Source organism: Anaerococcus rubeinfantis (assembly GCF_001487145.1).
Lineage (GTDB): Bacteria > Bacillota > Clostridia > Tissierellales > Peptoniphilaceae > Anaerococcus > Anaerococcus rubeinfantis.
This window is the reverse complement of sequence record NZ_LN913016.1, coordinates 1,036,837-1,094,507: the sequence shown is the minus strand read 5'-3', so window position 1 is coordinate 1,094,507 and position 57,671 is coordinate 1,036,837. Positions and strand designations below refer to the sequence as shown.

56 protein-coding genes, 3 tRNA genes and 2 pseudogenes (2 of these 61 only partly in view) are annotated in these 57,671 nt (G+C 30.0%); 54 read left to right on the top strand and 7 right to left on the bottom strand.

From position 1 onward, the window contains the following. The 23 genes and pseudogenes from BN3265_RS06270 to BN3265_RS06165 form a co-directional block, all read left to right on the top strand. Positions 1-450, top strand: the 3' portion of a protein-coding gene (locus tag BN3265_RS06270; RefSeq protein ID WP_058990683.1) for a type III pantothenate kinase. 342 nt of this gene lie to the left of the window's left edge; 450 of the gene's 792 nt are visible here — the last part of the coding sequence; its start codon lies beyond the left edge, outside the window; the stop codon is at positions 448-450. Beyond that, complete coding sequence (gene dusB, locus BN3265_RS06265; RefSeq protein WP_058990682.1) at positions 428-1,393, top strand: tRNA dihydrouridine synthase DusB; 966 nt, start codon at positions 428-430, stop codon at positions 1,391-1,393. Before BN3265_RS06270 ends, dusB begins: the two co-directional genes overlap by 23 nt. A gap of 4 nt (positions 1,394-1,397) precedes the next feature. Further along, positions 1,398-1,871, top strand: a complete 474-nt coding sequence (gene greA / locus BN3265_RS06260; protein ID WP_049691261.1) for a transcription elongation factor GreA — start codon at positions 1,398-1,400, stop codon at positions 1,869-1,871. A gap of 8 nt (positions 1,872-1,879) precedes the next feature. Further along, positions 1,880-3,793 (top strand): lysine--tRNA ligase, encoded by a 1,914-nt coding sequence (gene lysS / locus BN3265_RS06255; RefSeq protein WP_058990681.1) that lies wholly within the window; start codon positions 1,880-1,882, stop codon positions 3,791-3,793. A 95-nt stretch (positions 3,794-3,888) separates the two neighbouring features. After that, a pseudogene (locus BN3265_RS06250) lies at positions 3,889-4,128 on the top strand (VirD4-like conjugal transfer protein, CD1115 family); the annotation flags it as partial. Between the two features lie 140 nt (positions 4,129-4,268). Next, positions 4,269-4,925, top strand: coding sequence for a hypothetical protein (locus BN3265_RS06245; protein ID WP_058990679.1), 657 nt, complete (start codon positions 4,269-4,271; stop codon positions 4,923-4,925). Positions 4,926-5,833: 908 nt separating this feature from the next. Then, positions 5,834-6,403 (top strand): DJ-1/PfpI family protein, encoded by a 570-nt coding sequence (locus BN3265_RS06240; RefSeq protein WP_058990678.1) that lies wholly within the window; start codon positions 5,834-5,836, stop codon positions 6,401-6,403. Positions 6,404-6,495: 92 nt separating this feature from the next. Further along, entirely contained in the window at positions 6,496-6,738 is a 243-nt protein-coding gene (locus BN3265_RS09600) for a hypothetical protein (protein WP_058990677.1), read from the top strand. After that, positions 6,735-7,706 (top strand): MFS transporter, encoded by a 972-nt coding sequence (locus tag BN3265_RS06230; RefSeq protein WP_209436030.1) that lies wholly within the window; start codon positions 6,735-6,737, stop codon positions 7,704-7,706. The genes BN3265_RS09600 and BN3265_RS06230 overlap by 4 nt, the downstream gene beginning before the upstream one ends. 7 nt (positions 7,707-7,713) lie before the next feature. Further along, on the top strand, positions 7,714-7,827 hold the full coding sequence (locus BN3265_RS09780; protein ID WP_342411871.1) for a helix-turn-helix transcriptional regulator: 114 nt from the start codon (positions 7,714-7,716) through the stop codon (positions 7,825-7,827). A 175-nt stretch (positions 7,828-8,002) separates the two neighbouring features. Then, the gene (locus BN3265_RS06225; protein ID WP_058991301.1) at positions 8,003-8,293 is read left to right on the top strand and encodes a DUF3847 domain-containing protein; all 291 of its coding nucleotides are present in this window, start codon (positions 8,003-8,005) and stop codon (positions 8,291-8,293) included. Positions 8,294-8,627: 334 nt separating this feature from the next. After that, the gene (gene mobQ / locus BN3265_RS06220) at positions 8,628-10,262 is read left to right on the top strand and encodes a MobQ family relaxase (protein ID WP_058990675.1); all 1,635 of its coding nucleotides are present in this window, start codon (positions 8,628-8,630) and stop codon (positions 10,260-10,262) included. Between the two features lie 73 nt (positions 10,263-10,335). Further along, entirely contained in the window at positions 10,336-10,509 is a 174-nt protein-coding gene (locus tag BN3265_RS09565) for a hypothetical protein (protein WP_058990674.1), read from the top strand. 182 nt (positions 10,510-10,691) lie between these two features. Beyond that, on the top strand, positions 10,692-11,219 hold the full coding sequence (locus tag BN3265_RS06210) for a PcfB family protein (protein ID WP_058990673.1): 528 nt from the start codon (positions 10,692-10,694) through the stop codon (positions 11,217-11,219). Between the two features lie 311 nt (positions 11,220-11,530). Beyond that, positions 11,531-11,965 carry a GNAT family N-acetyltransferase gene (locus BN3265_RS06205; protein ID WP_058990672.1) on the top strand — a complete coding sequence of 145 codons (435 nt, stop codon included), beginning with the start codon at positions 11,531-11,533 and terminating at the stop codon, positions 11,963-11,965. Positions 11,966-12,050: 85 nt separating this feature from the next. Next, positions 12,051-12,795: pseudogene (locus BN3265_RS06200) on the top strand (phage replisome organizer N-terminal domain-containing protein). A 685-nt stretch (positions 12,796-13,480) separates the two neighbouring features. Then, entirely contained in the window at positions 13,481-13,690 is a 210-nt protein-coding gene (locus BN3265_RS06195; RefSeq protein ID WP_005398206.1) for an excisionase, read from the top strand. 79 nt (positions 13,691-13,769) lie between these two features. After that, a complete protein-coding gene (locus tag BN3265_RS06190) occupies positions 13,770-15,005 on the top strand; it encodes a tyrosine-type recombinase/integrase (protein ID WP_058990670.1) in 1,236 nt (411 codons plus the stop codon). Positions 15,006-15,161: 156 nt separating this feature from the next. After that, the gene (locus tag BN3265_RS06185) at positions 15,162-15,611 is read left to right on the top strand and encodes a methionine--tRNA ligase (RefSeq protein WP_058990669.1); all 450 of its coding nucleotides are present in this window, start codon (positions 15,162-15,164) and stop codon (positions 15,609-15,611) included. Between the two features lie 272 nt (positions 15,612-15,883). After that, positions 15,884-16,510, top strand: coding sequence for an HAD-IA family hydrolase (locus BN3265_RS06180; RefSeq protein WP_058990668.1), 627 nt, complete (start codon positions 15,884-15,886; stop codon positions 16,508-16,510). A 121-nt stretch (positions 16,511-16,631) separates the two neighbouring features. Beyond that, positions 16,632-17,243: a DNA-3-methyladenine glycosylase gene (locus tag BN3265_RS06175; protein WP_058990667.1), complete on the top strand. Its 612-nt coding sequence runs from the start codon at positions 16,632-16,634 to the stop codon at positions 17,241-17,243. 198 nt (positions 17,244-17,441) lie between these two features. Beyond that, on the top strand, positions 17,442-18,770 hold the full coding sequence (gene lysA, locus BN3265_RS06170) for a diaminopimelate decarboxylase (protein WP_058990666.1): 1,329 nt from the start codon (positions 17,442-17,444) through the stop codon (positions 18,768-18,770). Positions 18,771-18,947: 177 nt separating this feature from the next. Beyond that, on the top strand, positions 18,948-25,274 hold the full coding sequence (locus tag BN3265_RS06165) for a G5 domain-containing protein (RefSeq protein WP_082664103.1): 6,327 nt from the start codon (positions 18,948-18,950) through the stop codon (positions 25,272-25,274). Positions 25,275-25,408: 134 nt separating this feature from the next. On the opposite strand, the gene BN3265_RS06160 is transcribed toward BN3265_RS06165, so the two are convergent. Next, positions 25,409-26,329 carry a diacylglycerol/lipid kinase family protein gene (locus BN3265_RS06160; RefSeq protein ID WP_058990665.1) on the bottom strand — a complete coding sequence of 307 codons (921 nt, stop codon included), beginning with the start codon at positions 26,327-26,329 and terminating at the stop codon, positions 25,409-25,411. A gap of 83 nt (positions 26,330-26,412) precedes the next feature. On the opposite strand from BN3265_RS06160, the gene BN3265_RS06155 reads away from it, so the two are divergent. The 24 genes from BN3265_RS06155 (at position 26,413) to BN3265_RS06040 (ending at position 49,625) form a co-directional block, all read left to right on the top strand. Beyond that, on the top strand, positions 26,413-26,769 hold the full coding sequence (locus BN3265_RS06155) for a PaaI family thioesterase (protein ID WP_058990664.1): 357 nt from the start codon (positions 26,413-26,415) through the stop codon (positions 26,767-26,769). 120 nt (positions 26,770-26,889) lie between these two features. After that, entirely contained in the window at positions 26,890-28,212 is a 1,323-nt protein-coding gene (locus BN3265_RS06150; RefSeq protein ID WP_058990663.1) for a sodium-dependent transporter, read from the top strand. A gap of 17 nt (positions 28,213-28,229) precedes the next feature. Next, a complete protein-coding gene (locus tag BN3265_RS06145; RefSeq protein ID WP_058990662.1) occupies positions 28,230-29,546 on the top strand; it encodes a sodium-dependent transporter in 1,317 nt (438 codons plus the stop codon). Between the two features lie 59 nt (positions 29,547-29,605). Then, positions 29,606-30,868: a CapA family protein gene (locus tag BN3265_RS06140; RefSeq protein ID WP_058990661.1), complete on the top strand. Its 1,263-nt coding sequence runs from the start codon at positions 29,606-29,608 to the stop codon at positions 30,866-30,868. A gap of 69 nt (positions 30,869-30,937) precedes the next feature. After that, positions 30,938-31,528: a phosphatase PAP2 family protein gene (locus BN3265_RS06135; RefSeq protein ID WP_058990660.1), complete on the top strand. Its 591-nt coding sequence runs from the start codon at positions 30,938-30,940 to the stop codon at positions 31,526-31,528. Positions 31,529-31,580: 52 nt separating this feature from the next. Continuing rightward, a tRNA-Leu gene (locus BN3265_RS06130) sits at positions 31,581-31,667 on the top strand. Between the two features lie 193 nt (positions 31,668-31,860). Next, complete coding sequence (polA, locus tag BN3265_RS06125; RefSeq protein ID WP_058990659.1) at positions 31,861-34,497, top strand: DNA polymerase I; 2,637 nt, start codon at positions 31,861-31,863, stop codon at positions 34,495-34,497. After that, positions 34,484-35,074 carry a dephospho-CoA kinase gene (gene coaE / locus BN3265_RS06120; RefSeq protein WP_058990658.1) on the top strand — a complete coding sequence of 197 codons (591 nt, stop codon included), beginning with the start codon at positions 34,484-34,486 and terminating at the stop codon, positions 35,072-35,074. Before polA ends, coaE begins: the two co-directional genes overlap by 14 nt. Then, positions 35,071-35,727: a lytic transglycosylase domain-containing protein gene (locus BN3265_RS06115; protein WP_058990657.1), complete on the top strand. Its 657-nt coding sequence runs from the start codon at positions 35,071-35,073 to the stop codon at positions 35,725-35,727. Before coaE ends, BN3265_RS06115 begins: the two co-directional genes overlap by 4 nt. 64 nt (positions 35,728-35,791) lie before the next feature. Beyond that, a complete protein-coding gene (rsxC, locus tag BN3265_RS06110; protein ID WP_058990656.1) occupies positions 35,792-37,108 on the top strand; it encodes an electron transport complex subunit RsxC in 1,317 nt (438 codons plus the stop codon). A gap of 11 nt (positions 37,109-37,119) precedes the next feature. After that, entirely contained in the window at positions 37,120-38,058 is a 939-nt protein-coding gene (locus tag BN3265_RS06105; RefSeq protein WP_058990655.1) for an RnfABCDGE type electron transport complex subunit D, read from the top strand. After that, positions 38,051-38,590, top strand: a complete 540-nt coding sequence (locus BN3265_RS06100) for an RnfABCDGE type electron transport complex subunit G (protein WP_058990654.1) — start codon at positions 38,051-38,053, stop codon at positions 38,588-38,590. The genes BN3265_RS06105 and BN3265_RS06100 overlap by 8 nt, the downstream gene beginning before the upstream one ends. A 10-nt stretch (positions 38,591-38,600) precedes the next feature. After that, the gene (gene rsxE / locus BN3265_RS06095) at positions 38,601-39,266 is read left to right on the top strand and encodes an electron transport complex subunit RsxE (RefSeq protein ID WP_058990653.1); all 666 of its coding nucleotides are present in this window, start codon (positions 38,601-38,603) and stop codon (positions 39,264-39,266) included. Between the two features lie 8 nt (positions 39,267-39,274). Continuing rightward, positions 39,275-39,850: an electron transport complex subunit RsxA gene (rsxA, locus tag BN3265_RS06090; RefSeq protein ID WP_058990652.1), complete on the top strand. Its 576-nt coding sequence runs from the start codon at positions 39,275-39,277 to the stop codon at positions 39,848-39,850. A 12-nt stretch (positions 39,851-39,862) separates the two neighbouring features. Next, entirely contained in the window at positions 39,863-40,660 is a 798-nt protein-coding gene (locus tag BN3265_RS06085; RefSeq protein ID WP_058990651.1) for an RnfABCDGE type electron transport complex subunit B, read from the top strand. 109 nt (positions 40,661-40,769) lie between these two features. After that, a complete protein-coding gene (locus BN3265_RS06080; protein ID WP_058990650.1) occupies positions 40,770-41,159 on the top strand; it encodes a NusG domain II-containing protein in 390 nt (129 codons plus the stop codon). Then, positions 41,156-41,674, top strand: coding sequence for a Gx transporter family protein (locus tag BN3265_RS06075; protein WP_058990649.1), 519 nt, complete (start codon positions 41,156-41,158; stop codon positions 41,672-41,674). Before BN3265_RS06080 ends, BN3265_RS06075 begins: the two co-directional genes overlap by 4 nt. After that, on the top strand, positions 41,667-42,347 hold the full coding sequence (radC, locus tag BN3265_RS06070; protein ID WP_058990648.1) for a RadC family protein: 681 nt from the start codon (positions 41,667-41,669) through the stop codon (positions 42,345-42,347). The genes BN3265_RS06075 and radC overlap by 8 nt, the downstream gene beginning before the upstream one ends. Before the next feature lie 9 nt (positions 42,348-42,356). Then, positions 42,357-43,370 carry a rod shape-determining protein gene (gene mreB / locus BN3265_RS06065; protein WP_058990647.1) on the top strand — a complete coding sequence of 338 codons (1,014 nt, stop codon included), beginning with the start codon at positions 42,357-42,359 and terminating at the stop codon, positions 43,368-43,370. A gap of 2 nt (positions 43,371-43,372) precedes the next feature. Then, positions 43,373-44,203, top strand: a complete 831-nt coding sequence (gene mreC, locus BN3265_RS06060; RefSeq protein ID WP_058990646.1) for a rod shape-determining protein MreC — start codon at positions 43,373-43,375, stop codon at positions 44,201-44,203. 8 nt (positions 44,204-44,211) lie between these two features. Beyond that, positions 44,212-44,703 (top strand): rod shape-determining protein MreD, encoded by a 492-nt coding sequence (gene mreD / locus BN3265_RS06055; protein WP_058990645.1) that lies wholly within the window; start codon positions 44,212-44,214, stop codon positions 44,701-44,703. 11 nt (positions 44,704-44,714) lie between these two features. Then, positions 44,715-48,074, top strand: a complete 3,360-nt coding sequence (locus BN3265_RS06050) for a penicillin-binding transpeptidase domain-containing protein (RefSeq protein WP_058990644.1) — start codon at positions 44,715-44,717, stop codon at positions 48,072-48,074. A gap of 1 nt (position 48,075) precedes the next feature. After that, positions 48,076-48,702, top strand: a complete 627-nt coding sequence (locus BN3265_RS06045; protein ID WP_058990643.1) for a hypothetical protein — start codon at positions 48,076-48,078, stop codon at positions 48,700-48,702. Next, complete coding sequence (locus tag BN3265_RS06040) at positions 48,699-49,625, top strand: ribonuclease E/G (RefSeq protein ID WP_058990642.1); 927 nt, start codon at positions 48,699-48,701, stop codon at positions 49,623-49,625. Before BN3265_RS06045 ends, BN3265_RS06040 begins: the two co-directional genes overlap by 4 nt. Here BN3265_RS06040 and BN3265_RS06035 read toward each other — a convergent pair. Beyond that, positions 49,618-49,896 carry a GIY-YIG nuclease family protein gene (locus BN3265_RS06035; protein WP_058990641.1) on the bottom strand — a complete coding sequence of 93 codons (279 nt, stop codon included), beginning with the start codon at positions 49,894-49,896 and terminating at the stop codon, positions 49,618-49,620. The genes BN3265_RS06040 and BN3265_RS06035 overlap by 8 nt on opposite strands. Beyond that, complete coding sequence (locus BN3265_RS06030) at positions 49,893-50,489, bottom strand: regulatory protein RecX (protein ID WP_058990640.1); 597 nt, start codon at positions 50,487-50,489, stop codon at positions 49,893-49,895. The genes BN3265_RS06035 and BN3265_RS06030 overlap by 4 nt, the downstream gene beginning before the upstream one ends. A 329-nt stretch (positions 50,490-50,818) precedes the next feature. Here BN3265_RS06030 and BN3265_RS06025 point away from each other — a divergent pair. Next, a tRNA-His gene (locus tag BN3265_RS06025) sits at positions 50,819-50,895 on the top strand. 3 nt (positions 50,896-50,898) lie between these two features. Further along, positions 50,899-50,984 (top strand) — tRNA-Leu (locus BN3265_RS06020). A gap of 105 nt (positions 50,985-51,089) precedes the next feature. Here the strand turns inward: BN3265_RS06020 and BN3265_RS06015 are convergent. The 4 genes from BN3265_RS06015 to BN3265_RS06000 are packed head-to-tail and all read right to left on the bottom strand — an operon-like array spanning position 51,090 to position 55,008. Then, on the bottom strand, positions 51,090-52,217 hold the full coding sequence (locus tag BN3265_RS06015; RefSeq protein ID WP_058990639.1) for a tyrosine-type recombinase/integrase: 1,128 nt from the start codon (positions 52,215-52,217) through the stop codon (positions 51,090-51,092). 51 nt (positions 52,218-52,268) lie between these two features. Next, positions 52,269-52,940: a hypothetical protein gene (locus tag BN3265_RS06010; protein WP_058990638.1), complete on the bottom strand. Its 672-nt coding sequence runs from the start codon at positions 52,938-52,940 to the stop codon at positions 52,269-52,271. A 52-nt stretch (positions 52,941-52,992) separates the two neighbouring features. After that, complete coding sequence (locus tag BN3265_RS06005) at positions 52,993-54,384, bottom strand: SNIPE associated domain-containing protein (RefSeq protein WP_058990637.1); 1,392 nt, start codon at positions 54,382-54,384, stop codon at positions 52,993-52,995. A gap of 12 nt (positions 54,385-54,396) precedes the next feature. Beyond that, entirely contained in the window at positions 54,397-55,008 is a 612-nt protein-coding gene (locus BN3265_RS06000; RefSeq protein WP_058990636.1) for a LexA family protein, read from the bottom strand. A gap of 163 nt (positions 55,009-55,171) precedes the next feature. Here BN3265_RS06000 and BN3265_RS05995 point away from each other — a divergent pair, with 163 nt between their 5' ends. The 5 genes from BN3265_RS05995 to BN3265_RS05975 all read left to right on the top strand — a co-directional run. After that, the gene (locus BN3265_RS05995) at positions 55,172-55,444 is read left to right on the top strand and encodes a helix-turn-helix transcriptional regulator (RefSeq protein WP_058990635.1); all 273 of its coding nucleotides are present in this window, start codon (positions 55,172-55,174) and stop codon (positions 55,442-55,444) included. Positions 55,445-55,453: 9 nt separating this feature from the next. Then, on the top strand, positions 55,454-55,654 hold the full coding sequence (locus BN3265_RS05990; RefSeq protein ID WP_058990634.1) for a hypothetical protein: 201 nt from the start codon (positions 55,454-55,456) through the stop codon (positions 55,652-55,654). Positions 55,655-55,663: 9 nt separating this feature from the next. Beyond that, positions 55,664-55,915, top strand: coding sequence for a hypothetical protein (locus BN3265_RS05985; protein WP_058990633.1), 252 nt, complete (start codon positions 55,664-55,666; stop codon positions 55,913-55,915). Between the two features lie 69 nt (positions 55,916-55,984). Beyond that, positions 55,985-56,167, top strand: coding sequence for a hypothetical protein (locus BN3265_RS05980; protein ID WP_058990632.1), 183 nt, complete (start codon positions 55,985-55,987; stop codon positions 56,165-56,167). A 2-nt stretch (positions 56,168-56,169) separates the two neighbouring features. After that, positions 56,170-57,671, top strand: the 5' portion of a protein-coding gene (locus tag BN3265_RS05975) for an AAA family ATPase (protein ID WP_058990631.1). It continues 451 nt past the right edge of the window; 1,502 of the gene's 1,953 nt are visible here — the first part of the coding sequence; it begins with the start codon at positions 56,170-56,172; the stop codon falls past the right edge of the window.

Below are 57,671 nucleotides of genomic sequence, written 5' to 3'. Positions count from 1 at the left end.
GTCGCAGCTTATGAAATGTATGGCGGACCTACTATAGTAGTAGATCTTGGGACAGCATCAACTTTTGATGTTGTAAATAAAAACGGACAATTTTTGGGAGGATCAATTGCACCAGGACTTAAAACAAGTCTTGACGCATTAATAAATAGAACTGCCCAACTTCCAAGAATTGAGTTGCACGAACCAAACTCAGCCATAGCAAAAAACACCTCAGAAGCTATAAATGCGGGTATGGTTTTTGGATACATTGGTTTAATTGATGGAATAATTGAGGAGCTAATAAAAGAAATTACAAAAAAAGAAAAAATATCAAAAGATGAAATTAAAATAGTTTCAACTGGAGGATATTCAGAATTATTAGCATCAGAATCAAGATATATAGAAATAGTTGAAAACGACCTAACCCTTGAAGGCTTAAGATTGATTTATGAGAGAACAATTAAAAAATAAAGAAATCATCTTGGCACCCTTGGCTGGAGTCAGCGATGTTGGTTTCAGATTAATTGCAGAAAAATATGGGGCAGATAAAACTTTTACAGAAATGGTATCAGTAAATGCCCTTTTTTATGATAACAAAAAAACTGACGAATTATTGTTTATTGCTGAAAATGAAAAAAATTGCAATATACAAATTTTTGGTTCAAAACTTGAGGCAATAGAAAAGGTAGTAAAAGATAAAATTAACCCAATAGAAAAGTCAAAAGAAATTTCCTTTAATATGGGCTGTCCCGTTGCAAAAATAACAAAAAACGGTGAGGGCAGCGCCCTTATGGCAAAACCCAAATTGGTTGAGGAAATTTGTAAAACTTTGAGAAAATCTACTGACAAAAAAATCAATATAAAATTTAGACTTGGAATTGACAATGACCATATAAATTATCTAGATATAGGAAAAATTGCTCAAGATACAGGAATTGATTATGTAGTTTTACATGCAAGAACAAAAGAGCAAATGTACAGTGGATCTGCAAATTGGGGCCATATAAGAATATTAAAAGAAAATCTTTCTATTCCAGTTATTGCAAATGGAGATATTTTTTCTGTTGAAGATTTTGTAGAAGTTATTGATAAAACAAAAGCAGATGGGGTTATGCTTGCAAGGGGAGCTATGGGCAATCCTTTTTTATTTAAGGAAATAAAAGATTATATAAAGAATGGATTCTATGAAAAACCAAGCCCTACACAAATAATAGACCAATTAATTGACCAATATAAACTAGAATTAAAATATAAAGAAGAAAAATTAGTAGTAACACAAATGAGAAAACACTTATCACGGTATATAAAAGGACTTAAAAATTCCAGCAAAATCCGTGATGAGTTAAATAAAATAAATAAAATTGACGAAGTGATGGATGAATTAGAAAGATACAAGTCCACACTGAAAGGATGATAAAATGACAGAGAATAAAGAAGTAATTCTATCAAAAGAATACCTACAAAAATTACAAGACGAACTAGAATATTTAAAAACAAAAAGAAGACCAGAAATAGCTGAAAAAATCAAAGAAGCTAGATCTTTCGGGGACCTTTCAGAAAATGCTGATTATGATGAAGCAAAAAATGAACAAGGTGAAGTGGAATCAAGAATTGCAAAAGTTGAAGATATGATAAGACATGCCAAAACTTTTGAAGACTCTACAAACAAGGACGAAGTAAGTGTTGGAAGCAAAGTTTTAATTCATGATGAAGAATTTGATGAAGACTTTGAATATAAAATTGTAGGAACTGCAGAATCAAATCCTCTTGACGGATTTATTTCTAACGAATCACCAGTAGGCGAAGCTTTACTTGGTAAGAAAAAAGGTGAAAAAGTAGAAGTTGTAACACCAAACGGAAAATGCTACTATACTATTAAAGAAATAAGATAGGAGTAAATATGGCAAATAAAAATCAAGACCTCAATGAAATGCTTCAAATCAGAAGGGAAAAATTAGAAAAATTAAAGGATGAAGGAAAAAATCCACACCAAATTGTTAATTTTAGAAACAGAACCCTTTCAACAGAAATTAAAGATAATTTTGATGAATTTGAAGGAAAAAGTGTAAGAGTTGCAGGAAGAATCATGGCAAGACGTGGTCATGGTAATATGAGTTTTATGGATGTGCAAGATTCACTCGGTCAAATCCAAGTTGTAAATCGTAAAAATATCATGGGAGATAATTTTAAAGAAACAAAGGGCTATGATATTGGGGATATAATTGGAATTGAAGGTAAAGTTTTTAAAACTAACCAAGGTGAAGTTTCAATTGAAACAGAACATGCAGATCTTTTGACCAAATCTTTACAAATTTTACCAGAAAAATGGCACGGATTAAAAGATCCTGATATAAGATACAGACAAAGATATGTTGATTTAATTGTAAATCCAGAAGTAAAAGATGTTTTTGTACTTAGAAGTAAAATAATTTCCGAAATAAGAAAATTCTTAGAAAACAGAGGATTTTTGGAAGTTGAAACTCCAATTTTAAATACAATTGCAGGAGGAGCTAGCGCAAGACCATTTACAACTCATCACAATAGTTTGGATATTGGAATGTATTTGAGAATTGCATCAGAGCTTTACCTAAAAAGATTAATAGTTGGTGGCTTCGATAAGGTTTATGAAATTGGCAGAATGTTTAGAAACGAAGGCATGGATGCAACTCATAACCCAGAATTTACAACAATGGAATTGTACCAAGCCTATGGTGATTTCGAAGATATGATGGAAATTACAGAAACTATGGTAGAAACTGTTGCAAATAAAGTAAAAGGTACAAGCCTAGTTGAATTTGATGGAAAAGAAATAGAACTTAAAGCTCCATGGAAGAGAATTTCTATGATTGATGCTGTAAAAGAACATTCTGGAGTAGATTTCAATGAAATTACAGAATACGAAGATGCAGTAAAAATCGCAAAAGAAAAGGGCGTTGAAGTAAAATCAACAAGAGGCGAAATAATTGCAGAATTTTTCGATGAATTTGTTGAAGATAAATTAATCCAACCAACATTTATAATCGATTATCCGGTAGAAATTTCTCCACTTGCAAAAAGAAAAAATGATGACGAAAGCTTAACTTATAGATTTGAAGCATTTGTTAATGGATCAGAAATTGCCAATGCCTTCTCAGAATTAAATGATGCAGTTGATCAAAAACAAAGATTTTTAGACCAAGTTGCAAAAAGAGAAGCAGGCGATGATGAAGCTCATATGATGGATTATGATTTTGTAAATGCTCTAGAAGTAGGCATGCCTCCAACAGGCGGACTTGGAATTGGAATCGATAGATTAATTATGATTCTAACAGGCCAACGTTCAATCAGAGACGTTTTACTTTTCCCAACAATGAAGCCAATAGGCTTAGAAAAGGCAGAAAATAGGGATTCGTCAAAAGAAACTTACGAAACTTACGACAAACTTACGACAGAAAAAATCGACTTTTCAAAAGTAAAAGTAGAGCCATTATTTGAAGATATGGTTGATTTTGATACATTCTCAAAATCTGATTTTAGAGTTGTAAAAGTTAAGAACTGCGAAGAAGTTCCAAAGTCAAAAAAACTATTGAAATTTACATTAGATGATGGTTCTGAAAAAGAAAGAGTTATATTATCTGGTATTAAGGAATATTACAGCGCAGAGAGCTTAATTGGAAAGACACTACTTGCAATTTGTAATCTTCCTCCTCGTAAGATGATGGGAATCGACTCAGAAGGTATGATTATATCTGCAATTAGTGAGTACGATGGAGAGGAAAAACTTAACTTAATAATGTTGGATGATAATATTCCAGCAGGATCAAAATTATATTAAAAGAACACGCTAATTACTAAACTGGGGTTTGTTATGAATCCCAGTTTAATTTTTATATTAAGCATGATACTATGTTATTAAACGCAGTTTCTGCTCTAGATCTATATAGCACATCAGAAACAAGATCAAATCAAAAATCTTCTGGTCTAAATTACCAAAAAACTAGTAAGGAACTTATGAGCCAAGATGAAATAACTGTGATGGATGGTGGTAAGTGTATATACCAACTAAGAGGAGCAAGACCTTTCTTATCTGATAAATTTGATATTACAAAGCATAAGAATTACAAGTTATTGGAAGATTATGATAAGAGAAACTTATTTGATGTGGAAGAGTAATTTAAAGCAAAAAGGTAGGGCTTAATTAAATGGAAATACAGTGATTACAAGATTGTAATATTTACTATTATAACTACACGGACGAGGGTATATTTAATATAATATAGCTATAAAAGTTAGAATTTATGAAGGTGTTTATGATAAAGTTTTTAAATAATATAAGGAGTCCAGAAAATTTAATATCGACTAATAGAAAAACTATAAATACCATAGCTATTTTGTTTCTCGGAATAGCTTTGGGAACTTTTTCAAAATTTATGGACTTTCATCAAGCTGAACTTCCAAGTATTCTTATGGCGATAGATGGAGCATTAGATATTACTAATTTTCTTGGGCGTTTCGCAATCTGGGTATTGATTGCACTATGTATTTCTATTTATAGCAATTCAGCTATAAGAGCAAGCATTAATGTTTTTACATTTTTTATTGGTATGGTTACAAGTTACTATTTGTATTCATACTATATTGCAGGATTTTTCCCAAGAAATTATGCAATGATTTGGTTTGGGTTTACAGCCGTTTCTCCATTATTGGCTTTTGTATGCTGGTATGCAAAGGGGAAAAGTAAATTGGCATTTATACTATCGGTGCTGATTTTGGCAATATTGTTCAATATGTGTTTTGTATATGGATATTGGTATTTTAGTTCAAGGTCTGTTTTGGAAGTGATAGTCTTTATTACTGGAGCTATGGTTTTGAAGAGAGAGACATTGAGGGATTTTGTTCTGATGGTAACAATTAGTATAATACTTGCATTCTTTTTGAATATCGTTATTCCATTCCATTTTGGATAAATCCCAGTTTGTAGAGCCAAATAATTAAATAGAAATCAAGAGATGATAGATAATTAAACTCTATCGTCTTTTTTTATACTCAAAATTTGGAGGGTATGATGCTGAGGATAAAATTCTATATTAAGGCAAATAAAAAGCTTAAAAACAGACTATAAAACTAAATCTAATAAGAAAAACCATAGCAAAGGTGCAGATAGATAAATATCGGCAGTCTTCGGACTACCTTTATTTTTTTATATGTATACAGGTTGTATAATGACGTAAGTGTTAGTGTAAGTGTTGACACAATTTTTATGTATCAATATTTGTCCACTCTTATAGGGATAAATGCTGACAGTCTTCGGATTACTAGAGGATAAACCCGATTAATTAGTGAGCTAGTCGACACTATAAGTAAATTAATACATGGACTTAGAGTTTTTTGTAATTAAATTCTTATTATTCAATTTTCATATTATTCAAGTTTCATACTACCGTTTAAATTTTGTAGGTTCTATAATAAATCGTGTTGGTAGAAGTAAAAGATATTTCTTTGAAAACGATTTGACAAATAGTCATTTTATATATCTTATTTACATTTTTAATAAGTGAAAACGAATTTATATTAATATGAAATTGTTGTTTTTAAAAATAATATATGATATCATAAAAATGATACATTGTAAAGAAAAAGCAAGATTAAAAAATGAGGAAGAAAAAGTTTGATTTTGGTACCATTAACAAATATGTGTAATCTTAGTTGTGAATGTTGTTTTCTGACTCATGCAAATATGAATTAAATGGGGAAAAACTCTTACAATTTTTATACAAATAATATTCAAAATCAGATAACAAAGAAAACACTGTGATGATATGAATAAATTAATGGAAACAAGTATAAAAAATTTTATAAGATAATTGGAGGAATAATGAGTAAAACTGCTGTACTAATTTATGATTCTTTTTGCAACTTTGAAATAAGCGTTGCACTTGAAATTTTAGCACTTAATAATAGAGAAATTGTTGTATTTGCAAAGGATACTGAAGTTGTAATAAGTGAAGAAGGTCTAAAAATATTGCCTGATAAATCTATTTATGATATAGACCTTGCTGAATTTGATAGTTTATTACTGCCAGGCGCAGCAGATATAGAAGCTGCTGTAAAAGATCAAGAAATAATAGAATTTATAAAAAATTTTAAGGGAAAAATAATTGGAGCTATATCAATTGCTCCAATTTTGCTAGTTAAAGCAAGCATACTAAATGGAAAATCATTTATGGCTGGAGTAAACAAAGAAGATCTTTTAGAAGAAGGATTTTTAGAAGCTGAATTAGTTAAGATGAAAGACTGGAATGATTGTATAGAAAATCCTATAGAAGATGGATATATTTTAGAAGATAAAATTATCACTTCAGTCTCCTATAATTTTGTAAAGTTTGGACTACAGTTTGCAAAAATGTTAGGAATAGAAATTTCTCCAAAAAGTTTTGGAATTTAAAGTAATTATAGAAGTGGTTATTGGATTAACTATGAAGACAATAAAAATAAAAAAATAAAAGACCTTTATAATAAAGAGTAGACGGTATTAGTATGAATCAAACGATGAAAACAAATATGGAAAATTTTAAAAAGACAAAAAATATATATCTTACAATGATGTCTTTATATGGATTTGCAGATAAACTTTATGGTAGTATATATATTGCATTTATGCGTTCTGCAAATTTATCTATGTTTCAAATATCTAATTTGTTCAGTATTGAACAAATTTTATTAGCAATATTTGATTATCCTACTGGTACTATTTCAGATAAAATAGGTAGAAAAAAATAGCATCTTATGGCTTTATAACATGGGGAATCAGTTTACTAATATTTGCTTATTCTAAACACTATACTTATTTTCTAATTTCAATGATTTTAATGGCATTAGGACTAGCGCTTATTTCTGGAGCACCAGGTGCTTGGCTTGTAGATCATATGATACAAGATGGTGTTTATGAAGAAAGAACTAAGATTTTCCCTCAAATACAAACTATAATTAGTTTATTTGCAGTAATAGCATCTATTTTTTCATATTTTTTTATAGATGTTTCTAATAGTTTGCCTATTATAGTTGCTGGACTAATTTCTATCTTTACAGGTTTTTACTCATACTTTGCTGGAGAAGATAATTATGGAAACAGTAAGCATCCTAGTTTACTAAAGACATTAAATGAAAATTTGAAAGCTTTTCTTAAAGATAAGAGAATGATCTTGTTAACAATAAAAAAATTATTGTCCTATGTTTCCTTTGTAGTTTTTGTGCTTTATTGGCAAATATATGTTACAGAGATAATAGAATTAGAAGCAAAGTTTTTACCGATATTTCTTATTCTGTTTATGTTTTCTTTGACTGCTGGAAATTATCTGTCTTCGAGAATTGCAAACAAGTTAGAGAATTATTATGTATCTATCGTTGGACTTATAGTAAGTGCTGTAGGTTTTGCATTATTAATTATTGGGGATAATTTAGTAACATTTATCATAGGATCTATTCTTATTGAAGTTGGATTTGGAATAGAACAAGCTATGACACCTACATGGACTATGGAATATATTAAAAGTGAAGTCAGAGCATCATATAGTTCGATATTTAGTACGATACAATCCATTTTTGGATTCTTTATAATAAATTTGATAGGATTTTTCTTTGAATTGGCAGGACTAAATATTGTGTGGCTTCTTGGAATTGTAGTTATTTTTCTTGAAATTGGAATTGTTCTATTATTCGTTAAAAAATATAAATCAACAAGGTGTTAAAAGTTTAATGGATAAATATCGTGTAATTGAAAATAATAAGTACGATCCAACTCTTGAACTTGCTTTTAAATTAGCAACAGTTCTTGAGACCACTGTAGATGAATTATTCATTTATGAATAAAAATATTGAGTAAAATTTTCTTAAAGTGCCTATGATTTTAGGCACTTTTTCTATATCTGACTTTAGGAGATGATAATATAATATTTTTAACAAAACATTCAATTCAAGATACAAATAATAGGACGGGGAGATGACATCTTCATCGTCTTTTTTTATTACAAGAAAGGAAATTAGTATGAAAAAATTAGATCAAATAAGACAAGAGTCAAAAGAAATAAAAGATAAAATTGACGATACAGAAGAAAGATTAAGGCAACTAAAAAATCAAGAAAAGAAGATATTAAAACAAGACATAGTGAAAAGAAGAAAAGAAAGAACTCATAGGCTAATAACAAGAGGAGCAATCTTAGAAAGCCTTATAGAAAATGCAGAAGAACTAACAGATGAAGAAATAAAAATCCTACTAGAAGATGCAACAAAGACAAAAGAATTTAAAGAAACACTAAAAATAATGAGAGAAAATTAGGAAAAATATAATAATTAAATCTCCCTTAGATTTTCTAAGGGCGCAATTATACACCCTAAAGGGTGCTTGCGTCCTGCGGAGCCAAACCCTTGCAGGGAGCAACAACCATTCGCTTTTTAAAAGTCAAGGGTAAATAAACTCGCTAACGCTCGCCCTTGACTTTTAAAATTTGAAATGAAAGTAACAATTAAGCCGACATACTGAAACAACAAAAATTAATTCAGTAGTCGGCTTTTTTAATTTTATCATTTCAAAACGCTCATTCACAAAATGGATATAGAAAATCTTCTAAGCCTCCACCTAAAACAACAAGAAAGAAAGGAAGTGATAAAAAATGGCAGATAGTTTTCATTTTTCAGTAAACATAATATCAAGAGGAAAAGGCAAAAGTGCAGTAGCAAGTGCAGCATATATAAGTGGAGAAAAAATAAAAAATGAATGGGACGGAGTAACCCATGACTACATCAAGAAACAAGGAGTAATTAGCAAAGAAATATTTTTACCAGATCACGCACCAAAAGAATATAAAGACCGAAAAACTTTGTGGAACTCGGTAGAACTATTTGAGAAAAACTCTAATGCCCAACTTGCAAGAAACTTTATTATATCTTTACCAAAAGAATTAAGCATAGAAGAAAATAAAAAGATGATAGAAGAATATGTACAAAACAATTTTGTAAAAGAGGGGATGATAGTAGACCTAGCAATTCATGATGAAAGTAGAGAGGGAAATCAAAACATTCATGCTCATATAATGACCATAGTAAGACCAATAAATGAAGATGGAATATGGGGGCAAAAAAGTAAAAAAGAATATATCCTAGATGAAAAAGGTGAAAAGATTTTAAACAAAAATGGAAAACCAAAGACAAGAAAAGTAGAACTAACAACCTGGAACGATAAAGGCAATGTAGAAAAATGGAGAGAAAATTTTTCAGACCTTTGTAACAAATATTTAGAAAGAGCAGGAGCAGAAAAAAGAGTAGACCATAGGAGTTTTAAAAGACAAGGCATAAAACAAATACCAACAATACATTTAGGAGCAAGTGCTAGTGCAATGGAAAGAAAAGGAATAAGGACAGAAAAAGGAGATATAAATCGTGAAATAAAAAAACAAAATGAACTATTAAAAAACATAGGCAATGAAATAAAGAAAATAACATCTTGGTTAGCAGGCTTCAAAGATAAGCTAAAAGAATCATACAAGGAATATAAAGACCAAAGTAAAAAGCAAATCGAAAATGAATCAGGACTCTTTAACCTCTATGAATATTTAAGCTTTTATCAAGAAATGCAAGAAAATAATAGAGCTGGATTATCATTTTATGGGAAAAGAAACAAAGCAATCTATGATCTAAAAAGATATGCAAGTGGAATAAATTATCTAAGAGAAAACAAAATAAAAACCATATCAGACCTACAAGGGCATATAAATACCATAAGAAGTAAAAACTCTGAAATATATAAGACCATAAAAGAAAACAGTCAAAAGATAGAAGACCTTAATAAGTGTTTAGCCTATGCAAAGACTATAAGAAAAACAAAAGCAACCTACCAAGAATATGAAAGCAAGAAAATATTCAAAGAAAGCTTCTACAAGAACAATCAAAAGGAAATAGACCAACATATAAGGGCAAGAACCTTAATTGAAAAAATCAGTGGAAAGAAAAATTTAAGAGAAAGAGAATGGTTAGGAGAAATTAAAAACTTAGAAGATGAAATTAGCAAATTAAATACAGAGTCAGAAAAGATCAGGGAAAGATACAAGGAAATAAATCATATCAAATATGCAGTAGAAGTAGTCAATGAAGAATATGGTATTGACCTATCAATAGAAATTGACAAGGCGATTAAGAGAGGAGAAAAAGAAAGTATCATAGAAAATATAAAAGAGTATAAGCAAGATAGTGATAGCTTTAATAAAAAAAGACAAATAACTAAAGACTATTACAAAAATCAAGAAAGATAAGACCTGGTAAAAATATCTTATCCAAGCTATAATATGACCAAGAAAATAAAGGCAGATATAGGAGGTAATAGAGATGAATAAAAGGCAAGAGCTAATAGATAAACTCATAAAAGCAGATCAAGATGGAACATACAAAACATATAAAAGCACAGAAGAAATAAAAGCAATGAACAATGAGGAAATACAGATTATATATTCCAACATGAAAAACTATCTATCAGACAAAAGAACACACACAAACTACTAAAGGTGGAAAAGCAAAATAAGAGCAGAAAAACAAGAAAAGGTACAAATACCTAAGTAAGCTATAAAAACATCAAAATAAAGCATTCCACCACCAAGAACAATAAAATAAAAACAAGCAAAGGGAAGTATAGAAAAATTAAAGCCTATACTTCCCTTTTTTAATTCAAACAAAGGAGATAAAACATGATAAACGAAGAAATAAGCAAAGAAGCAGGTCAAGCAGCACAAACCATAATATTATACACAATAAAGGCAGCAAAAGAGTCAATCAACTTAGACAAAGAAATAAGAAAAAAGATGAATGAAACTTTAGAAAAAGCAAACGGAAGCCTCAAAAGTCTTATGGGCGATGAAATGAAAATAAAAGACTTATATAAAAAAGGACAACTAGAAAATATAAGCATAGATCAAAGCAATCTCAAAGACTTAAAAAAAGTACTAAACAAACTTGGAGTAAGTTTCTCAGTAATGAAAAACAAAGAAAGCCAAAACTATGAGGTATTCTTCCAAGCTAAAGATATAAAAGTAATGGAATATGCCTTTAAGCAAGTCATAGCCAAAGAAATTAAAAAAGAAAAAGAAAGTATCCTAAAACAAATAAAGAAATACAAAGACCTATCCAAGAACAAGGATAAGACAAAAGAGAAAGTCAAAAGGAAAGTAAAAGAAAAAGTAAAACCAAGTAAAAAAGATATGACCAGAGAAATCTAAGGGAGTAACGAAAAGTTACACCCTTAAATAACTATAAAACAAGACTTCCGAAAATCGGAAATCAAGAATTTCGATTATCGAAAATCTTAAATACAATGGATATAAAATTGAATAACATAATATTTGTGATATAATTAAAACAATTAAGAGGTCAAAGAGGTGCTTGTATGAATAACAAAAATAGCATAGATAGAGTCTATGATGATGTTTTTAATAGCATAAAAACATTGATGGATAATGCAGCTGACCTTGTAAAAGCCCCTTAGGTGTTTGAATTTATAATATAATTAGAGTTTATCTGGAGGTTATTAATGGATTATAAGGAAATAGACGCTTCACAAATTGATCTTTTGTGGGAACTGCAAAAGCAGTATAAAGCAGAAATAGGAGAGGATATACCAAATGATATATCCAAGAAACGTCTAAAAGATGCAATAAGCAAAGGAAAAATATTATTTTTCGGAGCATGGGAAGGTAGTTCATTGGTGGGCTGCTGTTCAATCACAGTTGGGTTTTCAACTTTTGATTATATGCCAAGTGGAATATTTGAAGATTTTTTCATATGTCCAGACTTTCGTCATAAAGGAATAGCACGTCAGCTTGTGCAATTTGCATATAGTTCAAGTGCTATAAGTTCAATGACCGTTGGTTGTGCACAATGTGATATACAAATGTATCAATCACTTGGATTTTCAGTTCAGATTGGGAACCTGTTTGCATTTGAACCAAATAGAAAAGGTTATTAAAAAATATAAGGAAAAATAAAATATAAATTATAAGGAGAAGTAGAGAAAAAATCTACTTCTTTTTTTTATTGCAAGGAGGATTAGAATGGCAATAAACAAAAGATATTATTGGATAAAATTAAAAGAAGAATTTTTCACAGACAAAAGGATAAAAAGACTAAGGAGAATATCTGGAGGAGATACCTACACGATAATCTACCTAAAACTTCTACTACTAAGCCTAAAAGATGAGGGCAAACTCTATTATGATGGAGTAGAAAGTGATTTTATAAAAGAGTTAGCACTAACCATAGATGAAACAGACGATGATGTAATGGTTACAGTTAATTATTTAATCAATCAAGGCTTATTAGAAGTTGTAACAGAAAATGATGAATACTATTTAACTGAATTACCAAACTTAATAGGATCAGAAACAGCTTCTACAAGGCGTTCAAGAAAGTCTAGAGAATTAAAAATGTTGCAATGCAACACCAATGCAACACATAAGCAACAAAAGTGCAACGGAGAGATAGAGATAGAGAAAGATATAGAGATAGATAAAGAGAGAGAGGGAGAGATAGAAAAAGATAAAAAGTCCACCCCCCATTTTTTATGGAGAATTCAAAAATGTAAGGTTAAGCAAAGAAGAATATAAGAACCTTAAAGAAAAATTAAACTCACACACAGAAATAATGATAAATAAACTATCAAGATACATGAAAAGTAGTGGCAAGACCTATCAAAACCACTATGCGACAATCTTAAAATGGTATGAAGAAGATAAAGAAAAACTAAGACATCAAGGTGGAAATAAAAAAATGAACTATGATGTAGGAGAATCTTTATAGATAAAAAGAGGTGGAAAGGCACTATTAAAGACTTTAAGTCTAAAAAGGTATCAAAGTATGCCAGAGATAATAAAAATGTAAATATGACACTTAAAAGGAGATTAGAAAATTAAAAAAATGCTAGAAGACTTTTAGATGACTATTACCAAGGGGTCTAATTTTCACTGTTACTTATGCAGTGAGAATTGGACCTCTTTACATAAGCAAATTCTATTTCAAAATTGGTTACCAAGAAAGGCTTCTTTTCACTGTTAAGTATAAGAGGGTAATTTTAAACATTTTTGTTTCATCAAGATAAATATTTTCTGATGGACAAATTTTAAAAAGATTAATAACTCTCGATAAATTTAGAACCTTAACAATTGAATAGACCAAGACAAGACGTTAATTATTTTTGGAGCGTAATAACCTAGCCGCCAAGATCTTTCTGCTGAATAATCGGTAAAACAAGTACTGCTAAGCTAAAAGCAAGGGAAGAAGAAAGGGAGCGATAAGTAAGAGTTTGAATATAGGGAGGGATACCCTATCCGCTATGAAGAAAATGAGGATAATGATACTTCTAAGGTTGAAGCCGGCTCATCCGGAATAGAGGCGGAGGTGAGATTCCTATGTTGCTAATCCAAAGCACTTGTCAATGTCAAAAAACTTTAAAATTAATATTTTTAAAATACTATTTGGAGGATTTATGATTAATGAAAATATAAAAGGAGTTCGTGTTTGTGAAAAAGCATTTCTAACATTAAAAGAAGCATCTGAATACTTCAATATTGGTCAAGATAAAGTTAGACAATTAACTGATGAAGATGATTGCAATTTCGTATTATTTAATGGTAGTAAGCGTCTTATTAAGAAAAAGTTAATGGAAGAATATTTAAATAGACAATTTTCTATTTAGAGATGAAATTGAATAAAGAGCACGCATAATGTGGTATAATAATTATAGCGTGTTCTTTTATCAAAAAAGGAGAATTTTTATGGTAAAAAGACGCAAAGATAGTAAAGGGGTTGTTTTAAAAGACGGTGAATATCAAAGGTCAAATGGCACTTATGAATTTAAGTGGCAAGATAAAATAGGTCGTAGAAAATCTATCTATGCGAAAACTCTAAAAGAATTAAGAGAAAAGGAATTAGATATTTTACGCAATACTATAGATGGAATCAACAACGAAGGAAGTAGCTTGTCTGTAAATGATACTTTTAAGTTATGGACAAAGGTAAAAAGAGGTTTAAAGGATAATACCTTTAAAAATTACATCTATATGTATCAACAATTTGTCGAACCAACTTTTGGTCGTATAAAACTATCTGATATTAAAAGATCTGATGTTAGAAGTTTTTATAACAGATTAAAGGAAGACCAGGGATTGATGGTTTCTACCATAGATTGTGTTCATACTGTCTTACATCAAGTATTAGAATTAGCAGTGGATGACGAATATATAAGGTTTAATCCATCTGACAATGCTTTAAAGGAATTGAAAGTAGCTTATCGAAACGAATCTCCGAAGAAAAAAGCCATGACAATAGAAGAACAGGTGCTATTTGAAGAATATTTATCTAATTGTGACGAATATAAAAAATGGTATCCAATATTCATTGTTATGCTTTGGACAGGTATGAGAGTTGGAGAAGTTACAGGATTGCAATGGGACGATCTAGATTTTGATAATGGTCTTATAAATGTAAATAGGACTTTGGTATATTATAGTAAAGGTAAAGGATTAAACAATAGATATGCTATTAATACACCGAAGACAGCATCAGGTAAGCGAAGTATTCCTATGGTTCAAAAAGTAAAAGATGCTTTTCTTATGGAAAGAGAGTTACAAAAGACTTTTGGAATCGAGTGTTGTGATTCAATCGATGGATTTAAAGACTTTGTATTTTTAAATAGATTCGGAAAGGTTCACAATAATGGAACGCTTAATAAAGCTTTAAGAAGAATTGTTAGGGATTGCAATTTAAGCATAATGGATAATAACAAATCTAAATCTGAAGATATTTTATTAGTTCCACATTTAAGCAACCACATTTTTAGACACACCTTTACTACAAGGCTTAACGAACAAAATATAAATACAAAAGCAATGCAGTCTATTCTAGGTCATTCTGATATTAGTACAACAATGGATATATATGTAGATGCTACAGAAGACTTTAAAATAGAACAGATGGAAGAATTTGAAAAAGCGATGGAATTTATATTTTAGAATTTACGACAGCTTACGACAAATTTACGACAATTTGCTAGAAATCTATGGGCACTTATAGAGAGTTAGCAAATTGTCGTAAATGGAGAAGTACCATAAAATAGACTTTTATAGAGATTTAGACAATTATCTAAGGTAGAGGGGATTTTCCCAACAATGAAGCCAATTGGTGAAGAAAAAAAAGCAAGTGAAATTAAAGCAGCTCCTATTGAAGAAGCAGCAGAAGATTATGATTTTACAAATGTGGTTGTTGAAGATTTATTTGAAGATCAAGTAGACTTTGAAACATTTTCAAAATCAGATTTCAGGGCTGTAAAAGTTTTGGACTGCAAAGAAGTTCCAAAATCCAAAAAATTATTAGAATTCACCCTTGATGATGGAAGTGGAAAAAATAGGACAATATTATCAGGAATAAAGGCCTATTATAGCGCTGAAGAATTAGTAGGAAAAACTCTTCTTGCCATTACAAATCTTCCACCAAGAAAAATGATGGGAATAAATTCATGTGGAATGATTTTATCAGCAATCCACGAAAAAGACGGAGAAGAGAAATTAAATCTAATAATATTAAAAAATAATATCCCAGCAGGGGCAAAAATTTATTAAAATATAAGAAGCGGGAAACTGATTCTCAGAGCGTAAACAAAGTCTAATTATAAAAAATTATTAGTAATTAGAATTAAATTAATTACTGACCCATCTCGACTAAGTGAGTGAAATGAACGCACGGAGAGATCTCATGAGATTTCTCGACTCATTTCGTTCGCTTGAAATGGAAGAAATTTTAGTTTGTCAACAGCCTAAGAAGCGGGAAACTGCTTCTTTTTTTGTGCAAAATTTTTGAAAAATCGTACCATAATAGAAAGAAAGGATGATTTATGATTAAAAATATAATTTTTGACCTTGATGGAACTATTTCTAAATCTGCTCCTGGAATTTTAAATGCTTTTGAATATGCCTTGGAAAAAATGGAAAAATCTTATTCTAGGGATGATTTGTATAAGTATATTGGTCCTCCTTTGAGAGATTCTTTTGTAAAGGAGTTGGGAGAGGACTTGGCAGATCAAGGAGTAGATTTTTATAGGGACTATTATTTTAAAAAAGGACTTTTTGAAACTGAAATTTATGATGGAATTAAAGATTTGATAGAAAATTTAAATTCAAAAGGCTATAAAATATTTCTTGCTACAAGTAAGGGTGAAAAATCTTCTGAAAAAATTTTAGATTATTTTGGAATTTTGGATTATTTTTCCTATGTTTCTGGATCAGAAAATAATAAAAATACTAAGAAAAAAGTTATTAACCATCTTTTAAAAGAAAATAATTTAAAAACTTGTGAGTCTATAATGATAGGTGATAGGTCCTATGATATTGAAGCGGCAAATGAGCTTGATATAAAGACTATAGGAGTGACCTATGGTTATGGGAAAAAAGAAGAATTTGAAAAAGCTAGTTTTATAGCAAATTCTCCTTATGAAATTATAAATATTATAGAAAAATTATAGTAAGAATCTTGGACTGTTGCAAAGTGATTAATTTATATTTTTGCAACAGCCTTATTTTTTTATGATATTTCTTAGACCTTCTCCTACTATTGGAATTACTGAAATATTGAAAGGAGTGTCAATGTTAGAAAAAGAATTTTTTAAAAAGGATACTATAAGTATTGCCAAAGATTTACTTGGAAAAATTATAGTTAGAAAAATTGATAAGGAAGTAATGAAGGCGAAAATTGTTGAAACCGAGGCATATCTTGGAATTAATGATAGGGCTTGTCATACTTTTAATAACAATAAAACCGAAAGAAATAAAATTTTATATATGGATTGTGGGACTTTGTATGTTTACCAAACATATGGGATTCATTTTTTATTAAATATTTCAAGTGTCGGGGAAAATATTCCTGAGGGAGTTTTGATAAGGGCAGTTGAGCCGATTAGAAATTTGGATATGTTTAGTAAAAATAGGTTTGATGAAGTTTACGAAAATTTGTCAACTTATCAAAAAAAGAACCTAACAAATGGCCCTGCAAAACTGACCAAGGCTTTACAAATTGATAAGTCCTTTAACGGGAAAAATATTTTTGGGAAAAATCTTTATCTTGAAGATTCAAATTATGATTTTGAAATATCAACCGACAGAAGGGTTGGGATTGATTATGCAAAAGAGGCAAGAGATTATCCCTATAGATTTTTTATCAAAAACAATCAATTTGTATCAAAAAACATCCAAGAATAAAATTAATCATATAATTGACTAAATTTGATATCATTAAGGATTTTTGATAAGAACTTTAAAATAATAATATATTCAATAGGTTTTGTTTATGATTATTAAATTATAAAACGCGTAACCACCGAAATGCCATGACATTTTGTTCATGACTTTTTGGGAGATTACTTTATGATTTTACTTATGAAAGTAAAAGGAGACTTTATGTTAGAAAATAACTTTAAAAATAATGAGGGTTTATTAGAAATCGGAGGAGTAAGTGTAGAAAAACTTGCTCAAAAATACAAAACCCCACTTTATATATATGATCAAAAACTTTTAAAAGATACGGCAAAGTGTTTTGTAGAAAATTTCAAATCAGAAAAATTTGAAACTGAAATTACCTATGCTACCAAGGCCTTTTCAAATCTTTATATTTTGGGACTTTTAAATGAATACAAAATTGCTTTTGATTGCGTATCAAAAGAAGAAATTTTTGTAGCATTAGAAGCTGGGGTCAAATCTAAAAATATCCACTTTCATGGAAATAACAAGACAAAAGATGAACTGATTTATGCAATTGACAAGGATATAAGCCTAATAATTATAGACTCCGAAGATGAATACATTTTATTAAAAGAAATTTTACAAGAAAAAAACAAAAAAATTGATTGTTTAATAAGAATTAATCCTGATGTAAAAACCGAAACCCACAAATATATCCAAACCTCAAATGCCGATTCAAAATTCGGCTTAAATATTAGAGATGAAAATACTGAAAAAATTATTGGAAAAATCATTGAAGATGAAAACATCAATCTTTTAGGTTTTCATGCCCATATTGGAAGTCAGGTAAAAAATTTGGATTTTTTCAAGGAAGAAGCAAAAATTATGGCAGACTTTACAAAAAATATCCAAGAAAAATTTAAGGTGAAATTTTCACATTTAAATTTGGGAGGTGGGTTTGGAACTAAAGAAAATATAGAGGACCAAGACCTTGATTTGGAAATTTTCCTCAAAGATTTAATTGTTTTTATGGAAGATTTGTTTGAAAAAAATAGGCTTTCAATCAAAAATCTTTCTATAGAACCAGGAAGGTCTTTAATTTCAAAAGCAGGATCAATTCTTTATAGGATTGGGTCACAGAAAAAAACTTTGGAAGGTTATCCTTTGATTTTTGTTGATGGGGGAATGACAGATAATATCAGACCAAGCCTATACGGAGCAAAATATTCTGCCATTATTGCAAATAAACTTGATGAGAAAAGTAATTTTACTTACAGGATAGGCGGAAAACTTTGCGAATCGGGAGATGTTTTGATAGAAAAAGTAAATCTTCCAAAGGCTAAAAGGAATGATTTACTCTTAGTTCCATATGCTGGTGCCTATACATTTTCCATGAGTTCAAATTATAATAAATTGCCTAAACCAGCTGTAGTTTTTGTAGAAGACGGGAAAGATTATTGTGCAGTAAAAAGGCAGAGTTTAGAAGATTTGATAAAAAGAGATTTAAAATATAGAAATGGAGAAGAATCAATAAAAAAATTCATATAAAAATGGATCTTTAGTTTTAAAAATAAATTATAAAATAAAATTGGCGCGATATTTTATCAATACTGAAAAACAAAATATAATTAAATAAATTAGGCGAAATCTATTATATACTTCATAAGTATGATATAATGTAGTCAAATAAATATAAAGACAATAATATAATAGAAGGAGGAATAAATGAACAAAAAAAAGGATATTATAGCTTTAGCCTTATCTGTTTCATTTGTAATAGGAGGCGCAAGTCTTTCCCACGCTGATGAAATAAATCCAGATACTACAAGCTATATAAGTGAAAATCAACCAAGAGAAACTGACCCATCAGTTCAAAATCTTGGAAATGATGATAAAAATATTACAGAAGTAAAAAATGATTCTGAAGCAAAAGAAGATGAAAATCTTCTACTATCAGAAGAAAAAACACCTGAGATTCAACAAGCTGCTGGTACTGCAAGTCAAGAAGCAACTGGTACAAACTATGCTGAAGATGAAGCTAAAATCAAAGACTTTGACGATTCTGAACGCTACCGTTCTACTCAAATGGAACAAGGAAAAGGCCCATTAAATGAGTCCTCTGATCCTTCTATGGACTTTAAGGATGGATTTCGCTATGATACCCTAGAACCAGGTGCAGATAGTCCTGATAAGAAAAAATGGGGTGTAGAGATTGAATTCGACAAGGAAAAGGGCCAAAGAACCTATACTGATTTCACCTTTACCAATTCAGGCCTCTTGGGAGGAGTACTTGATACTGATAATATATCTGCCAATGATGTAGGGGATGGGATTTCAGATAATGGTGATTATAAAGATCCTAACTATAAGGCTACTTCAGAGATAGAAATCACAGCTAGTAGGCAACAAAGAAACTTAAATCTTAATGCCACTGAAGAGGATCTAAAGCATATAAACAGCATAGATACTAACAATACAACCATGGCATGGGAAGGAAAGTATAAAAAAGATAATACTAATACACCTAGAGCTACTCAAGGGACTAGTGCTGTCTTTTCTTTTACTGTAAACCCATGGCCAAATGAAAATGACTCCCTTGAATTAATGAAGCTTAACGGAGAGTACAAAGAAAAAGTCTTTGTCCAAGGGCAAGAGTTTGATACTGGAATTAAAATTGATAATATCGATGACAATGCTAGAGAAAGGCTTGTAGGTCAAGTCTACCATCCAACTACAGGAGAAATTGTCCCAGGAGCTAAGGCGTATATTAAAAATGGAACTATTCACATTAAAATGCCTAAGGGTGCCCTTAAAAAAGATCCAACTGGTCTAAAGTATGTAGTAGATGATGAATCAATTTTCTCTACAGATGCCTATAAGGGTTTGCAGAATTTAGACGTTAAATTCTTCGCTCGTCCAAGGACGGCAGATGAATTTAGAGCAATTGTTGAGAATAATGGTGGATATGGATATTATACAGAAACTGGTGCCGGCACAGAGACAATCAACCACGAGGGCAAAGATGTTGTAATCGATAAGCAAGGTATCGACCGCTACGACCACTACAACCTTATCGGCGGATTTAAATTAAATCTAGATGACACCAGATACTATACTCAAAAATTTATAGATGGTAATAATGAAGAAACTGATGATCATAAGTTCTCTAGAGTATTTCCAGGCGATGATTTTGAAGTAAAGATTAATAATCCGGGTCCCGAAGAAACGGATAAAACTCGTAAAACCGGGTCGGAAATGAATGATGCCTATGAGGCTGGACAAGCATCAGGTAAATTAAATGATGAATTCTTAGAAGTCGCAAACAGACAGATAGCCGAAAACTTAGGCGTAGACTATGATGAATTCATTTCAAATGATGAATATAAGGACAATCGATGGAGCATTGATGGATCAGCTGACAATATATCTCATTTTAAAATCCATGCGCCTAAAAATGCCAAGGCAGGAGATTTCTTAGCTGTCCCTGTTGAATACACTTATACTAACGGGTCTACGGACACACACTGGTTCCATTTTGTTGTTCAAGAAACAAACAATAATAGACCAGAGTATTTGGCAGAAGTAGGACCTCAAGGAAATACCTTAGTTAATAATCCTATTGTTCCAAAAAAAGAACAAGACTTAAAGAAAAACCAACCGGAATCCTACGAACTTATTGGAAATACTTTTAAGGACAACAAAGGAAATGTTTGGAATGTATCTATTGACCAAACAACAGGTGCTGTAACAGCAACACTTCCTCTTGGTAAGGAAATAAACGGTGGGGAAAAACTAACTGTTCCTGTTAAGGTAAAATATACTGACCAGACTACTGGAGAGAAAAGAACTGAAGAGATTAAAGCTCAGTTTATTGCTACAAAGCAACACAAGACTCAAACTAGTGAAAAATTAACATCTGAAATTCCTTTTGAAACTAAAGTCGAATACGATCCAAATCTTCCTGAAGGATATTTCCAAGAATTCCAAAAAGGTCAAAATGGAGAGCTAACTACAACATTCATCCAAGATACATTAAATGGGAAAAAGGGTCTTTTCCAAACTGATGGTACTTTTGTTGAAGGCGATAGAAAAATAGAAGCAACTGTTACAAGAGAAGCGACACCAAGAATTATAAAAATTGGTACAATGCCAACCTCAACTACAGTTGAAATTCCATTTGATACGGAATATGAAGTAGATAACACATTGGCAGCAGGAGAAACTAAAGTTGTAAACGAAGGTGAGAAAGGCGAAGTAACCATCACCACATCAAGGGAAGAAGATGGTACGGTAAAAATAAATAAAGAAACGACCAAAGAAGCTAAAAACAAGAAAATAAAAATCGGAACAAAGACTCAAGGCGAAATTGTCGATACAGACAAGATTCCATTTAAATACAAGGTAGAGTTTGATCCTGACTTCTACAAAAATTATCCGGATGCTACTGAAAACTATAAGATTGTAACTCCAGGAAAAGAAGGAGAAAATACAAAAACTTGGACGATTGTCAATTCAGAAAAAGTAGGAGAGCCAAAAGTTGAAATTACTGAACCGATTGATGCTGTGATCAAAGTAGGTCAAAAAGATTACAATGGTACCGTTACAAATACAGTTACAAAAGAAATCCCATATACTGTAAAGGTAGTAAAAAATCCGGAACTAGAAGCTGGAAAATCTAATGTAAAACAAAAGGGTGTAGCCGGTTCAAGAACTTACGAATACACTGGTGAGATTTTAAATGGAAACTTAAAAGAAGGATCTACATTTACAGAAAAAGAACTCACTGATAAGTACGTTGAGCCAAAAGAAGAGATTATAGAAATTGGTACAAAACCAGCTGAAAATAGTAAAACTATTAATAGTGATGTTGAAGTAGATGTTAATATTATTTATGATTCATCAGTAGATAAGGGAGTAGTAAACATAGGAGATCTCAAACCTGGAACCGTAACAACTGTAGTTAAGAATGAATATGATCCAGAAACAGGAGAAATCAAAACTACAGAAGAGACTGTTGTTACAAAACCATCTAGGACTGTAGTTATTGGTACAAAAGATTTTTCATCTAGTTATACTGAAGTAGACAATAAAATAACTCCTTATAAAACTGAAATACAATTTGATGACACTAAGAAAGAAGGAGAACAAGAAATTGTCCAAACTGGTGTAGATGGTGTAGTGACAACCGAAACTGAGGTAACCATAGTAAATGGAGTACCTACAAAAGGTGAGCCAAAAGTAACATATTCTCATGAAGTTCAAAACCAAATTATCAAAGTCGGCACAATGACTGAAGGTAAGCACTCACACGAAGAAAAAATTCCGTTTAAGTATGAAATCGAATATGATTCTAACTTAAAAGCTGGAGAGTATGTAGTAGATGTTGAGGGCAAAGAAGGTTCAAGAACTACTGAATGGACTATAAAAAATTCTGAAGTAGTTGAAGGTTCTGCAAGTGTAACTAAAGAAGAAAAGGCAACTAATGCAAAAATAAGAGTTGGAAATAAAGACTTTGTTGGCAATATCAGCCACGAAGTTACAGAAGAAATTCCTTATGATGTAAAAATCGTTGAAGATCCAGATATGATAGCTGGTACTAGTGAAGTTGTGACACAAGGTGCTGCAGGTTCTAAGACAACAAAGTACACCCAAGCAATCAAAAACGGCGAAAAAGATGGAGATCTTCAATCTGAAGTTACTGCTGAAACAAAACCTACCCAACAAGTTATTAAAGTTGGTACAAAACCGGCTGAAAATAATAAAGACTACTCAAAAGAAGTAGGTGTAAAGGTTGAATATGTATATGATTCAAGTCTAAAGATGGGTGTCTTCAAAGACGGTGGACTAACACCTGGTAAGGTTGAGACAAAGATCGTCAACAAATACGATCCAGCAACAGGGAAAATAACAACTATTGAAGAAGAAGTTGTTACAGAAGCAGTTCAAAAGATTATAGTAGGTACACAAGACTTTACTGGAAAATATCCATATGAGAGCACAACAGAAATTCCGTTTAAAGTCGTAATTAAGGAAGATCCAAATCTTGCTAAGGGACAAAGTCGTGTAGAACAAGAAGGAAAGGCTGGGTCCAAGACAACTTACTATGAAATAGCTATTAAAAATGGAGAAAAAGTCGGGGATCCTGTTAAAATTAAGGAAGTTGAAAATGATCAACCTCTAGACCACATTATCTATGTCGGCACTGCAGTTGCAAAAAGCTCAACAGTAGAGACTGTGGAAAAAGATATACCATACGAAACTAAGATAATTTATGACGATACACTTCATGCCGGAAGCCAAGTTGTAGATAAAGAAGGTAAAATTGGTAAGGAAAAAGTAACAGTTACAACTAATATAACTGATGGTAATGGAGAAACTTCTAAAACAACTGAAACAATTACTGCAAAAGAAGATAGAGAAGTAAGAATTGGTGTTAAACCAGTTGAAAAGACAGTTGAACTTGGAAACAACACTGAGTACAAACACAACCCAGACCTAAAAGCTGGCGAAGAAAAAGTCATCGAAGAAGGTTCTAAGGGATCTGTAAAATACACAACTACTTTCAACAAAGAAACTGGTAAGCTTGAAGTAAATGAAGAAAGAGTTGAACCAAAGAACAAGATTGTTGAATATGGTTCCAAGACAGATGGTGAATTCACTTATGAAAGTGAACAAGCTTTTGATACTAAAATAATAGAAGATCCTAATCTTGAAGCTGGAAAAACTGTAGTAGATCAAGAAGGTGTAACAGGAAGAACCAAGACAACTGTTAAGATAGAAAACAGTAAAAAAGTTTCTGAAAACCCTGAAATTCTTGTAGAGAAAAAAGATAAAATAGTAAGAGTAGGAACAAAAAATGTTTGTGAAATTCCTCCAGTAAAACCAACTGAAGGTGAAACTACTAAAACTATAGAAAGAGAAATTCCTTACGAAACTAAGGTAATCTATGATGATACTTTAGAATCTGGAACTCAAAAGGTTGAAAACGAAGGAAAAGCTGGTAAGGAAGAAGTTACTATCACTCAAAAGGTTAAGGATTCTAAACCAGTTGGAGACCCAACAGAAACTACTAAGACTATCACTGAAAAAGAAGATAGGATAGTTAGAATTGGTGTTAAACCTGTTGTTAAGAAAACTGAACTTGGTAATGATACTGAATACAGACACAACCCAGAACTTAAAGAAGGCGAAGAAAAAGTAATCCAAGAAGGTTCTAAGGGATATGTAAAATATACAACTACTTTCAACAAGGAAACTGGTAAACTTGAAGTTATTGAAGAAAGAGTTGAACCAAAGAATAAAGTTGTAGAATATGGTTCTAAAACTGATGGCGAATTCACTTACGAAAGTGAAAAAGCTTATGATATTATCATAAGAGAAAATCCAAATCTTGAAGCTGGAAAGACTAATGTTATCCAAGAAGGTATTGTAGGTAAAACTGAAACTACTGTTAAGATTGAAAACAGTAAGGAAGTTTCTAGGGATACAAAGACAATAACTGAAAAACAAGATAAGATTATAGAAATCGGAAGTAAAAATGTCTGTGAAATCCCACCTGTAAATCCAGAAGATCCAAAACAACCAGGCGAGGATGATCCAAAAGATCCAGAAGATCCAGGCGAAGATGATCCGAAAGATCCAGAAAACCCAGGTGAGGACGATCCAGAAGATCCAGAAAAACCAGGTGAAGATGATCCGAAAGATCCAGAAAAACCAGGCGAAGATGATCCGAAAGATCCAGAACAACCAGGTGAAGATGATCCAAAAGATCCAGAACAACCAGGCGAGGAAGATCCAAAAGATCCAGAACAACCAGGTGAAGACAATCCAAAAGATCCAGAAAAGCCAGGCGAAGACAATCCGAAAGATTCAAAAAAACCAGATGAATCTAAAAAACCATCAAGAAAATCGGAGAAAATAAAACCAGTAATTAATAAAGAAAATACTAACAAAAACCCAAAAACTGGAATAACAAGTTTATCAACAGTTCTATCAAGTCTAGGACTTTCATTGGGTGCTTTAGGATTTTCAAATAAAAGAAAGAAAAAATAAATAAAAACAATAAAAAAATGTTAGACTAAAAATCTAACATTTTTTTATGGGTCTGTAAATAGTTTTGTGTATCAACCTAAATCCTGATTTGATATATACCCTCTTTATTGGACATCCCAGTAAGGAGGGATTTTTTATTGCTTATCAAAATAAGTCCAGCTGAGGGAATTTTCTAAAATTTCAAAATTGATTTCCTTGCTTTTAAAAATTTCCCCGTCAATATTTGCTAAAATATTTTCTTTTGATTTTATTTTTCCTTTTTTAATTTTTATTTCATCTAAATATTTTGAATTTTCTAACAAACCAAATTTGTACCTTATAATTAATGATGGTAACAATAAACTTGGTAATTTTTTTGCGTAGACTAAATTTAAAATTCCATCATCTATTTTTGCGCTTGGAGCTGGAGTAAATCCTGAACCGTAATATCCACCATTACATATTGCAGCTAATAAAAATTCATCTTCAAATTTTATATTTTTATTATCTTTATCTAAAATTTCAAAGGATAAATCCTTGTATGATAAATATTTCATTGCCTTAAAAACTCCAAGTATATATGCTTTTTTTCCTAAATTTGGATTTTTATTCAAATATTCGTAGGCTTTTTCTAAAACCACCGTATCAAATCCAAGCGATAAAACATTTATCCCTACCTTATCATTGACTTTGATGAGGTCTATTTTTTCATCTCTTAAATTTAATAATGATTCGATTTTGAAATTTTTGTAGGAGAAGTTTTTTGAAAAATCGTTGCCTGTTCCCATGGGAATTAGACCAAGACTTGTATTTTCCAAATCTTTTTGATAAATTACATTACAAATTTCATTTAAGGATCCGTCGCCGCCACCTACAATAATTGTCTTCTTTAAATCTTTATATTTTTCAATAAAGTTGCTTGCAGCGTCTATTGCGTGATTTTGGTAGGTTGTTTTTATTATTTCTATATTTTCTTCTAAATTTTTTTTCTTATATATTTTTTCTATATCTTTTTTGCTAATATCGAATTCAGTTTTTCCTGCCTTAGACGATAATATAAATAAAATTTTTCTCATAATTTTTTCCTTGTAAATTATTATATCATGAATAAAGTATTTATTGTGAATTATTATAATTGATTATAAAGAAAGGATTTTTTATGAATTTTGTTGATTATTTGGAAATGGAATATGTCAAAGATGATGATGGAGATCTTATTACAAGAATTCCTATTAGGGAGTATTGTTTGAATATAAATAAAATTATTCACGGTGGTGTTACCATGTCTTTGATCGATACTGCTTGTGGCAAGAAGGCTTCTGAATATTTTGATGGGGAATTTGTCACAAGTGATGGATATGTAAATTTTCTAAGAGCGGGCAAGGACACTGAATTTTTGTATGCGAAATGTATGGCAAAAAAGATTGGAAGAAAAGTTATTAATATTGATTGTAATGTGTTTGATGATAGGAAAAAATTGATTGCAATTGGAAGATTTACTTTTATGAAATTGTAATTTTTTTTATATTTAAATTCTTTTAAAAATTTGTTTTACAAATATTAGATTTATGATATAATGAAACAAGTTCAATAGGACACCAACACCTTGGTGTGCTAAAGTAAAAAGGAGTTAAATATGGACAAAGAAAAAAAATTTTCATCGAGGTTGGGTTTCATCCTGACTGCTGTTGGTAGTGCCGTAGGCATGGCGAATGTATGGGGCTTTCCTTATAAGTTCCAAGATGGTGGAATGTTTTTCTTATTATTTTATTTAGTTTTTGTAGCTCTTTTTGCTTATGTAGGTTTATCAAGTGAATTTGCAATAGGTAGAAGAGCTGGAACTGGAACTTTGGGCTCTTATGAATATGCCTTAAATTCAAAAAATAATAAAAAATCTCATTCATTTTTTAGTAGAAATATAGGAATTTTACCTTTGATTGGATCTTTATTTATTGCAATTGGCTATGCTGTTATAGTTTCATATGTTTTAAAAGCCTTAGTTGATTCTATTACGGGAGAACTTATGGTTGTAAATACTAAAGATTGGTTTGAATCCTTTGCTAATAAGGATTATTCTGTAGTTTTTTACCATTTTATTATAATTTTAGCAACGCTTTTAACCTGTATTAAAGGTGCTCATACTATCGAAAAATCTAATAAAATTATGATGCCTGCATTTTTTATTTTATTTTTAATTATTGCAATTTTTATTTTAACCTTACCAAATGCTCTTGAAGGTTATAAATATATGTTTAGATTTGATTTTGATAAATTGTCATTAAATACTATTGTTAATGCAATGGGACAAGCTTTCTTTTCTCTTTCTGTAACGGGAAGTGGTATGATTGTTTGTGGATCATATCTTGATAAAAAAGAAGATATTTTATCAGCGACGAAATCAACTGCTTTTTTTGATACCTTGGCAGCCCTTTTATCATCTTGTGTAATTGTTCCATCTATTTTAGTTTTTGGACTTTCTCAAGCTGGTGGACCGGGTCTTTTATTTGAAGTTTTGCCAACAATTCTTCAAAATATAAAGGGTGGAAGGATTTTTGCTATAATTCTTTATACTGCGGTTGTTTTTGCAGGAATTTCTTCTTTACAAAATATGTTTGAGGTAATTGTAGAATCAATAATTCATAGGTATAAAAAAATTAAAAGGGCTCACGCTTTGATAATTATTGGTCTTATTACATTTTTAGTTGGTATGAACATGGAGTCAATTGGAAAGTGGGGTCCATGGATGGATCTTGTTTCAATTTATATAATTCCAATTGGAGCATCAATCGGTGCTATAACTTGGTTTTATTTTTGGAAAAAAGAAGAACAGTTGGAAGAAATTAATAGTGGGGCAAAGAAAAAAGTTGGAGAAAAATGGCATAAAATTGGAAAATATATTTATGTTCCAATTGCCATTGGCTTATCAATTTTGGCCTTAGTATTTAAGGTTACATTTTAATTTTAATGGAGATAATAATGGAAAACAATTCGAAATTTACTAACAAATGGGGATTTATCATGGCTTGCGTTGGAAGTGCGGTTGGACTTGCCAACGTTTGGGCTTTTCCCTATAAAATAGGAATGAACGGGGGACTATCTTTCTTAATTCCTTATTTATTCTTTGTATTTTTATTTGGACGTGTAGGGCTTTCTGCAGAAAGTGCAGTTGGAAGAAAATATAAATCGGGCCCTATGGGAGTTTTTAAGGAAGTATGGAAATCAAGAAATAAAGAAGGGGTTGGAAGAGTTTTACGATGGATTCCTCTAGTTGGAGTAGTTTTACTCGCAATTGGATATACGGTTGTAATAACTTATGTACTTAAAGCCTTGCTTGATTCAATAAGTGGAACTTTGTTGACACAAGATCCAAATCTTTGGTTTGAATCAATTTCAACAAATGATTTTGCTCTTGCAAAAGAACATTTTTTATTAATTATTATTGTATTTTTAAGCTTGGCTTATGGAACAAAGGGAATAGAAAAAACAAACTCATTTATGATGCCTTTGTTTTTTGTTTTATTTATAATTCTTGCCATAAGAATAGCTTTTTTGGATAGGGCTGTTGAAGGATATAAATTTATTTTTAGTCTTGAGCCTGAAAAATTAATGGATATAAGATTGTGGATAGCAGCAATGGGTCAAGCTTTTTTCTCTTTATCAATAGTTTCAACAGTTATGGTTGTTTATGGTTCATATCTTCCAGATAGTGAAGATATAGTTCACTCATCAACAATAACTTCTGGCCTTGATACTGTTGCAGCTATGCTATCAACTTTTGTAATGCTTCCAGCGACTTTTGCCTTTGGATTTTCTCAATCAGAAGGACCAAAACTAATATTTGTTGTATTGCCAAAAGTTTTACAAGAAATAGCTGGTGGAAGAGTTTTTGCAATAATTTTATATATAGCAATTGTATTTGCAGGAGTTTTGTCAGTTCAATCTATGATTGAAACAGTTGTAGAAGCAATAACATCAAAATTTGAAAATTTAAAGAGAATCCATGTTTTGATAGCTTTAATGGCAATAGTATTTATTTGTGGATTGTTTTTACATCCAATAGCAAAATGGGGAGTTTGGATGAACTTTGTAACAATTTATATCCTACCAATTTCTGCAATTATGGGAGCAATCTCATGGTTTTGGGTTATGAAAAAAGAAGATTTACTTGATGAAATAAATAAAAGTTCCAAAAAGAAACACGGAGATGGCTGGTACAATTTGGGAAGATATTTATATGTTCCACTTGCAGTAATTCTTTGTATAATTGCAATAAGATATCAAATTTCATTCTAATATGACTTTTTTTATAAAAAAATATATAATTAAAATATATAATTTTATAAGGAGTAGGAATGAAAAGATTTAAAAAAATATTATCACTTGTTTTAATTTTTATTTTATCAGTAAGCCTATCTTCATGTATAGATTTTAAAAATAATTCTGATAATAAAATTTTTTCAAATGAAATTAGTCAAAATGTTTCAAGTGAAGAAAAATCAGAAAAATTAGCTGATGAAAATATAATTGCAATTGATAAGAAAAGACCTAAAAAATTTGATAAAAAAACAAAAGATGAGATAATTAATATTAAGGCTTTTGGGGATTTGATGGCCCATATGGACCAAAACGATTATGCCAAAAATTATGGAAATGGTGAGTACGATTATTCAAACCAATTTGATTATATAAAAGACTTTGTCAAAGACTCAGATCTAAGTATTGGAAATTTTGAAACTAGTGTAAGTAAAACTCGAGAGCCTTCAGGCTATCCTCAATTTACAACACCAAAAGAATATATTAGGGATATTAAAAAAGCTGGTTTTGATGTTTTATCAACTGCAAATAACCATTCAGTTGATTCTTTTGAAGAAGGTATTTTTGATACAATTGATGCCATGGATGAATACGGGATGGCACATGCTGGAACACATAAGGCTGGAGGAGATAGGTTTATTTATCTAGATGTTAAGGGATTAAAAGTTGCTTTTATGTCCTACACTTATGGGGTAAATGGACTTGATGGAGTGATTGAAAAAAATAAGCCTGAAGAAATAATAAATTATCTGGATTCTGAAAAAATAAAATCAGATATTGAAGAGGCAAAGAAAAACAATGCTGATTTAATAATTGTGTATCCTCATTGGGGAGTTGAATACCAATCTTATCCTACTGATGAACATATTAAACTTGGAAGAGATATGATTGATTGGGGAGCGGATTTAGTAATTGGAAATCACCCTCACGTAAGTCAACCTGCTGAAAGATATAAAGCGAAAGACGGTAGAGAGGGATATATTGCTTATTCTTGTGGAAATTTTGTTTCGTGTCAATCTTATGAAGTTTTGGGAGATATTAGAACTGAACAATCAGTTGCTTTTGATATTGATATTTTAAAAGATAAAAAAACTGGAAAGGCAAGACTCGGTCAGGTAGATTTTTATCCAATTTGGAATGGTCATTGGAATGATGAATATGGATATTTGGCAAAAGTTTTTAGAACAAAAGATTTTCTTAAAGGTGGAAAATATTATAACAAGGTAGATGAAAGCCAAAGAGAAAGAATAAAAACTTGTGATCAAATGATTACAGAAACTATAAATACTAAAGTAGAATAAGGCTGCAATGTGCAGTCTTTTTTATTTTTCTCCTATATGGTATTATAAACCTAAGAAAAAGGAGAAATTATGAATTTTATTACAAAGATAGATATTGAAATTTTAAATCTAATACAAAATTTGAAAAGTCCTCTTATGGATAAAACCATGACTACTATAACTGCTCTTGGGAATATGGGGATATTTTGGATTTTATTGATTTTGATTTTTTTGACAAGTAAGGAATACAAAAAATTAGGAAAACTAATGCTTATTTGTCTTTTGGTAAATACTATAATTGTAAATTTAATTTTAAAACCTGCTGTTGGAAGAGATAGGCCTTTTGAAATTGTTGATGGAATAAAATTATTAGTTTTAAAACCACAAGATTCATCCTTTCCTTCTGGTCATTCTGCAATTTCTTTTTGTATGCTTACAGTTATTTTGTTATTTTCGAAATCTACACCTTTAAAAATAATTACAAGTGTACTTGCTGTTTTAATTGCATTTTCAAGGCTATATTTGTATGTACATTTTCCATCGGATGTTTTTTGTGGAATAATTATTGGAGTTCTTACTTCGATTTTTACTTTAAAATTTTATTTTTCAAAAACAGGATTTAAATTTAGAGAAAATCTAGAAAAATTAAGTTTTGATTTCAAAGATTTAAGAAAAATGTAAAAAAATTTGCATATGATGATTAATGGTGTTATAATGTAAAGGTAATGTTAATGCTGGTGTGTCGGAATTGGCAGACGAGACAGACTCAAACTCTGTTGTTCTCCGGAACGTGTGGGTTCAAGTCCCACCACCAGCACCATTAATTTTTTTATTTTTTTCATATTTGAGCTATACCAAGGGGTATGGCTTTTTTTAATGTTTTTTTGTGGGTAAGGTGTGTGCAAGCATAAATTTAAAATAGAATTTTAAAATATTTTTTAAGTAAGTAGATTTTTCTACTTACTTTTTTTGTGCAAAATAAAATGTGTTATACTAATAGAAAGGAGATTTATATGAGTAAAAAAGTAATGCTAATTGATGGATCTAGTTTGATTTTTAGAGCTTTTTTTGCCCTTCCTAATCTTACAAATGCTGATGGGGTTATGACCAATGGCGTTTATGGATTTTTGACTATGTATTTTAGGGCTGTTGAAGAGTATAAGCCTGATTATATTTTGGTAGCTTTTGATAAAAAAACAAAAACTTTTAGGCACAAGGAATTTGAAGATTATAAGGCAAATAGGGACAAGGCTCCAAACGAATTAAATTATCAATTTGGAATTTTAAAAGATATTTTAGATTCACTAAATGTAAAATATTTGGATATAGATGGTTATGAGGCTGACGATATTGTTGGAACTTTTTCAAAAATTGCAAAAGATGAGGGACTTGAAACTGTAATTATTACAGGTGATAAGGATTATTTTCAACTTGTAAATGATGATGTTATTGTCTATCTTACAAGAAAGGGAATTTCTCAAATGGAAGAAATAACCGAAGAAAAAATTAAAGAAGATTATGGCCTTAGTCCAAAGCAATTAATTGATGTTAAGGGTCTGATGGGAGATAAGTCTGATAATATTCCGGGCGTTGATGGAATTGGTGAGAAAACTGCCATTAAATTTATAAAACAATATGGGTCTATGGAAGATTTGTATGACAATTTAGATGATATAAGAGGTAAAAAAACCAAGGAAAATCTAGAAAATTCAAGACAAATTGCCTTTTTGTCCAAAAAAATAGGAACTATTGTAACAAATGCTCCTGTTGGTATGGAAATTTCAGATTTAAAGGTAAAAGAGCCAGACTTGGAATCTTTGAGAGAAAAATTCTCAAAATATAATTTTAATAAATTTATGGAAAAGTTTGAAGATACAAGTGAAGAAAAAAAGGAAGATTTAGATTTTTCATTTGTCTATGATGATTTTTCTTTAACCAATGATATAGAAAAAGAGAAAATATTTTATTTTAAAAGTCTTTATGAAGGAGAAAATTATATCCATTCAAAAGCTTTTAAAATTGGAATAAAAACACCTTCATCAAGAACCCATATTTATGATGCAAATGATGAATTTGTTGAAAATTTCAAAAAATATTTTGAAGATGAAAAGATTAAAAAAGTTTCTTTTGATATAAAAGAAGATATTGTTTTATTTGATAAGCTTGGGATAAATTTATCCCTTCCTTATGATGATACCATGCTTATGCACTATCTTATAGATCCTTCCAGGTCTTCTTACGATTTAAAAACTTTTAGTCAGGCTTTTTTGAAATATGAAGTTTCAAATGAAGAAGACTTGCTTGGTAAGGGAAAAAATAAAAAATCATACAAGGATTTAGAAACAGAAAATCTTGGCAAATACTTAGCTTCAATTGTAAATGCAATTGAGGATAGTTTGGATATTTTGACCCAAAAATTAAAAGAGCTTTCTATGTATGATCTTTATAAGGATTGTGAAATAAAATTATCCAAAGTTTTGGCAGATATGGAAATAACTGGCTTTGTCTGTGATAAAAATGAGCTTGAAAAGATTAAAGATGAAGTTTCAATCGAACTTGAAGATTTGGAAAAAATAATATATGAGCTTGCTGGTAGCGAGTTTAATATAAATTCACCAAAACAACTTTCAAAAATTTTGTTTGAAGATTTAGAACTTCCAGTTATAAAAAAGACAAAAACTGGATATTCTACAAACGCTCAAGTTTTGGAAAAGCTTAGGGACAAACACCCAATAATCAAAAAAATCGAAAGATACAGGGAGATGTATAAATTAAAATCAACCTATCTTGAAAGTTTGGAAGAGTGTATTGATGAAGATGGAAGAATAAGGTCAACCTTTAAGCAAAATGTTACAGCTACAGGCAGACTTTCATCAACCGAACCAAACCTACAAAACCTACCAATTAGAACCGAAGAAGGCAGAAAAATCAGAAAAGCCTTCAAGGCAGATGAAGGAAGAGTTTTAATTGATGCAGATTATTCACAAATCGAATTAAGAGTTTTGTCTCATCTTGCAAATGACAAAAAAATGCAAGAAGCATTTTCAAATAGTATTGATATTCACACAAAAACAGCTTCAGAAGTCTTTGATACACCAATCGATGAGGTTACAAAATTACAAAGAAGTGAAGCAAAGGCTGTAAATTTTGGGATAATTTATGGAATAAGCGATTATGGCCTAAGCCAAAATTTAAATATTCCAAGAAAAAGAGCTAAGGAATATATAGAAAACTACCTTGATACCTACCCTGAAATCAAAAAATATATGAAAGATATAGTAAAAAAGGCCAAAGAAGATGGATATGTAAACACCATATTTAATAGAAGAAGATATGTTCCAGAAATAAATTCTAAAAACTTTAATGTAAGAAGTTTTGGAGAAAGAGTCGCTTTAAATACTCCAATCCAAGGATCAGCAGCAGATATAATCAAATTTGCCATGATAAATTCATACGAAAATCTAAAAAAATCAAAGATTGATGCAAAAATAGTCTTGCAAATCCACGATGAAATAATCATTGAAGCAAGTAAAAATGATTTAGAAAAAGCAAAGGAAATATTAAAATCATCCATGCAAGAAGCAGTAAAACTAAGAGTACCACTCTTGGTTGACATAGATAGTGGAGATAGCATGTATGAATCAAAATAAAATCGTAATAACAGGAACTATAGCAAGTGGAAAATCTTCCCTTTCGGAAATTTTGAGAAAAAAAGGATACAAGGTAATAGATAGTGACCAAATAAATAGGAAATTATTAGAAGAAGATCAAGTAAATTACAAGGAAATTCTATCATCAAAGGCCTTTGACGAGGCTTTTGATGGGGATAAACTTGATAAGAAAAAACTTGCTAAGATTATTTTTAATGATCCTAAAAAAAGAGAATTAATAAATAAAATTACCCACAAAAATATAATTTCCTATATAAATTATTTAATAGAAAAAAGCAAGGATAAAAATATTTTTGTAGAAATTCCCTTATATTTTCAGATGAAAGAAAAATTTCCTTGCGACTATGTGCGGCTAGTTTGTGCAAAAAGAGAAGTACAAATACAAAGGCTTATGAAGAGGGATAAAATTGATAGAGAATTTGCAATAAAAAAAATAGAAAGTCAAGATTATTTGTCAATGAAAGAAAAATCAGACCTTATTTTCGATAATAGCACAAGTTTAGAAGATTTAGAAAAAAAAGTAGAAATAGCTTTAAAAAATTTGGAGAAAATATGAAAGCTTTAAAAAATATTTTTAAAATAATAGGAATAATAGTTTTGGCAATGGTAATGGTTGTAATAATAAGTTTTTCAATCGTAGCCTACCAAACATCAAGGCAAAAAATCGCCTACCAAGATGAAATAAAAAAATATTCAGAAAAATACAATGTTGATCCGCTTTTAGTTGCATCAATAATAAAAGTAGAAAGTGACTATGATAACGAAGCACATTCAAATCAAAATGCAAAGGGTCTAATGCAACTTTTAGATTCATCAGCAAAACACAGTGCAGAAATAATTGGAGAAGAATATTATCCTGATAAATTAAAAGATGTTGATTATAATTTAAATTTGGGAGTAGGCTATTTTAATTATTTGAATAAATATTATAACAATACTGATTTGGCCCTTGCAGCCTATAATGGTGGGATAGGAAATGTAGATAAGTGGTTGGCTGATAAAAAAATAGATAGGCACGATCCAGATCCTACAAAAATTCCAACAGAAGAAACAAGACAATATGTAATAAAAATAAATTCAAATTATGATTTAATGAAAGTTTTTTATGATGAAGGCCTTCCAAGTAAAAATGATTTAAAGGATAGAAAAAAACTTGCTATAAAAAATTATAAGAAATTTGTTAAAAAAATATTATTTGATGTCCTCTAAACATTGAATAATATTTTCAAATAATTTATAATGCTTATATACGTATTAAATGAAAGGAGAGATTATGGCTCTAGAAAATTTGTCATTTGACAATGGAGTTAAAATTCCAGAGTATAAGGAATTAAGTGAAAATAAAGACTTAATTGTTGCAAAAATTCCAAAAACTGTAACAATTCCTCTTACTCAACATATTGGAGCTCCAAGCAAATGTTTAGTTAAGAAAAACGATGAAGTAAAAATAGGAGAGCTTATCGGTGAAGCCGTAGGTAATTTTTCTGCTAATATTCACTCATCAGTTAACGGTAAAGTCACAAGTGTAATCGATATCCAAACAGCATCTGGAAAAAACAGTAAGGCTGTTGTAATCGATACTGAAGGCTATGACCAAGAAATTAACTACGAAAGAAAAGATGTTACAAACCTTACTAAAGAAAAAATAGTTGAGGTAATTAAAGAAAACGGTCTTGTAGGTATGGGAGGGGCAGCTTTTCCTGCACATATTAAATATTCACCAAATAAACCAGTTGATACAGTTATTATAAACGGTGCAGAGTGTGAACCTTACGTTACTTGCGATGATTTACTTTTAAAAACAAAAGCAGAAGTTATTGTTGATGCTTTAGAACTTCTTGTAAAAGCAGTGGATGCTAAAAAAGGAATTATAGCAATCGAAGATAACAAACCAGAAGCAATCGAAAAAGTTAAAAAGGCAGTGGCAAAGAAAAATTCATCAAAACTTGAAGTAGCAACCATGGTTACTAAATATCCTCAAGGAGATGAAAAAAGAATTATTAATGCCGTATTACATAGAGAGGTTCCATCAGGTGGACTCCCAATGGATGTTGGAGTAATAGTATCAAATGTTTCAAGTGCTAACGCAGTTTATGAAGCAGTTTATTATGGAAAACCATTAATAGAAAGATATATGACAGTAACAGGTCATGGTGTCAAAAATCCATCTAATTTTCTTGTAAGAATTGGAACAAGCTTTGAACATATGATAGAAGAAGCTGGTGGACTAACAGAAGATGCTGGAAAAGTAATAAATGGTGGACCAATGATGGGAATTGCCCAACCAAATACAAATCAACCAGTAGAAAAAGCTAGCAACTGTATATTAGTTTTAAACAAAGAAGAATCAAAGGCACCAATTACAAATCCTTGTATAAGATGTGCTAAGTGTGTAAATGTTTGTCCAGTTGGACTTATGCCTTTATTAATACATAAATTTTCACTAAAAGAAAAATTTGATAAGGCTCAAGATCTTCATATACTTGATTGTATAGAATGTGGATCATGTTCATATATTTGTCCATCAAAAAGACCTTTAGTTGAAGCTATTAGGTTTGGAAAAAGACAAATTCGTCAAGCAGGAAAGTAGAGGAGAAATAAATGGAAGCAAAAAAATTATTAGTATCATCCTCTCCTCATATGAGAAGCGAGAGAACTGTTACTAAAGAAATGTTAGATGTAATTATTGCCCTCATTCCAACAGGTCTTGTAGGAATCTATTTCTTTGGAATGAAAGCTTTAATCTTGATGATAGCATCAGTTTTAAGTTGTGTGATAGCAGAATTTATATCTAACAAAGTAATGAAAAGACAATCATCAATAAGTGATTTATCAGCCGTAGTTACAGGTTTACTTTTAGCCTACAATATTCCAGTTACAATGCCAGTTTGGCAAACAGTAATAGGTGCAGTTTTTGCTATAGTTATTTGTAAGCAATTTTTTGGTGGAATAGGACAAAATATTGTAAACCCAGCTTTGGGAGCAAGAGCATTTTTACTTGCATCTTGGTCAAAAAATATGTCAAATTATGTAGCACCTGGAAAAGTTTCTGCAGTATCAGCAGCAACAGTTTTATCAGGTGGAGAAAAACCAGCCTTACTAGATATGTTTATAGGAAATATGGGAGGTTGTATCGGAGAAGTTTCAACAATCGCCATATTAATCGGAGCAGCATACCTAGTATTTAGAAAAGTTATCTCATTAAGAATACCTGCAGTATACATATTAACAACAGCTATCTTATTAATGGTATTTAATAAATCTGTAGATGGAATACTTGAACAATTATTATCAGGTGGTTTAATGCTTGGGGCATTTTTTATGGCAACAGATTATACAACAAGTCCAGTTACCAAAAAAGGTGAGATAATATTTGCATTTGGTTGTGGTCTTATCACTTCACTTATAAGAGTTTTTGGTGGATATCCAGAAGGTGTTTCTTATTCAATCTTACTAATGAACTTGTTAGTTCCTCTTATAGATAGTAAGACAATGCCTAAGGTATTTGGTGTAGCTAATAAAGGGGCAAAAGATGAATAAAGCATTAAAATTAGGAATAAAATTATTAATAATTACAGCTGTATCAGCTTTGGTATTGGCCTTTACAAATTCAGTTACAGAACCAATCATTAAAAAAGCTGAACAAGAAAAATTAAATGAATCATTAAAGATTGCCTATCCAGATGGAAAAGACTTTGAAGAAGTAAAAGGAAAATTTCCTGAATCTGTAAAAGGAGTCTACAAAGCTGACGGAGGTAAAGGATATGTGTTTGATGTAAACTCTAAAGGTGGATACGGTGGGGACATCGAATTTATAGTTGGAGTTGACAGTGAAAATAAATTAACAGGATTCAGCCCTCTAAAACATTCTGAATCAGCAGGATTTGGTCTTCAAATGGAAGAAGATTGGTTTAAAGATGGAGTTAAGGGTGTAAGCATTGATGAAAAAGTTGGTGCATCTGAAGCTGGATCTGAAAATGAAATTGTAGGAATTTCAGGAGCTACATATTCAACCAATGCTATCCTTAATGGTATAAATACTGCTCGTGAAGTATTGAAAGATATTAAGTAGGGGGATAAATATGGAAAGACAAACCGGAAAACCTATAGATGTTCAAAAAGAAAAAGAAAAAAGAAAGAAAAAATCTGTAAACTTGGGAAAAGTTTTTAAAGATGGAATATTTTCAAATAACCCTGTATTCGTACAAATGGTTGGAATGTGTTCTGTACTTGCTATTTCTTCTTCACTTTCAAATGCAATAGGAATGGGAGCTGCAGTAATTTTTGTACTCACACTTTCAAATTTAGTAATTTCTTTACTAAGAAATTTCATACCAGATGAAGTAAGAATTCCAGCTTTTATAGTTGTAATCGCAAGTTTCGTAACCATGGTTCAAATGATTATCAAGGCATATTTACCAGCATTAGACCAATCACTTGGAATCTTTATTCCACTTATAGTTGTAAACTGTATAATTCTTGCAAGGGCTGAAGGATTTGCTTCTCAACAAGGTCCTATTGCATCAATTGTTGATGGTATAGGTCAAGGATTAGGCTATACTATTGCTATTTCAATTCTTGCAGCTATAAGAGAATTATTTGGAAATGGTACATTACTAGATAATAGAATAATTCCTGAAGATTATACAATTGGATTTTTAATTCAACCAGCATCTTCATTTATTATCCTAGGAATCATGTTTGCAGTAGCAGCAGCTATTTCAAACAAGAAGAAAAATAATAAGTAGGAGGAATTATGTCAGAATTATTTTCAATTATTATTGCATCAATTTTTGTAAATAACTATGTATTGGGACAATTTTTAGGAATTTGTCCTACACTTGGTGTAACAAGTAAGGTAGAAACAGCAAAGGGAATGGGAGCTGCAGTAATTTTTGTAGTTACCTTATCATCTATAATTACTTGGATAATCCAATACTACATACTTGATCCATTAAATATTGGATATTTACAAACTGTTGTATTTATTTTGGTAATAGCATCTCTAGTACAAACAGTAGAAATGATTATGAAAAAATCAATGCCAAATCTTTACGAAGCACTTGGTGTTTATTTACCTCTAATTACAACAAATTGTATAGTACTTGGTGTAGCAATTAAAAATATAAATGAAAGCTATAATTTATTAGAAACAACAATTAACTCAGCAGCAGCTGCAGTAGGATTTTTAATAGCTTTAGTAATATTAGCTTCTATAAGAGAAAAAATAGAAGATAACGACTTGCCAGAAGCTTTCAAGGGTGGACCTATCACATTAATTACTCTAGGTCTAATGTCAATTGCCTTTATGGGCTTTGCAGGATTAGCATAGGGGAGAAATGTCATGAATAATATATTAATACCAACACTTGTATTAGCTGTTTTAGGATTTGTTCTAGCAGGTCTATTAGGTGTTATTAGTAAAAAATTTGAAGTAGAAACAGACCCAATTGTAGAAAGAGTAAGAGAGGCTCTTCCTGGGGCAAACTGTGGAGCTTGTGGATATCCAGGCTGTGATGGATGTGCAAATGCTATAGCAAAAGGTGAAGCTCCAGTTTCAGCTTGTGTTATTGGTGGACAATCTGTAACAGATGCAGTTGCTAGTGCTATGGGAGTAGAATCTGCAGGAGCAGGAGAAAAAAATGTTGCTGTAGTTAAATGTAATGGAACTTGCGAAAATGCAAAAGACTTATATGATTATGCAGGTCTTGAAGATTGTAGGGCTCAAATTGCACTATTTGGTGGAAAAAAAGCTTGTAATTATGGATGTCTAGGATGTGGATCATGTGTAAAAGCTTGTGAATTTGATGCTATACATATGGTAGATGGAGTAAGCGTAGTTGATAAGGAAAAGTGTGTAGCTTGTGGAGCTTGTGTTAAAACTTGTCCAAAAGATATAATTGATCTTGTTCCTTATTCACAAAAAGCAATTGTAAAATGTTCATCACATGATAAAGGAAAAGATGTTAGAGGAAATTGTAAAGTTGGATGTATTGGTTGTTCAATTTGTGCAAGAACTTATCCTGAAGGATTTACAATGGATAATTTCTTATCAAAAGAAACAATTTCTGATAATTTAGATCTTAATCTATTAAAAGAAGCAGCTGAAAAATGTCCTGCAAAATGTATTGATGTTGAGTAAAAATAAGATAAAGATTTGACCATCGAAATAAATCGGTGGTCATTTTTTATTGGATTTTTTAAATTGACATCAATCTATTTTAAATGATAAACTCTTATAAGAGGTAGTTATGAAATTTAAAAAAAGAGATAAATTGGTTGTCATATTACTATTATTTTTAAGCATTGGCATGGCTTTTTTTGTGCAAAAATTTAAGTCAAATGAAAATGGTAATTATTTGAGAGTTGAGCTTAATGGAAAAGAATATGGCAGGTATCCTTTAAATAAAGATAAAACTTTTAAAATTAAAATTGATAAAGATGAGTATAATATAGTTGAAATAAAAAATGGCAAGGTAAAGATGAGAGAGGCAAATTGTAGGGATTTGATTTGTACTCATATGCCAAGTATTGAAAAAGTTGGTGAGACTATAGTTTGTCTTCCACATAGGCTGATTTTAGAAATTATTTCAAGTGATGATGAAAAAGATGATCAGGAAATTGATAAGGTGGTTGGATGAAAAATAATGGATTAAAAGTTTATATAAATTTAGCACTTTTACTTGCCTTATCTTTGGCTGTTTCTTTGATTGAATCAGCTATTCCTATGCCAGTACCAATTCCAGGTGCAAGGCTTGGTTTTTCTAATATAATTATTTTGGTAAGTATTTGTTTGTATGACTTTAAAAAAGCTCTTTGTGTAAGTATATTGAAATCTTTTTTATTGGTTTTAATAACTGGATCTGTGATGAGTTTTTTTTATTCTTTTGTAGGTGCTATTTTTTCTACAACTGCTATGTATTTTTCGCTTAAAAAGGTTGATGATGATTTTTCCCTTATTGGTGTAAGTGAAATAGGGGCTTTTTTTCATAATCTGGGTCAAATTTTTGTGGCTATATTTTTTATGCAAAATATAAAGATGTTTTATTATTTTCCAGTTTTAGTTTTTATAGGAATTTTTACTGGATTTTTTGTTGGTTTAAGTTCAAATTTTATTGTTGAGCATTTAGAGAAAATTGGTGTTTTGAATGAATAAAAAGATTAAAGATTTAGATATTAGTCAAAGACCGAGGGAAAAATTAAAATATTATGGTTATGAAGTTCTTAGTGATGAGGACCTTATTGCTATATTAATTGAAACTGGTTCTAAAAAGAAAAATGCAATAGAAATTTCTAGAGAAATTTTAAATAAATTTTCTGCTGAAGAACTTTTGTCTATTAGTATTGAAGAATTATGTGAAATAGATGGAATAAAACTTGCAAAGGCCAGTAAAATTATTGCAGCTATACAACTTGGTAAAAGACTTAGTGAAAAAATTATAAACAAAGAAATCAAGTGCATTAATTCTTGTGATGATGTTTTTTATTTGATGAAAAATATGTTTTTAGACACAAAAAAAGAACATTTCTATGCTATATTATTAAATACTAAAAATGTAATTATTAGTAAGGAATTAATTTCTACGGGAGACCTTAATTCTTCTATAGTTAATCCTAGGGAATGTTTTACAAGGGCAGTTAGAAAAAGTGCGAATTCTGTGATTTTTGTTCACAATCACCCAAGTAGAAATCCTAAACCTTCAAGTAATGATAAAATAATTACTGAGAGGCTAGTTAAAGCTGGTGAAATTTTGAATATAAGTGTTTTGGACCATATTATTATTGGAAATAATGAATATTTTAGTTTTAGAAAAGAGAATATTATATAGGAGATAAAGATGAATTTTAGGATTATGGCAGAAGACCTAGCAATTGACTTAGGTACTAGCGATATTAAAGTTTTTAAGAAAAACGAAGGAGTAGCAATATCAGAGCCATCAGTTTTGGTCCTTGACCACCAAAGTAAATCTATTAAGGCAATTGGTCATGAGGCAAAAGAGATGGTTGGGAAAACTCCTGATGAAATTATAGTACAAAGACCTATTGAAAATGGAGTTATATCGGATTTTAATTTGACTGAAGCAATGTTAAATTATTTTTTTCAAAAAATAAATCCTGGTTTTTCAGTTATTCAACCAAGGGTTGTTGTTTGTGTGCCAAGTGGAATTACTGACATCGAACAAAGGGCAGTTGAAGATGCTTCTTTGCACGCTGGAAGTAGGGATGTGATTATGGTTGACGAATCTCTTGCAGCATGCTTTGGTGTTGGGCTTAGTCCTGAAGATCCAAGAGGGATTTTGACTTTAAATCTTGGAGCAGGAACCAGTGAGGTTTGTGTAATTAGCCTTAATGGGATTGTTTCTAGCAAAACTTTAAAAATGGGTGGAGATGATATTGATAAAAATATCCAAGCATTTTTAAGAGAAAATAAAAAAATTGAAATTGGCCTTAATAGTGCAGAGATCATAAAAAAAGAATTGTTATCTCTTAAATTAAAGGATAAAGAAATTGCTATGGAAATTGAGGGAAAAGATTTAAAAGATGGTCAACCAAAGAGTATTAAAGTAAAAAGTGAAGAAATAGCTCAATGTATCAGTGAATATGCTGATTTGCTTGTTGATATGATTTATTTAGTTTTAGAAAAGACTCCACCAGAATTATCAAGTGATATAAAAAATGATGGATTCTTGATGACAGGTGGGATGGCAAATGTCAAAGGTCTTAGAGAATATATTGAAAAAATAACAAATTTGAAGGCAAAAGTTTCTGAAAAACCAGAATTTGATGCCATCAAGGGTGCAGGTTTAATAATGGAAAATCCTGAAAGATTTTTGAAATTTCAAAGTAGGTAAATATGGCTTATAGAAGAAAGAAAAAAAATAATAAATATTTTTTTATAACAGTTTTTTTGTTGGTCTTATTGATATTTATTTCAAGTTTAACTGATGGTTTGGCTGAGGCTGGAAGTAATATTACGAATACAATTTTTAGGCCTATAAATAAAATATCATATTCTGTATCATCTGAAGTTATTAAGGCTATTGAAGATACGGTTGGGTCAAAACAAACAAGATCTGAAGTAGAAAAATTGAAAATTGAAAATAAAAATCTCTTAAAGGAAAATGCAAATTTAATGGAGATTATTAATAGAAAAGATTTCTTGAAAGCTGAAAATGATGCTTTGAAGGACGAAAAGTACCAATATTTGAAAGCTCAAGTTATAAATTCAGATGTAAAAAGTATGCAAGAATCATTTTTTATCGACAAGGGTGAAAAAGATGGAATCAAAGTTAATGATGTAGTATTGCAAGCAATTGGAGATAGCGAATATTCATCTGCTGTGATTGGTAAAGTTGTTAAGGTAAACAAAAATACTAGTAAGATTGAGACTATTAAAAATTCATCAAATGACGTATCATTTATAAACTCAAGAAGCGGGGACTATGGTGTTATTGATGATTATAAAAACAAAACTATAAGTGGATATATGCTAGAAGTTTCAAGTGATGTTAAAAATTCTGATATTCTTATTACAAGCGGTATTGGAGGAGTTTATCCAAAGGGATTATATTTGGGAGAAATTTCAAATGTTAATATGAGCAAGGATTCATTGAGAAAGAACGTCACAGTTGATTCTCCAGTAGATTTTACCCATTTATACAGGGTTTTAATTCTTAGAAGGTAGGTGGATATATGAATAAATTTAAAACTTTTATAATAGCTTTTATATCTTTTATCCTACAAATTAGTGTATTTTCGAAAATTGATATATTTGGAGCTAATATAAATATTATAATCGCCTTTATCATCTGTTTATCACTTACACTTGGGTCAAATAGTGGGGCTTATGCTGGGCTTATCATAGGACTTTTCGAAGATTTGATGTTTTCAAATATTATAGGTATTAGAGCCTTGTCATATTTTTTAATTGGACATTTTGTTGGGGATAAAAAGTTTAGATTTAACAATGATAAAAATACAGGTTTGATTTTAACTTTTGCATGTACAATAATAAATTTTGCTTTTGTAAGTTTAATAACATATATTTTTAAAACAGACCTAGTTGTAATAAAAAATTACTTATTTATACCACTTTTAGTTGAGGCTTTGTTAAATACATTAATTTATTTTATTTATCATTTTATAATTAAAAAAATTATGTATATTCCAACATATAGGATATAGGGGTGTAAGATTTGAGAAAACAAAAAGAAAATAGATTAACTATTTTGCAAATAATCTTTGGCATAATGTTTCTTGCGATTTTTATAAAATTATTTATTTTAATGATAAATCAAGGGGAGCATTATAGGGACCTATCTGATAATAGAAAGGTTCAAGAGGTTGATGAAATTGCAAGCAGGGGAGATATTTTAGATAGAAATGGAAATGTTCTAGCTACAACTGTTCCATCTTTTGCTGTTCAATTATACAAAGATCAACTTACAAGTTTGGATGATGAAGATAGGATAGAGGCTGTAAATTCTTTAGTAAATATTTTGGAAGAAGCAGGAGTAAATTATCAAAATGATTTTGATATCAGGCTAAATTCTTTCCAATACAAAAGCACCAAAGATTATTTCAAAGAAGAAAAATCTCCTGAAGATAAAATTGTAGATATAATAGTTGAAAATAATTTATTGGAAGAAATTATAAAAACTACTAGTAACAAGGATGGGATTAAGTATGAAACTTTAAAAACAGCCCTTCTTGCTTTGAAAAAAAGAGGAATTGATATTCCGGTTCTAGTTAGTCAAAAAGACAATGAACTTAATGTAGTTTACAAAGACAATGCTAAGGACAAGCTAAAATCAATAGGACATAATACAAATGAAGATCCTATTAATGTAGTTGTTAGTTCTATAAATGAAGATAAGTCTGTTATTAAAAATATATTAGAAAATAATCAAGCTAGACTTTTAACATACGAGGTAATAAAAGAAAAAAATCTTGAATCTAATATAATTTTAAAAGATTACAGCTTGACTGCTGATGAGAAATTTATTCAAAAAAAAGCAAGCTTAAATAATGGATATCCAGAAATAAAATTAGAAACAAAAGCAAGTGATGATTTTTATCAAATAGTAAAAAAATCTTCAATAAAAGAATTTTTGAAATCAGCAAGTCTAAATGAAGATGACGGCTCATATTTAATACCTGCTGATATTTTGATAGAAAAATTAGAAAATAAAGGGATTTATGCGAATTTTACAACTGAAGTAAAAACTGAAAGTAAGGATAAAAAAAATATCTATTCAGTAAATGTTAATTTTAAAAATCCTCAACCAGGAGATCCAGCTGAAGAACTGGCTAATCTTGCCGATAAGCATAATTTATTAAAGGGTGTAATTTTAGATAAAAAATTTAAATATTTGGCACAAAGCGCCAATGCGGCAAATAATGTATATCCTTCAATAGATATTTCTGAAGATAAACCTAGTAAATGGGATTACACTTTTAATGTAGGGAAAAAAGACTTTTTTGAATACTATGCAAGCAAGGATAAGAGCCAAAATAGGGATAAAGTTGTTAAGAGTTTAAAAAAGAAAAATGCAAAAGAAATTCTTTCTTATATAAAGTCAATATCAAATATCAAAATCAATAATGATTATGAGGCTTGTGGAATATTGACAATTGATAATTTAATTAATAGGCAAGGATCTTTTGGATTTAGACCTATTAATTTGGTTTATAATTTAGATGAGTCTACGGTTTTAAGAATTGAAGAAAATATAGAAAAATCTAAGGGAATTAGCGTTGCTACAATTCCTATTAGATCATATCCAAATAGAAACTTGGCAAGTCACGTCTTAGGATATATGGGACCAATTGCAACAGATGAGGAAGTAGAGAAGTATGTAAATAAGGATTCTTATTTAAGAGATGAAATTGTTGGAAAAACAGGTATTGAGGAATCATATCAAGATACACTTAGGGGAAAAAATGGAAAGAGTATAGTTACAGTTGATTCATCAGGAAATAGAATTGAAACTTTATCTAAAACACCATCTGAGCCTGGAAATGATGTTTATTTGACTATTGATGCTAATTTGCAAAAAGAAGCTAAAGATTCTCTTTCTAGAATGCTTGATTCTGTAAGAACAGGAAGGACTTATGAGTCGAAATATGGAAATTATACTCCAGCAAAAATAGCTAGTCACGCTTTTAGTGGATCTGTTGTCGTAAGTAATGTTAAAACGGGAGAAGTATTGGCAATGGTATCTTATCCTGATTATGATCCAAACCTATTTTCTACTGGAATATCAGAAACTGATTGGGAAAGTTTACAAGTACCAGAAAATGCAAGTGCACTAGCTCCAAGACCAATGTTAAATATGGCAAGCCAAGCCTCAGTTATGCCTGGATCAACATTTAAGCTTGTTACATCTCTTGCAGCTTTAGAAAAAGGATTAGATCCAAAAAGATTAAACTATTGTAATGGATTCTTGGATATAGGAGATAGAAGATTTTCTTGTTTGGCTTGGTCAGAATATGGGATAAAACACGGTGAAGAAACCTTATACGATGCTCTTAAAGTTTCTTGTAACTACTATTTCTTTACTCTAGCTTTAGGAGAAAATCCATCAAATGGGAAAAGTGTCGGTGTAAAGTTAGAGCTTAATGATATTAGAAAAACAGCAGAATTATTAGGACTTGATAGGGCAACAGGAATTGAAATAAATTCTCCTATTGAATCTAGCGGAAATATTCCTTCAACTGAGAAAAAATTAGATGTAACTAAATCTTTATTAAGAAAATATCTTGAAGAAAATTTAGATAAGTATTTAAAAGAAAAAACAAAAAAATCAAAAACAGATTTTAATAAGGATATAGAAGAAATTGTTAAATTAGCAGATAGGCCTAAATCTATTGGTAGAAAAGATCTTATTAAAATGTTGGATAAAATGGGATATAAGCCTGAAGAAATTCTTGAAGGCGAAAGAGCTGGTCTTTCTGATAATATAAAATATACATTTTTAAATCAGGCTGAATGGGATATTACAGATATGCTAAATATTGTAATAGGTCAAGGACAAAATTCATATACACCACTTCAAATGAATAGGGTGATTTCTACTCTTTCAAATGGAGGTTATTTGAATAAGTATACCTTAATTGACAAAGTTACAAATCATAATTCTAAAGACATTTTATTTAAAAATCAAGTTGATCGAACAAAAATAAAAATTAAAGATGAAAAATATTTAGAAGACATTAAATATGGTACTTTACAAGCGGCTAAAGATGTAAGAGATTTTAGTAACATGCCTATAGAAATTGGAATGAAATCTGGTACTGCTGAGGTTGAAGGCAAAAACTCAGATGGAAGTAATTATGATTCGTATGCTTGGATGATAGCTTTTGCGCCTTATAATGATCCGGAAATTGCGGTAAGTGTTTTTATGGTCCAAGGAGATACATCTGTAAATTGTGGTCCTGTTGTAAGGGATGTAATTAGTAAATATTTTGACATAAAAATAAACCCAGAAGATCAAAGTTTAGTTACTAATAAAAATACAGAAAATAATAATCAAGAAAATGTAGAAGGGGAATAAGATGGAAGTATTTTTAATAAATTCAAATATTGAGAGTGAATTAGATTTTATAAAAGAATTTTCAAAGAAATTATCAGAAAATAAATCCGTCTTACTTTTATCTTTTACTAGGAATAAAAATGAAAATATAGAAGATTTATACGATATGGGAGGGATGATTACATATGATATATGTGATTATTTCCTTGACCTTATTGACCTTGATAAAATTATTGTAAAGGCTTGTGAAAATATAGATTTTGCAATCCCGCCTTTGCTTAATTCAAAATATCAAATAAAAAAAGAAGACATTTCTAAACTTTTAGAAAAAATAAATACCTACGATTATTTAATCATTAATGGTCTTGATGGATCTTTAATTGATGACAAAAAAGAAATTCAAATTATTAGTGAAAATCAAATAGAAAAAGAAATCAAAGCTGATTATTTTTTCATTAATTCTTATGACAAATATTTTGATATAAGAGAATACAGAGATGAAATTTTGGGAAAATCTTCTAAATTTTTAGGTTTAAAAGAAGATGATTCTACCTATGATAGGATAATCTCTAATATTTTAGAAGATAAGAGTGAAGATATTCAAAAAATTGGATTTTTTGAAAAATTAAAGAAGAAATTAGCCCAATGAGATCATTTATATTTGTAGATAAGAAAGAAAAAGCCTTTGGAAAAATTATCGACGATAAGCTTTTTGAATTAAAATTTTATTCACCCTACTTGTTCAATATTTATAGGGCAAAAGTTGTTGGAAAAATTGATTCAATTAATGCATATTTTTTATTGTACGATGATGATAAGAAGGCTTTTTTAAAATCTAATAAAAAATTTAAAATTGGAGATAGCCTAATTTGTCAAATTATAAAAGAAGAATTTGATGATAAATTGGCAAGTGCTAGTGCTAATTTTAGGATAGAAAATGAAGATTATTATCTTTATAGGTTCAAAAATAAAGGATTTCCGAAATTAAAAAAGGGAAGAGCTAAAAATAGGGATAATTATGATAAGTTAATTGATTTAAAAAATTCATTAATTAATGAAGAAAATTTCACCCCATCACCTAAATTACTCAAATCCTATAATGAATTAGACTTATATATTGAAGAAAATAAAAATTTAGAAGTTAAGGAAATTGACATTAGAAATAATAAAATAATCTCAGATGCTTTTAAATTAATCAGTGAGAATAAAATTTATAAGGGGGATTTATCGATTATTATAAATGATTTGGAAACTTTGTGTCTTGTAGATTTGAATTCATCAAAGAGAAAATCAACTATGGATAAGGATGATTTTTATTATAAGGTAAATGAAGATTTGATTGACTTTATATTTTACAATTTAAATTTAAGAAATATTGGCGGAATTGTAATTATTGATTTTTTAAAATCGGCAAAAAATGAAAAATTAGTAGAAAAAATTGAGCTTAGTTTAAAAAAATATTTTAAAACCTATACAATTTATGGATTTACAAAAATGGGACTATTTGAACTTTCAATAAAAAGAAGGGGAGAAAGTCTTAGAAAAAAACTAAAAGAAAGAGAGCTTATCTAGTGATAAGCTCTAATTTTTTTCTATCAAAATTACTTACTATATTTTCCTTGTACTTTTTATTTAATCTTTTTATCCTATATTCAATTTGCATTGCTCTTTTTTTGTCTGAAACTTCTATAAAAAAAACCATATTACAAGGTCTTCTTGCTCTTGTGTATTTTGCTCCAAGGCCCTTGTTGTGTTTTTCTAGTCTATTTTTCAAATTATTTGTCCAGCCAGTGTAAAGACTACCATCAGAACATCTTAACATATAAACAAAGGCTTTTTTCATTTGAACAAATCACCCAAAACATCTCTTATTATATCGTAAGAAAATCCTCTTGAAGCCAAAAATCTGTAGACTTTATTTTTATCATCAACACTTTCTTTTTTATGAAGACCTGCCTCATAAGCTTTTTCATATTCCTCTTGGTCTGAAATTTCATTTAAATAAGTATCAATTAAACCATCATTAATGTGTTTTGCTTTTAATTTATACCTAATTTTACCCTTGGACCAATTATTAATTTTCGATTTATCATTAACAAAAGATTTTACATAAAGCTCATCATCAATTAAGTCATAATCTTCTAAAAATTGGATTACCTTATCAATAGCCTCCTGGTCATATTTTTTTTCTTTTAATTTATTTTTTAAATCAAAAGAAGTACGAGCCCTATAAGAAATTTGCTTTAAGGCTTCGTTTTTGCACCTATTAAAGTCATTTTCCTTTAAAATTTTTTTGTAAGTTTCAAAATCTAAATCCTCATCACAAGATAAGTTCAAATCAACAAAAAAATCGTAAGAAATATAAAAAATTTCCCTTGATATAGTTAATTTTATTAAATTATATTTGTCAGAATATTCTATTTTTTCAACAATCATAAGGATTCAACAGCATTCATAATTATAGGAATAACCATTGAAAGTGCAACAACAACAGCAAAAACTTTTAAAATTAATTTGCTTTTTGATTTCTTTTTCATTAAATCACCTCTAAATCTATCTTTCTAACCAGTATTTTACTATAAGAGGAATTTTTTGTAAAATTAAGCAAATTAAAAAAATATTTGCAAAAAAATAAAATTCGTGGTAATATATTTAAGTCAAAAGAAATAGGCCATAGTAAATGTAAAAATTATTTTAAATAATTTAAAATTTATTTGACAAGTGCTTTGATTGGATGTATACTTATATAGTAAGTTAATTATTCGGTGGGTATGGTCCAGTTGGTTAAGACACCTGGTTGTGGCCCAGGAGATCGAGAGTTCGAATCTCTCTACTCACCCCATATGCGGGATTGGCGGAATTGGCAGACGCGCTAGACTTAGGATCTAGTGAGATTTTCTCGTGAAGGTTCAACTCCTTTATCCCGCACCAATATATAGCCGATAATGGCTTGAAATCAACGGATATTTTTCCCTCGGTTACCAATAGGTTACCATCAAGGTTTAATATCCGTTTTTTTGTGTCTTTTTTAAAAATTTAAGCTAGTTTTAATGCTTTTCTAAAATCGTAAGTTTGTAGTTGTTGCATTAAATAAAAATCTATAGTTTGGATATAAGAATTTTTTGTTGTCATTATGGATTCGTGTCCCATTAAATCCATCAAATCCATATCACTTATGCCAGATAGGTGGGCAATAGTTGCAAATGTATATCTGCATTGCTTGGGTATAGTTTTTTCTAAGCCTGCTTTTTCTAGTGCTTTATTAAATATACTTTTTCTAAATGTTTGATCACTTGGGTGGGTAGCTTTTTTGTTTTGCCTATTCATTGTAATATTTTCTACTATATACCCTGTTGAGGATTCTTCTGCAAGTTCTAACAAGATATCTTCTATTTTCTCATGGATAAACATAATTCTTTTTCTTCCCTTGTTTGTTTTTATTCCAAAGTCTGTAATCATTTTGTTTTCAAAATCTATGTTATCTACTTTTAAATTTCTATATTCGGACGTTCTCATTCCTGTAAATATCATTATTAAAACATGCCTTGCGTATGGATTGTAGGGGATAGAATTAAATAATTTATCAATTTCATCTGCAAAAAATATTGTTTTTTCTGGTTTTGGATCTAATCCCTTTACTTCTAAAACTCTTGCTCTATTTTTATCTACCAAATCGTGTCTTTCTGCAAAGTTATATATTTTATTGGCTACGTGTTTTAATCTGGCGATGGAATCTTTTGAGTATTCTTTTCTTACTCTTTTCCCGTCTTCTGTTGTATAATAACCTTCTAACACTTTGGTGTTAATACACTTTTGTAATTGTAATGCTTTTATATCCATAATATTTTTATTCCAAAGAGGTTTAAAGGATAGGAAAGCATCTTCGTAACGATCTTTTGTTTTTTGGGTTAAATTTAAAAAATCATCTGTTTTTTTGTATTCTGTATAGATATCTTTAAATGTTTTGATATCATCTATTAAGGTGTAGGAATCTAAGGCGTTTTGTGCTTCTTTTTGTGTTTTAAAAAATCCTACAGTTTTACGATGCTCTTTTCCGGACGAATCGTAAGTGGCTGGTAATCTTGCCCACCAAGGAGATTTTTTCCCTTTTACATGGGTTATACTACCTTGTCCGTTCGCATATTTTCTTCTTCTTTTTGCCATTTGTTTTCCTTTCTTGGTACAAATAAAGCCCTTGTTAAAGGGCTTTATAATTTATTCTGGTTTAAATTCTGCAACAACAGTGCCTGATTTTTTATCTATTATTTGTAGACCTAGTGTTGGATCTTTTAATTCATACATTAAATAATAATCTACTTCGCCACCTGCATTTACCGAAATTGATGAATCATTTTTATAATCTCTATTTGCATATGTTGATATATAAATATCATAATTAACATTATCGCCTTTTTGTATAGCATTAGTTAAAATCATCATTGGTTCAGATGGTTTTAGGGGTACATCAGATGTGATATTTTTAAATTTAAAAGGTATTACTAATACTTTAGAGCCTTTATGAATTTCTGAATCAACTAAGAAAGCATCACCAGTTTGTTGATATTGAATAGCTCCATTTTGGAGTAAAACGTAGTGATCTTTCTGATTTTCTCCTGGTTGTTGTTGTATAACTTGGATAGGTAATTTTGATTTTTCTTCCTCGGATTGTGGCAGTATCTTCGCTTTATTACTTGGATTATCCATTATCGTTTTTTCTTTGTCTTGTTTTTGATCTTTATTTGCATTTGAAGATGAGGAGTTTTTCTCTACGCTAGATGTTTCTTGTACAGATGATGGGGTCTCTGTTTTAGTATCTGTATTTTTATCTTGGCAACTTACTAACAAACTTACTGATAATGTAGCTATTAATATTTTATTTAATTTCATGATTTCTCCTTTAATCTTTTATAAATTCAAACACTTATAAGTCTATAAGTTATTAGTCGATTTTTAATCCTGTATTTTTAAGTACAGGGATTCTTTTCATTATTTTATAAAAACCTAATGTATCAGGGTTTTCTCCTTTTAGTTCTAGAGTTTCTCTAAATTCTTCGGCTTCAAATTCTGGATTAAAGTCAAATGTTAGTTCTTTGTGTAAATCAAGGACTTTTTTGATATCTTCTAATTTTATATTAAAGAATTCTTTTCTATTGTTTACTTTATTTATCCTTTGTTTGTCAAAATACTTGTGCAATTCGTTCTCTAATTGATAAGCTTGGTAGGAGAATATCATTGCATGGACATCAAATTTGAATGGTACAGAAGCAGAAGATAGTTCTTGGATTCTTTGGTATGGATCTAATCTTCTTGTTACTCCTATTTTATACACTTCATTTCCGAATGATCCAACGTTAGAAATAATATAAACATAACCAGCACCTGTATTTTCTACTCTGTAGTCTATATCTGTCTTTTCATCTTTTAGTCCAGAAATTTCGTTTTCTAGTTTTTGTAATTCTAATTTCAAAGCTTCTATTTCATCATCTTTGGCAGATATTAATTTTTCATTTACCTTATCTTTAGCAATGTTAAGTGCTTCAATTTCTTTGTCTAATTTGGCTTGTTTTGCTTCCAATTCTTTTTGAGCACGTTTGTTTTCAGCTTCTTCTTCTCTTTGTTGTCTTAACGCTTCTTTTTCCTCTTCCTTTAATTTATAGTAAGCGTAAGAAGCGTCTAGTTCTTGGAATTTATAATCCAAAGCTTTATCATCAATTTGAATTTGTTGGTTGCTTATCCTATTCAATTTATTAAACATTGTTTCTATTTGTTTTTTTCTAGTAGGATATGTTTTAAATGTTAATCTTGTTAATTTATAATCACAAAAAGTATTAAAAGAATTATATAATAATCTAATTAAATTATCTTTAGAAATAGAAATATTTTCGCCTTTTTTATTCTTAACTTTCCTTAATAAATCAGCTTCTTGTAATCTAATATTCTTAAGCTTTTCTTTATAAGTTTCTGATCTTTCAAATTCAAAACTAGTTGGGGCTAATCCTAAATCTTGGGCGTTTATCTTTTGGAAATGAGTTTCCAAATCTTTTACCTCTATTGCTAATGTATCTTTTTTGTTAGTTAGCTCATTTATTTCTTTTTCTATTTCTTCAGATTTTTCCATTATAACAACTTTTTTTGTTTCTTCTTTAAAATTGTTATATTCTCTTTTGTTATTTTCATATAAATTATTTAAGTCTTTTATTTCTTCTTCTAATTTAGACTTCTTAACTTCTAAATCTTTTAGATTTTTTATGCCGTTTTTAGTTAATTCTTTTTTATTGCTAATTGAACCAACAATATATACTCCAATTATTATCAATATAATTAATGTCATTATTTCCCCTTTCTAAATTTTTCTCCTAATTTCCTTTACAATTCCTAATATTTTTATAGGTTCATCATCTTTTCCGTATGTTTTAGGGGAATAAGATGTATTAATTGGTTTTAATGTTATAGTGCCATTTTCATTTTTTATTACTGTTTTAAGGGTCGCCTCGTATCCGTTAACATAAACAGCAGCATCTGTGCCACTTTCACAGTCTGGGGTCAATTCCAGTATGATTGTGTCTCCTTCTAAATATTTTGGATACATGGAATCCCCATCTACTTTTAAGCCTATGTAAGTTTTATTTTTATCAAAATATTTAAAGGATATATCTTCTGTATCTGTTATATCTTCTATTGCTTCTATGGGTATTCCAGCAGGAATTGATCCATAGACGTTTATTGTTGCATAGTCTTTATCTTTAATTGGAATTTTCTTACCGTTTTTTTCTAACAGATATCCAACACTTACTTCAAAAATTTCAGAAAGTTGATTTATCATATCTATATTTGGATCGGAATGTCCAGTTTCATAATTAGATACTGTCGTTTTACCTACATGAAGCCTATTGGCTAAGTCTTGTTGTGTCCATTTATTCTCAGTTCTTAACTGTTTTATTTTTTCACCTATCATATTTTTCACCTCTCTTGTTCAATTATTATGGACTTTATATTGTTATTGTACACTAAAATACAAAAAAATTGAACTTAATTCAATAATCTTGTATTTATTTTAAATTTCCACTTGACAGTCCAAGTTTCTTGGACTATAATATAATTAACAAATCAAAAAAGGGGTGGTTGTTATTGAAAAGGTTAATAAAAAATTAAGGGAAGAAAGATTAAATAAAAATTACACTTATGAAGATATGTCCAAGTTACTTGGTTATAAAAGCAAAAGCACATATATGTATATTGAGAGAGGAATTACAATGCCTAAATTAGATACTATGAATGCTATTGCCGATATTTTTCATAAGCCAGTGCAATATTTTTTTGATCTAAAAGTCCAAGAATATGGAATCAATCAAAGAAAAAAGAACGATAAATCCAAGATTGATGAATTATAGGAGGTAGTTATGGAAAGCATAATTGGAATATCAGAAGCTGCAAAAAAGCTTGGAAAAGGGGAACAACAAGTTAGAGAAATGTTGAAAAATAATAAATGCACATTTGGAATTGCATATAAAAGAGAGGGATCAACAAGACATACCTATAAAATTGATAAAAGAGCATTAGACAGATGTTTGAATGGCGAGCAAAACTTATTTATAAATTAGGAGGAAAAAATGGAGAATAAAAAAGTTAGAAGAATTAGAAAAAGAAGTGAAGTATACGAAATGCTCAGAGATAAAAATATTGATGAGGCTTGCGTTAGATTTACTGCTAAGCCTGAAAAGGAAAGGATAAGGGATAAGGTTTTAGGGATTTTTCTTGTAGCTTGTTTTATGACGATTGCAATAGCAGGGCCTAATGAAATTTCAAGGGTTGTAGGAATTGTGATGATGTTTATAACCTCTTTAACGGCATTTTTGGCATAAAAAAAAGCCGACGGCAATCGGCTAATTAAAAATAACTTATAAAAATATTATACATGACTTGGAGAAAAAATGGAAGATATAAAAGAAATTATAAAAGATTGGAAGACTGAATATATAGAAAAAAGAATTATACATTTAGAAAAAAATGGTGCGAATTTAGATAATAGTAATTTTTTAAAAGCATTAGATAAGGAACTAGAAAGAAGAGATAGGCAACAAATTGCAATGCTTGGGGATTTATATGAGGTGTGAAAATGGAGATTATAATTAAAAAATTATCCTTTAAAAATTTTAAGGGATTTAAAGAAAAAGAAATTGATTTTGAAAAAGATTTAACAAATATAAGCGGGGACAATGCAACGGGAAAGACAACTATATTTGATGGTTTTTCTTGGCTTTTGTGGGGGAAAGATAGTCAAAATAGAAAGGATTATGAAATAAAACCCTACCAAGAAGATGGCGAAAATATCCACAATGTAGAAACAATTGTTGAGGGTGTTTTGACTATAGATGGAAAACAAAGTGTTTTAAAAAGAGTGTACAAAGAGGTTTGGAAAAAGAAAAGAGGATCTAATGATTCGGAATTTTCTGGACATACAACCGACTTTTATATAAACGAAGTGCCAAGGAAAAAGAAAGAGTACGAGGACTTTATAAGTGAGATAGTAAATGAAGATGAATTTAATTTATTATCCAATCCTATGTATTTTAATACAATTATTGACAAAAAAGAAAGAAGAAAAATTCTCTTATCTCTGGTAGATGATGTAAGCCCAGATGATATTTTTAAAATCAATGAAGATTTGAAAGAATTAGACCTAGAAAACTACACAATTGATGAATTAAAGGCAATGGCGAAGTCCACTTGTAAGAAGATAAATGAAAATCTAATAGAAATACCAGCAAGAATTGATGAACTAAATAATACAAAGACTGATGAAGATTTTACAGAGCTTGAAAAGGAAAAAGAGAAGATAAAGGCAGAGCTTGAAAAGATAGACAAAGAGCTTGCAGGGACAAGATCAGCCAGTGAAATAATTGATGAAAAATACGAGAAAATAAGCGAATTAAAAAAAGAAGCTAGAGAAATAATAAGCCTTTATGAAGAGAATAAAAAAGAGAGAATACAAGAATTTACAAACAGAAATATTGAAATAAGTGGAAAATTAGACGCTTGTAAGTTTGAGCTTGAAAACGCAAAAGACAGAACAAAGTTTATAAAAGAAAAAATAGAAGATGAAAAAAACAGGATAAAAGAAGCTAAGATTAAACTTGAAGAAATGAGAAAAGAATGGGAAGAGGTCGCTGTAAGTAAGTGTGATGATAGTTTTATATGCCCAACTTGCGGACAAGAATTTCCAGAAGAAAAGCAAGAAGAAATAAAGAAAAAATTTAATTTAAACAAAAGTAAAAAACTAGAAGAGCTTAAAAAAACTGGCAAAAATATTTTTGAAAACATTAATAAATATACAAAAAATATAGAGGAAAGCAAAGCGAAAATAGAACAGATTGAAATAGATTCTAAAAAAATCTATGAAAAGAAAAATAGCCTAGAAGAAGAAAAAGAAAATAACGAAAAACTAATAGAAAGAGCGAAAGAATTAAAAATTCGACCAAGCGAAGAAAAAAGGAAAGAGGAGATAGAAAAAGAGATAGAAAAAATCGAGGAAGAAATAAAAAATAATAATCAAAATGACAATACCGAATTATTGAGCCGTAAAAAAATCTTAGACGAAAAGTTAGATGATATTAATAG

What these genes read in the sequence shown, in the direction of transcription:
- dusB (WP_058990682.1), top strand. Translation starts at nt 428, where the DNA reads ATGAGAGAACAATTAAAAAATAAAGAAATCATCTTGGCACCCTTGGCT.
- greA (WP_049691261.1), top strand. Translation starts at nt 1,398, where the DNA reads ATGACAGAGAATAAAGAAGTAATTCTATCAAAAGAATACCTACAAAAA.
- lysS (WP_058990681.1), top strand. Translation starts at nt 1,880, where the DNA reads ATGGCAAATAAAAATCAAGACCTCAATGAAATGCTTCAAATCAGAAGG.
- BN3265_RS06245 (WP_058990679.1), top strand. Translation starts at nt 4,269, where the DNA reads ATGATAAAGTTTTTAAATAATATAAGGAGTCCAGAAAATTTAATATCG.
- BN3265_RS06240 (WP_058990678.1), top strand. Translation starts at nt 5,834, where the DNA reads ATGAGTAAAACTGCTGTACTAATTTATGATTCTTTTTGCAACTTTGAA.
- BN3265_RS09600 (WP_058990677.1), top strand. Translation starts at nt 6,496, where the DNA reads ATGAATCAAACGATGAAAACAAATATGGAAAATTTTAAAAAGACAAAA.
- BN3265_RS09780 (WP_342411871.1), top strand. Translation starts at nt 7,714, where the DNA reads ATGGATAAATATCGTGTAATTGAAAATAATAAGTACGATCCAACTCTT.
- BN3265_RS06225 (WP_058991301.1), top strand. Translation starts at nt 8,003, where the DNA reads ATGAAAAAATTAGATCAAATAAGACAAGAGTCAAAAGAAATAAAAGAT.
- mobQ (WP_058990675.1), top strand. Translation starts at nt 8,628, where the DNA reads ATGGCAGATAGTTTTCATTTTTCAGTAAACATAATATCAAGAGGAAAA.
- BN3265_RS09565 (WP_058990674.1), top strand. Translation starts at nt 10,336, where the DNA reads ATGAATAAAAGGCAAGAGCTAATAGATAAACTCATAAAAGCAGATCAA.
- BN3265_RS06210 (WP_058990673.1), top strand. Translation starts at nt 10,692, where the DNA reads ATGATAAACGAAGAAATAAGCAAAGAAGCAGGTCAAGCAGCACAAACC.
- BN3265_RS06205 (WP_058990672.1), top strand. Translation starts at nt 11,531, where the DNA reads ATGGATTATAAGGAAATAGACGCTTCACAAATTGATCTTTTGTGGGAA.
- BN3265_RS06195 (WP_005398206.1), top strand. Translation starts at nt 13,481, where the DNA reads ATGATTAATGAAAATATAAAAGGAGTTCGTGTTTGTGAAAAAGCATTT.
- BN3265_RS06190 (WP_058990670.1), top strand. Translation starts at nt 13,770, where the DNA reads ATGGTAAAAAGACGCAAAGATAGTAAAGGGGTTGTTTTAAAAGACGGT.
- BN3265_RS06185 (WP_058990669.1), top strand. Translation starts at nt 15,162, where the DNA reads ATGAAGCCAATTGGTGAAGAAAAAAAAGCAAGTGAAATTAAAGCAGCT.
- BN3265_RS06180 (WP_058990668.1), top strand. Translation starts at nt 15,884, where the DNA reads ATGATTAAAAATATAATTTTTGACCTTGATGGAACTATTTCTAAATCT.
- BN3265_RS06175 (WP_058990667.1), top strand. Translation starts at nt 16,632, where the DNA reads ATGTTAGAAAAAGAATTTTTTAAAAAGGATACTATAAGTATTGCCAAA.
- lysA (WP_058990666.1), top strand. Translation starts at nt 17,442, where the DNA reads ATGTTAGAAAATAACTTTAAAAATAATGAGGGTTTATTAGAAATCGGA.
- BN3265_RS06165 (WP_082664103.1), top strand. Translation starts at nt 18,948, where the DNA reads ATGAACAAAAAAAAGGATATTATAGCTTTAGCCTTATCTGTTTCATTT.
- BN3265_RS06160 (WP_058990665.1), bottom strand. Translation starts at nt 26,329, where the DNA reads ATGAGAAAAATTTTATTTATATTATCGTCTAAGGCAGGAAAAACTGAA.
- BN3265_RS06155 (WP_058990664.1), top strand. Translation starts at nt 26,413, where the DNA reads ATGAATTTTGTTGATTATTTGGAAATGGAATATGTCAAAGATGATGAT.
- BN3265_RS06150 (WP_058990663.1), top strand. Translation starts at nt 26,890, where the DNA reads ATGGACAAAGAAAAAAAATTTTCATCGAGGTTGGGTTTCATCCTGACT.
- BN3265_RS06145 (WP_058990662.1), top strand. Translation starts at nt 28,230, where the DNA reads ATGGAAAACAATTCGAAATTTACTAACAAATGGGGATTTATCATGGCT.
- BN3265_RS06140 (WP_058990661.1), top strand. Translation starts at nt 29,606, where the DNA reads ATGAAAAGATTTAAAAAAATATTATCACTTGTTTTAATTTTTATTTTA.
- BN3265_RS06135 (WP_058990660.1), top strand. Translation starts at nt 30,938, where the DNA reads ATGAATTTTATTACAAAGATAGATATTGAAATTTTAAATCTAATACAA.
- polA (WP_058990659.1), top strand. Translation starts at nt 31,861, where the DNA reads ATGAGTAAAAAAGTAATGCTAATTGATGGATCTAGTTTGATTTTTAGA.
- coaE (WP_058990658.1), top strand. Translation starts at nt 34,484, where the DNA reads ATGAATCAAAATAAAATCGTAATAACAGGAACTATAGCAAGTGGAAAA.
- BN3265_RS06115 (WP_058990657.1), top strand. Translation starts at nt 35,071, where the DNA reads ATGAAAGCTTTAAAAAATATTTTTAAAATAATAGGAATAATAGTTTTG.
- rsxC (WP_058990656.1), top strand. Translation starts at nt 35,792, where the DNA reads ATGGCTCTAGAAAATTTGTCATTTGACAATGGAGTTAAAATTCCAGAG.
- BN3265_RS06105 (WP_058990655.1), top strand. Translation starts at nt 37,120, where the DNA reads ATGGAAGCAAAAAAATTATTAGTATCATCCTCTCCTCATATGAGAAGC.
- BN3265_RS06100 (WP_058990654.1), top strand. Translation starts at nt 38,051, where the DNA reads ATGAATAAAGCATTAAAATTAGGAATAAAATTATTAATAATTACAGCT.
- rsxE (WP_058990653.1), top strand. Translation starts at nt 38,601, where the DNA reads ATGGAAAGACAAACCGGAAAACCTATAGATGTTCAAAAAGAAAAAGAA.
- rsxA (WP_058990652.1), top strand. Translation starts at nt 39,275, where the DNA reads ATGTCAGAATTATTTTCAATTATTATTGCATCAATTTTTGTAAATAAC.
- BN3265_RS06085 (WP_058990651.1), top strand. Translation starts at nt 39,863, where the DNA reads ATGAATAATATATTAATACCAACACTTGTATTAGCTGTTTTAGGATTT.
- BN3265_RS06080 (WP_058990650.1), top strand. Translation starts at nt 40,770, where the DNA reads ATGAAATTTAAAAAAAGAGATAAATTGGTTGTCATATTACTATTATTT.
- BN3265_RS06075 (WP_058990649.1), top strand. Translation starts at nt 41,156, where the DNA reads ATGAAAAATAATGGATTAAAAGTTTATATAAATTTAGCACTTTTACTT.
- radC (WP_058990648.1), top strand. Translation starts at nt 41,667, where the DNA reads ATGAATAAAAAGATTAAAGATTTAGATATTAGTCAAAGACCGAGGGAA.
- mreB (WP_058990647.1), top strand. Translation starts at nt 42,357, where the DNA reads ATGAATTTTAGGATTATGGCAGAAGACCTAGCAATTGACTTAGGTACT.
- mreC (WP_058990646.1), top strand. Translation starts at nt 43,373, where the DNA reads ATGGCTTATAGAAGAAAGAAAAAAAATAATAAATATTTTTTTATAACA.
- mreD (WP_058990645.1), top strand. Translation starts at nt 44,212, where the DNA reads ATGAATAAATTTAAAACTTTTATAATAGCTTTTATATCTTTTATCCTA.
- BN3265_RS06045 (WP_058990643.1), top strand. Translation starts at nt 48,076, where the DNA reads ATGGAAGTATTTTTAATAAATTCAAATATTGAGAGTGAATTAGATTTT.
- BN3265_RS06040 (WP_058990642.1), top strand. Translation starts at nt 48,699, where the DNA reads ATGAGATCATTTATATTTGTAGATAAGAAAGAAAAAGCCTTTGGAAAA.
- BN3265_RS06035 (WP_058990641.1), bottom strand. Translation starts at nt 49,896, where the DNA reads ATGAAAAAAGCCTTTGTTTATATGTTAAGATGTTCTGATGGTAGTCTT.
- BN3265_RS06030 (WP_058990640.1), bottom strand. Translation starts at nt 50,489, where the DNA reads ATGATTGTTGAAAAAATAGAATATTCTGACAAATATAATTTAATAAAA.
- BN3265_RS06015 (WP_058990639.1), bottom strand. Translation starts at nt 52,217, where the DNA reads ATGGCAAAAAGAAGAAGAAAATATGCGAACGGACAAGGTAGTATAACC.
- BN3265_RS06010 (WP_058990638.1), bottom strand. Translation starts at nt 52,940, where the DNA reads ATGAAATTAAATAAAATATTAATAGCTACATTATCAGTAAGTTTGTTA.
- BN3265_RS06005 (WP_058990637.1), bottom strand. Translation starts at nt 54,384, where the DNA reads ATGACATTAATTATATTGATAATAATTGGAGTATATATTGTTGGTTCA.
- BN3265_RS06000 (WP_058990636.1), bottom strand. Translation starts at nt 55,008, where the DNA reads ATGATAGGTGAAAAAATAAAACAGTTAAGAACTGAGAATAAATGGACA.
- BN3265_RS05990 (WP_058990634.1), top strand. Translation starts at nt 55,454, where the DNA reads ATGGAAAGCATAATTGGAATATCAGAAGCTGCAAAAAAGCTTGGAAAA.
- BN3265_RS05985 (WP_058990633.1), top strand. Translation starts at nt 55,664, where the DNA reads ATGGAGAATAAAAAAGTTAGAAGAATTAGAAAAAGAAGTGAAGTATAC.
- BN3265_RS05980 (WP_058990632.1), top strand. Translation starts at nt 55,985, where the DNA reads ATGGAAGATATAAAAGAAATTATAAAAGATTGGAAGACTGAATATATA.